Annotated in this window: 49 protein-coding genes (2 of these 49 only partly in view); 28 read left to right on the forward strand and 21 right to left on the reverse strand. The window is 38.0% G+C overall.

The features are described from left to right. Together purH and FVB32_RS07900 are read right to left on the reverse strand one after the other, a co-directional pair. Positions 1-223: the beginning of a bifunctional phosphoribosylaminoimidazolecarboxamide formyltransferase/IMP cyclohydrolase gene (purH, locus tag FVB32_RS07895; protein ID WP_147742893.1), read on the reverse strand. Its footprint begins 1,310 nt before the window's first position; only the first 223 of its 1,533 coding nucleotides appear in the window; its start codon is at positions 221-223; its stop codon lies off the left edge, out of view. Positions 224-314: 91 nt separating this feature from the next. Further along, entirely contained in the window at positions 315-767 is a 453-nt protein-coding gene (locus FVB32_RS07900; protein ID WP_147742896.1) for a GAF domain-containing protein, read from the reverse strand. Between the two features lie 144 nt (positions 768-911). On the opposite strand from FVB32_RS07900, the gene FVB32_RS07905 reads away from it, so the two are divergent. The 4 genes from FVB32_RS07905 (at position 912) to FVB32_RS07920 (ending at position 4,733) form a co-directional block, all read left to right on the forward strand. Next, positions 912-1,322 (forward strand): HYC_CC_PP family protein, encoded by a 411-nt coding sequence (locus FVB32_RS07905; RefSeq protein ID WP_246139846.1) that lies wholly within the window; start codon positions 912-914, stop codon positions 1,320-1,322. Positions 1,323-1,405: 83 nt separating this feature from the next. Then, complete coding sequence (locus FVB32_RS07910; RefSeq protein WP_147742899.1) at positions 1,406-3,643, forward strand: TonB-dependent receptor plug domain-containing protein; 2,238 nt, start codon at positions 1,406-1,408, stop codon at positions 3,641-3,643. A gap of 19 nt (positions 3,644-3,662) precedes the next feature. After that, positions 3,663-4,019 carry a heavy-metal-associated domain-containing protein gene (locus FVB32_RS07915; RefSeq protein WP_147742903.1) on the forward strand — a complete coding sequence of 119 codons (357 nt, stop codon included), beginning with the start codon at positions 3,663-3,665 and terminating at the stop codon, positions 4,017-4,019. Further along, positions 4,020-4,733: a heavy-metal-associated domain-containing protein gene (locus FVB32_RS07920; RefSeq protein WP_147742906.1), complete on the forward strand. Its 714-nt coding sequence runs from the start codon at positions 4,020-4,022 to the stop codon at positions 4,731-4,733. On the opposite strand, the gene FVB32_RS07925 is transcribed toward FVB32_RS07920, so the two are convergent. From FVB32_RS07925 to miaB, 11 genes are all read right to left on the reverse strand, one after another. Beyond that, positions 4,730-7,105: a hypothetical protein gene (locus FVB32_RS07925; protein ID WP_147742909.1), complete on the reverse strand. Its 2,376-nt coding sequence runs from the start codon at positions 7,103-7,105 to the stop codon at positions 4,730-4,732. The genes FVB32_RS07920 and FVB32_RS07925 overlap by 4 nt on opposite strands. A 125-nt stretch (positions 7,106-7,230) precedes the next feature. After that, entirely contained in the window at positions 7,231-8,721 is a 1,491-nt protein-coding gene (locus FVB32_RS07930; protein WP_147742912.1) for an alpha-L-fucosidase, read from the reverse strand. Between the two features lie 11 nt (positions 8,722-8,732). Further along, entirely contained in the window at positions 8,733-10,964 is a 2,232-nt protein-coding gene (locus tag FVB32_RS07935) for a DUF4838 domain-containing protein (protein ID WP_187269520.1), read from the reverse strand. 37 nt (positions 10,965-11,001) lie between these two features. Then, entirely contained in the window at positions 11,002-12,204 is a 1,203-nt protein-coding gene (locus FVB32_RS07940) for a glycoside hydrolase family 18 protein (RefSeq protein ID WP_147742917.1), read from the reverse strand. 204 nt (positions 12,205-12,408) lie between these two features. After that, positions 12,409-14,043 carry a chaperonin GroEL gene (gene groL / locus FVB32_RS07945; protein ID WP_147742920.1) on the reverse strand — a complete coding sequence of 545 codons (1,635 nt, stop codon included), beginning with the start codon at positions 14,041-14,043 and terminating at the stop codon, positions 12,409-12,411. 21 nt (positions 14,044-14,064) lie between these two features. Then, positions 14,065-14,343, reverse strand: coding sequence for a co-chaperone GroES (locus FVB32_RS07950; protein ID WP_055396737.1), 279 nt, complete (start codon positions 14,341-14,343; stop codon positions 14,065-14,067). A 145-nt stretch (positions 14,344-14,488) separates the two neighbouring features. After that, complete coding sequence (gene secG / locus FVB32_RS07955) at positions 14,489-14,857, reverse strand: preprotein translocase subunit SecG (RefSeq protein WP_147742923.1); 369 nt, start codon at positions 14,855-14,857, stop codon at positions 14,489-14,491. Positions 14,858-14,869: 12 nt separating this feature from the next. Next, complete coding sequence (locus FVB32_RS07960) at positions 14,870-15,757, reverse strand: hypothetical protein (RefSeq protein WP_147742926.1); 888 nt, start codon at positions 15,755-15,757, stop codon at positions 14,870-14,872. Between the two features lie 2 nt (positions 15,758-15,759). Next, positions 15,760-16,278, reverse strand: coding sequence for an LptE family protein (locus FVB32_RS07965; RefSeq protein WP_147742928.1), 519 nt, complete (start codon positions 16,276-16,278; stop codon positions 15,760-15,762). Positions 16,279-16,310: 32 nt separating this feature from the next. Continuing rightward, positions 16,311-17,582 (reverse strand): sigma-54 interaction domain-containing protein, encoded by a 1,272-nt coding sequence (locus FVB32_RS07970; RefSeq protein ID WP_147742931.1) that lies wholly within the window; start codon positions 17,580-17,582, stop codon positions 16,311-16,313. Positions 17,583-17,586: 4 nt separating this feature from the next. Beyond that, positions 17,587-19,050 carry a tRNA (N6-isopentenyl adenosine(37)-C2)-methylthiotransferase MiaB gene (gene miaB, locus FVB32_RS07975; protein ID WP_147742934.1) on the reverse strand — a complete coding sequence of 488 codons (1,464 nt, stop codon included), beginning with the start codon at positions 19,048-19,050 and terminating at the stop codon, positions 17,587-17,589. A 129-nt stretch (positions 19,051-19,179) separates the two neighbouring features. Here miaB and FVB32_RS07980 point away from each other — a divergent pair, with 129 nt between their 5' ends. The 10 genes from FVB32_RS07980 (at position 19,180) to FVB32_RS08025 (ending at position 31,247) form a co-directional block, all read left to right on the forward strand. Next, positions 19,180-19,908 carry a hypothetical protein gene (locus FVB32_RS07980; protein ID WP_147742936.1) on the forward strand — a complete coding sequence of 243 codons (729 nt, stop codon included), beginning with the start codon at positions 19,180-19,182 and terminating at the stop codon, positions 19,906-19,908. Between the two features lie 81 nt (positions 19,909-19,989). Continuing rightward, positions 19,990-21,243 (forward strand): LVIVD repeat-containing protein, encoded by a 1,254-nt coding sequence (locus FVB32_RS07985; protein ID WP_147742938.1) that lies wholly within the window; start codon positions 19,990-19,992, stop codon positions 21,241-21,243. Positions 21,244-21,289: 46 nt separating this feature from the next. Then, on the forward strand, positions 21,290-21,496 hold the full coding sequence (locus tag FVB32_RS07990) for a BPTI/Kunitz domain-containing protein (protein WP_246139861.1): 207 nt from the start codon (positions 21,290-21,292) through the stop codon (positions 21,494-21,496). 146 nt (positions 21,497-21,642) lie between these two features. Then, positions 21,643-24,126 (forward strand): type I DNA topoisomerase, encoded by a 2,484-nt coding sequence (gene topA, locus FVB32_RS07995; RefSeq protein ID WP_147742944.1) that lies wholly within the window; start codon positions 21,643-21,645, stop codon positions 24,124-24,126. 1 nt (position 24,127) lies between these two features. Continuing rightward, positions 24,128-25,285: a formimidoylglutamase gene (locus tag FVB32_RS08000; RefSeq protein ID WP_147742947.1), complete on the forward strand. Its 1,158-nt coding sequence runs from the start codon at positions 24,128-24,130 to the stop codon at positions 25,283-25,285. Between the two features lie 120 nt (positions 25,286-25,405). Further along, positions 25,406-26,785 (forward strand): T9SS ring complex lipoprotein PorK/GldK, encoded by a 1,380-nt coding sequence (gene porK / locus FVB32_RS08005; protein ID WP_147742950.1) that lies wholly within the window; start codon positions 25,406-25,408, stop codon positions 26,783-26,785. A gap of 81 nt (positions 26,786-26,866) precedes the next feature. Next, a complete protein-coding gene (gene porL / locus FVB32_RS08010) occupies positions 26,867-27,517 on the forward strand; it encodes a type IX secretion system motor protein PorL/GldL (protein WP_147742953.1) in 651 nt (216 codons plus the stop codon). A gap of 63 nt (positions 27,518-27,580) precedes the next feature. Further along, positions 27,581-29,140, forward strand: a complete 1,560-nt coding sequence (gene porM, locus FVB32_RS08015) for a type IX secretion system motor protein PorM/GldM (protein WP_147742956.1) — start codon at positions 27,581-27,583, stop codon at positions 29,138-29,140. An 18-nt stretch (positions 29,141-29,158) separates the two neighbouring features. After that, the gene (porN, locus tag FVB32_RS08020) at positions 29,159-30,061 is read left to right on the forward strand and encodes a type IX secretion system ring subunit PorN/GldN (protein ID WP_147742958.1); all 903 of its coding nucleotides are present in this window, start codon (positions 29,159-29,161) and stop codon (positions 30,059-30,061) included. A gap of 130 nt (positions 30,062-30,191) precedes the next feature. Continuing rightward, positions 30,192-31,247, forward strand: coding sequence for an NAD(P)/FAD-dependent oxidoreductase (locus tag FVB32_RS08025; protein WP_147742961.1), 1,056 nt, complete (start codon positions 30,192-30,194; stop codon positions 31,245-31,247). Here FVB32_RS08025 and FVB32_RS08030 read toward each other — a convergent pair. Next, complete coding sequence (locus FVB32_RS08030; protein WP_147742964.1) at positions 31,235-31,627, reverse strand: DUF983 domain-containing protein; 393 nt, start codon at positions 31,625-31,627, stop codon at positions 31,235-31,237. The two genes, FVB32_RS08025 and FVB32_RS08030, sit on opposite strands and share 13 nt — an antisense overlap. A gap of 65 nt (positions 31,628-31,692) precedes the next feature. Between FVB32_RS08030 and FVB32_RS08035 the strand changes: the two genes are divergently transcribed. The 7 genes from FVB32_RS08035 (at position 31,693) to FVB32_RS08065 (ending at position 42,094) form a co-directional block, all read left to right on the forward strand. Next, positions 31,693-33,603 (forward strand): ABC-F family ATP-binding cassette domain-containing protein, encoded by a 1,911-nt coding sequence (locus tag FVB32_RS08035; protein ID WP_147742966.1) that lies wholly within the window; start codon positions 31,693-31,695, stop codon positions 33,601-33,603. 138 nt (positions 33,604-33,741) lie between these two features. Further along, positions 33,742-34,626: a leucine-rich repeat domain-containing protein gene (locus FVB32_RS08040; RefSeq protein WP_147742969.1), complete on the forward strand. Its 885-nt coding sequence runs from the start codon at positions 33,742-33,744 to the stop codon at positions 34,624-34,626. A gap of 156 nt (positions 34,627-34,782) precedes the next feature. After that, entirely contained in the window at positions 34,783-35,919 is a 1,137-nt protein-coding gene (locus FVB32_RS08045; protein WP_147742972.1) for an efflux RND transporter periplasmic adaptor subunit, read from the forward strand. Continuing rightward, positions 35,916-39,203, forward strand: a complete 3,288-nt coding sequence (locus FVB32_RS08050; protein WP_147742975.1) for an efflux RND transporter permease subunit — start codon at positions 35,916-35,918, stop codon at positions 39,201-39,203. Before FVB32_RS08045 ends, FVB32_RS08050 begins: the two co-directional genes overlap by 4 nt. Continuing rightward, the gene (locus FVB32_RS08055; RefSeq protein ID WP_147742977.1) at positions 39,203-40,528 is read left to right on the forward strand and encodes a TolC family protein; all 1,326 of its coding nucleotides are present in this window, start codon (positions 39,203-39,205) and stop codon (positions 40,526-40,528) included. Before FVB32_RS08050 ends, FVB32_RS08055 begins: the two co-directional genes overlap by 1 nt. A 7-nt stretch (positions 40,529-40,535) precedes the next feature. Continuing rightward, positions 40,536-40,718 (forward strand): CPXCG motif-containing cysteine-rich protein, encoded by a 183-nt coding sequence (locus FVB32_RS08060; RefSeq protein ID WP_147742980.1) that lies wholly within the window; start codon positions 40,536-40,538, stop codon positions 40,716-40,718. A gap of 38 nt (positions 40,719-40,756) precedes the next feature. Then, a complete protein-coding gene (locus tag FVB32_RS08065; RefSeq protein WP_147742983.1) occupies positions 40,757-42,094 on the forward strand; it encodes an MFS transporter in 1,338 nt (445 codons plus the stop codon). A 129-nt stretch (positions 42,095-42,223) separates the two neighbouring features. Here the strand turns inward: FVB32_RS08065 and FVB32_RS08070 are convergent, their stop codons facing one another. Genes FVB32_RS08070 through FVB32_RS08085 form a run of 4 tightly spaced genes read right to left on the reverse strand, consistent with a single transcriptional unit; the run spans position 42,224 to position 45,014 of the window. Continuing rightward, a complete protein-coding gene (locus FVB32_RS08070) occupies positions 42,224-42,859 on the reverse strand; it encodes a HEAT repeat domain-containing protein (protein ID WP_147742986.1) in 636 nt (211 codons plus the stop codon). Positions 42,860-42,892: 33 nt separating this feature from the next. After that, positions 42,893-43,768, reverse strand: coding sequence for a DUF6503 family protein (locus tag FVB32_RS08075; RefSeq protein ID WP_147742989.1), 876 nt, complete (start codon positions 43,766-43,768; stop codon positions 42,893-42,895). Between the two features lie 11 nt (positions 43,769-43,779). Then, positions 43,780-44,616, reverse strand: coding sequence for an alpha/beta hydrolase (locus FVB32_RS08080; RefSeq protein ID WP_147742992.1), 837 nt, complete (start codon positions 44,614-44,616; stop codon positions 43,780-43,782). Beyond that, positions 44,613-45,014, reverse strand: a complete 402-nt coding sequence (locus FVB32_RS08085) for a GPR1/FUN34/YaaH family transporter (RefSeq protein WP_147742994.1) — start codon at positions 45,012-45,014, stop codon at positions 44,613-44,615. Before FVB32_RS08085 ends, FVB32_RS08080 begins: the two co-directional genes overlap by 4 nt. Before the next feature lie 149 nt (positions 45,015-45,163). On the opposite strand from FVB32_RS08085, the gene FVB32_RS08090 reads away from it, so the two are divergent. Then, on the forward strand, positions 45,164-46,315 hold the full coding sequence (locus FVB32_RS08090) for a helix-turn-helix domain-containing protein (RefSeq protein ID WP_147742997.1): 1,152 nt from the start codon (positions 45,164-45,166) through the stop codon (positions 46,313-46,315). A 68-nt stretch (positions 46,316-46,383) separates the two neighbouring features. On the opposite strand, the gene FVB32_RS08095 is transcribed toward FVB32_RS08090, so the two are convergent. After that, on the reverse strand, positions 46,384-49,539 hold the full coding sequence (locus FVB32_RS08095; protein ID WP_147743000.1) for a hybrid sensor histidine kinase/response regulator transcription factor: 3,156 nt from the start codon (positions 49,537-49,539) through the stop codon (positions 46,384-46,386). 224 nt (positions 49,540-49,763) lie between these two features. Here FVB32_RS08095 and FVB32_RS08100 point away from each other — a divergent pair, with 224 nt between their 5' ends. Next, a complete protein-coding gene (locus FVB32_RS08100; protein ID WP_147743003.1) occupies positions 49,764-50,282 on the forward strand; it encodes a hypothetical protein in 519 nt (172 codons plus the stop codon). 83 nt (positions 50,283-50,365) lie between these two features. Further along, positions 50,366-51,454 carry an amidohydrolase family protein gene (locus FVB32_RS08105; protein ID WP_147743005.1) on the forward strand — a complete coding sequence of 363 codons (1,089 nt, stop codon included), beginning with the start codon at positions 50,366-50,368 and terminating at the stop codon, positions 51,452-51,454. A gap of 76 nt (positions 51,455-51,530) precedes the next feature. On the opposite strand, the gene FVB32_RS08110 is transcribed toward FVB32_RS08105, so the two are convergent. Next, the gene (locus FVB32_RS08110; protein WP_147743008.1) at positions 51,531-52,196 is read right to left on the reverse strand and encodes a bifunctional 4-hydroxy-2-oxoglutarate aldolase/2-dehydro-3-deoxy-phosphogluconate aldolase; all 666 of its coding nucleotides are present in this window, start codon (positions 52,194-52,196) and stop codon (positions 51,531-51,533) included. 16 nt (positions 52,197-52,212) lie between these two features. Continuing rightward, positions 52,213-53,253 carry a sugar kinase gene (locus FVB32_RS08115; protein WP_147743010.1) on the reverse strand — a complete coding sequence of 347 codons (1,041 nt, stop codon included), beginning with the start codon at positions 53,251-53,253 and terminating at the stop codon, positions 52,213-52,215. 743 nt (positions 53,254-53,996) lie between these two features. Between FVB32_RS08115 and FVB32_RS08120 the strand changes: the two genes are divergently transcribed. The 4 genes from FVB32_RS08120 to FVB32_RS08135 form a co-directional block, all read left to right on the forward strand. After that, the gene (locus FVB32_RS08120; protein WP_147743012.1) at positions 53,997-54,398 is read left to right on the forward strand and encodes a MarR family winged helix-turn-helix transcriptional regulator; all 402 of its coding nucleotides are present in this window, start codon (positions 53,997-53,999) and stop codon (positions 54,396-54,398) included. 197 nt (positions 54,399-54,595) lie between these two features. Next, entirely contained in the window at positions 54,596-54,856 is a 261-nt protein-coding gene (locus FVB32_RS08125; RefSeq protein WP_147743014.1) for a hypothetical protein, read from the forward strand. 19 nt (positions 54,857-54,875) lie between these two features. Continuing rightward, complete coding sequence (locus FVB32_RS08130) at positions 54,876-55,772, forward strand: alpha/beta fold hydrolase (RefSeq protein WP_147743018.1); 897 nt, start codon at positions 54,876-54,878, stop codon at positions 55,770-55,772. 48 nt (positions 55,773-55,820) lie between these two features. Beyond that, on the forward strand, positions 55,821-57,671 hold the 5' portion of the coding sequence (locus FVB32_RS08135) for an MBL fold metallo-hydrolase (protein ID WP_147743021.1). 153 nt of this gene lie beyond the right edge of the window; the window shows 1,851 of its 2,004 coding nt (coding positions 1-1,851); the start codon lies at positions 55,821-55,823; its stop codon lies off the right edge, out of view.

The following is a 57,671-nucleotide window of genomic DNA, read 5'->3' on the forward strand; positions in this document are numbered from 1 at the left end:
CTTTGGGGTGCAATGTTTTTACCCTTCCGCCAAGAATAGAGGGGTAACTGGTCACATCTTCAACAGGGACAACATTAATTCCTAAATCTCTAATAAATTTTTCGGTTCCTCCAGTAGAGTATAGGGTAACACCTAGGTCATCCAGTTTTTTTACGATGGGTTCCAGTCCGTCTTTATGAAAAACGGAAATAAGTGCTGCGGAGGCTTTTTTGGTGGTATTCATTTTGTGTCTTAAAATCAATTTCTTAAGCACACAAAAGTAAATTTTTTGTAACTAAAAATTTAGAAGGGTTATCAACAAAAGGGTACTAGTTTTAAAGAATTTTGGCCACATTTTCATTTACAAATTCCAAAAAGCGTTCATCTTCCTCTGTAAATGGATCTGGAGTGTTGGAATCAATATCAATTTGACCTACATTTTCACCATTCACAAATAATGGAATTACAATCTCGGATTTAACGGTAATGCTACAGGCAATATAGTTGTCTTGCGCGCCAACATCGGGCACCACAAAGTTCTCATTACTTACTGCGACTTGACCGCAAATACCTTTGCCAAATGGAATAATGGTATGGTCCGTGGGCTCTCCTGCATACGGCCCTAATTTTAGTTCCTCTTTATCCCCATTTTTAAAATAAAACCCTACCCAATCATAATAATTAATATTATCTCTTAACAATTCACAAACAGAAGCCAAACGTTTTTCAACACTTTTTTCATTGTTCTCCAAGATGGAAGTTACCTGAGGTTTAAGGGATGCTAACATGAACTATTTTTTTGCAAATGTATTTTAATCTGATCTTTTTGGTCGAAATAAGAGCCAAAAATAACATACTAAACTAGCTTAAATTTTAGTTAAGGAAATAGGAATAAACCCAGTCAAAGTGAAATATATTGTAATTTTGACCTTGTGAAAACCTTTTTTCATCATAGTACCTCAGTTTTTTTAGCCCTTATGGTGCTCATGTCTACGGTTTCTTGGACGGTGGATAAGCATTTTTGTATGGGAAGGGTTATGGATATTGCAGTATTTGGTCATGCCGATGATTGCGGTATGGAGGATGCTATGGCGGCAATGCAAACTACAGGTTTGGAAAATCATTGCTGTGATGATGAATCCTTCACCCTTCAAGGTCAGGATGATTTAAAACTTTCTTTGTCAGATTTAGGGTTGGACGACCAGCTATTTTTGGTGGCCTTCACCTATTCTTACATAGATTTGTTTGCACCGATTTCGCAATTACCTGTTCCAAACGAAAAATACCCACCCCCTTTATTGGTAAAAGACATCCAGATTCTGGATGAGGTCTTCTTAATTTGATGTATTGAACAAATTCCATTTACCCGTCTCATCTGTATGATTCGGGCACTAAGTTTTATTTTTAAAATTGTTCAATACAAAACATGAAAAATATTTTAATTCTTTTTCTTCTTTGGATTCCATTCCTATCAACCGCCCAGAAAAAAATTCAGGGTATGGTTATGGAAGCCAATGCAGAAAACAAACATATTGGGCTGGCTGGTGCAAACGTATACTGGCTAAATTCCCAAACCGGGACCATTACCAAAAATGATGGAACCTTTAGTATTCCATATTCAAAAGAGTACAATAAGCTAGTCATTAGTTATGTAGGCTTTAGAACAGATACGCTTACCATCGATAACCCTAAAATGGTGCATCATTGGTTGCAACCTAGCAATCAACTAGACGAAGTTGTGGTACAAAAGGAAAGGGATGCAGTACAGAAAACGTTCTTTGCAACACAAAATGTGGTTACTGTAAATAGTGCAGAACTTTTAAAAGCAGCATGCTGTAATCTGTCAGAAAGCTTTGAGACGAACCCCGCCATCGATGTCAATTTTAATGATGCACTTACGGGGACAAAACAGATTCAAATGTTAGGGCTTACAAGTCCTTATTTGCTTATTACACAAGAAAACATTCCTATGGTGAGAGGGGCATCACAAACCTATGGACTTACGTTTACCCCAGGTACATGGGTGGAAAGTATACAGATTACCAAAGGTAGTGGAAGTGTTGTAAATGGATATGAGAGTATTTCAGGGCAAATTAATACCGAATTGCAAAAGCCTTTGACCGATACCCCCGTTTTTGTGAATGCTTATGCCAATGTAAATGGTCGCTTGGAACTGAACACCCATTTAAATACGAAGCTATCAGATAAATGGAGTACAGGGGTATTCCTTCATGGAAATAGAAGGGATGTTGAGGTGGATAATAATGATGATGGGTTTTTGGATAATCCTTTGGCCAATCAAATTAATATTATGAATCGTTGGCAATACCAAAACCCTGAAAAAGGATGGGTTAGTTTTTTTAATGTTAGGTTTCTAAATGATGAAAAACAGGTAGGGCAAACCGATTTTAATCCAGATACAGATAGGTTTACCACAAATGCTTGGGGAAGTGAAATTGACACGCAAAGATTTGATGGCTCGTTGAAGTTGGGATATGTATTTCCAGAACTTCCTTATCAGAGTTTTGGTTTTCAGGCTTCGTATAGCAATCACAAGCAAGATTCGTATTATGGGTTTAATGTGTATGACATAGATCATGAAAGCATTTATTCCAATTTTATGTTCAATTCCATCATTGGAAATACAAAGAGTAAGTTTAAAACCGGATTAACGTTTGCCTATGATGGTTATAACGAGCTTGTAAATGATCAGACATTTGAACGTGTGGATAGGTCAGCTGGTGCTTTCTTTGAATACAGTTATACCAATTTGGAAAAATTAAGCTTTACCGCTGGTCTTCGTCTTGATTCGCATAACCGACTTGGAACTTTTTTAACCCCACGTTTTCACATCAGGTATACCCCTTGGGAAAAAGGAAGTTTAAGAGGTTCTTTTGGTATAGGGAGAAGAGCAGCCAATATTTTTGCTGAAAACCAACGACTATTTGCATCATCCAGAACCATACGGTTGGCACAGAATGGAGGGAACGTTTATGGTTTTGACCCAGAAAAAGCGACGAATTATGGAATAAGCTTTTTACAAGGTTTTTCCTTATTGGAGAGACCTGGAACCTTCTCAATTGATTTTTATAGAACAGATTTTGACAATCAAATTGTGGTTGATTGGGAAAACCCTAGAGAGGTCACTTTTTCAAATTTAGAAGGTGAAAGCTTTGCCAATAGCCTGCAGGTGGAATTAAACCATGAAATTCTGCCTCATGTTGAATTGCGCACTGCTTATAAATTTTACGATGTAAAAACGGATTATCAGAATGGGCTTTTACAAAAGCCATTGCAAGCAAGGCATCGGTATTTTGCGAACATTGGGTATAATACACCAGCAAAAGAGAACGGATCTCAATGGAGGTTCGACTATACCCTGCATGCTTTGGGCGAACAGCGTTTGCCAGATACTTCCGCAAACCCGGTAAACTTGCAATTAGGAGATTTCTCTGAGGGATACAGCTTAATGAATGCTCAAGTGACCAAGGTATTTTCAAAGAAGTTTGAAGTGTATCTGGGAGGTGAAAATTTAGGTAATTTTAGACAAGGAAACCCTGTTTTGGGTGCAGAAGACCCTTTTGGAACAAATTTTGACACAACAATTGTGTATGCTCCTATTTTTGGAAGAATGCTATATGCAGGCTTTAGATTTAAATCTTAATAAATAAAACAGAAATAAAATGAAAAATAGTGTATTAGTGATAGTTTTTATGTTGAGTGCAGTAGTCGGTTTTGCGCAAGACAAGAATAAAAAAGTGGCTTTTGAAGTAGATGGAAAATGTGAAATGTGCAAAATGCGAATTGAGAAAGCGGCATTGGCTGTTCCAGGTGTAAAATATGCACTTTGGGATATTCCAACACACCAGTTGTCCCTAATCATGGATGAACGTAAGACAGATCCAATGAAGATTAAAACAGCTTTGGTTTCGGCAGGCCACGATACTAAAGAGCTAAAAGCTACGCAGGAGGCATATGATCAGATTCATCCTTGCTGTAAGTATAGGGAAGATAATTCAGACGATAGTGATAAGCATTAAATGAAACAAACCTATTCAATTTCGGGAATGACCTGTGAAGGTTGTGTTGCCTCTGTTTCCGAGAAGCTATCTAAAACAAAAGGCGTTAAAGGCGTTAAGGTGAATTTGGAGAATGCCGAGGCAAGGATTGAGTCAAAGCACCATCTTTCAACAAGTGCTTTACAGTCAGCATTAGGTAGTAAATATATTATTTTGGAAGAGCCTTTTGTAATGGCAGAACAGGAAGTGGAAGAAAAATCGAAATGGGTACAATTAAAACCATTATTTCTCATATTCACCTATTTGTTTGGTGCTGCTATTTTGTTGCATTTTAATAACTGGGAGACCCAAGAGGTCATGTTGGATTTTATGGGTTTGTTCTATGTCGTTTTTAGTTTTTTTAAATTTTTAGATTTAAAAGGGTTCCCTGAAAGTTTTGGCATGTATGATCCGTTGGCAAAATTGGTTCCGGCGTATGGATGGTTGTATCCATTTTTGGAATTAGGTCTCGGATTACTTTTTTTAATGCGATTAGAGGTAACTTTTGCCTTGATCGCAACAGTGATAATTCTTGGAATTACCACCGTTGGGGTTACCAGAACATTGTTGAATAAGAAAAGTATTCGTTGCGCATGTTTGGGTACTGCACTAAAACTTCCAATGACTGAGGCAACTTTTATTGAAAATGCAATTATGTTGGCTATGGCGAGCTGGATGCTGTTTGAAGTGCTTTAGTTTAAAGAGATTTCATGGATATGGGAGAGGAGCGAACCATCTTCTCCCATACCTTCTATGAATAACTTGAACGCAGGGAGCTTGTCATCAGGAATTGTTAATATAGCTTCTCCTTTTTTGTTGGTTGATAGTTGAGGTTCCCAATGGACAACTCCATAGTCAATAAAATTCTGATTTTTGGAAGATATATATTTTGGTCTGTAAAACTCTTTACTTTTGGTAAAGCTATTCTCAACCAATTTTTCTGCGAAACGGGATGAGCTAAGCCTTAAAGAAGGCCCTTCTTTTCTGTAAATCCGGATTACTCCTCCGGAAGCATTGATATCAGCGGCCATACCATCAGTTTCAAAATAGACTTCGTCAATCTGGTTTAAAGGAATATTAAGTAGTTGCGTTGGATCTAGAACAGGGATATCATTTTCATAAATTCTCACAGGGCCAAGGATTGGTCTCATATTGGTGATAAAAACCTGTCCACGTCCTCTAGGGTTAACAATCACTCTAAATCCATTTCTAGCAATTAAATCCGTAAGAAGTGGACTCCTTCTTAATTCCTTCTCATCAATCTTGACCCCTCTAAAGGATGAGTCTATTAACGGTGATTTTCTCGTCAATTTATTTTCTATTTTTTCTTCAGTAAGTACAACTTCATCTAATATTATTAAATCCTTAGGTCGTACTAAAAAAATATTCTGATTTACTTTGTCTTTAATTGACGAATTGAAGTCAAAAGATAGGCTGTTCCGTTTTACAAGGGTAATAGAATCTTTGGTTGGATTAAGTCCAACAAAATCAATGTCCAAATCTGGTTTTCGTAAGCCTCCTCTTTTCTTTTTAACGGAAAATCTCATTGTGTCTCCATTTTTAAGCATTAAATCGGTAGCAGTAAAATTTATTGAATCCTTCAATTCCAGAAACAACATAGAGTTTATGTTATTTTGAAGAAGTACAAGAGATTCTTCCTTTTTTATTTTGGAATTTACTTGGCCAATGGCTTTTATGCCAAACTCAAATGGATATTCAATCTTAGGTATTCCCTGAAAGACTTTATCCCAACTGTAACGACTCCAACCTTGAGTCAACAAAATAAGGTCCAATTCGTATTCTTTGGCCCTTGTGATTTCTGTAAAATACCTGGCCGGGTTTTCCACAACGGATTTTAAATATGGTTGTAAAAGAAAGTCTGAAACAATACTCGTATTTGAATTGTTTGTAATACTGGTGGCTGGTAGTGTTGATACACTTAACGCCATTGGCGTATTGTTTTTTGAAAAGACATTGATTTTCATAGAGATAGAATCTTTTCTTTTCTTGAAAGGTTTATCAATCGAAGCAGTTGCAAGATTGGTTTTATAGTAATTGAAAATAAGTCGTTCCGAAATTGGCTCTAATTCTTTGTTGAAAAGCGTTATGATGTTGGTTCCGGGCAAAAGCTTTCGTTTTTCAATTTTTATCGTTTTAGAAATACTGTCAAAATTAAATGAGTTTAAAGTCATTAGACCATCTCTATGAATTGCAAGATGAAATATATCTCTTGAAATATCTTTAAGGGTTTCCAAGTTCGTGTTTAAAGAAACAACGAGTTTGTCATCGATTATGTTGTTAATGGCCATAGCAATGCCCTTAGGTTTTATTGGGGGCAACGATTTCTCCTCAACCTTACCATCTTTGGAATTTATCTTTAACCTATAAGTATCATCGGATTGAACCCTTAATTTAAATTTTCCAACACCATATTGGTTTGTGAAAAAACTGTTTACCACTCTATTTTCACTGTTTAAAACCTCTCCTTTAATTATTTGAATGCCCTTGCCATTTTCATCGATTAACCGAACTCCAACCATATTGTCAGCTTCATCTATTAAATGTCCTCCTTCCGGAAGTATTTGAAAATCAAAGGAGCCCTTATCATTTAACTCTGATGAAACAGGGTTGTTTATAATGATAACCTTTTGAACAAAATAATCATCTTCCTCAAAGTTCTTCATCCAAGATGTTCCTGCTTTAATATAATAAGTACCAGTGGTAAATGTCGAATCCACGACAAAACTGCCGTGACCAACCCCTTTGTCCATCAGAAAGAGTTCTTTTTTTATTTGTTTGCCTTTATTATCATACAAACCACAGTAAAGATTTGTAGTTCTAAAAGATGGGTTGCTGGATTTTTTATTGTAAGCATAAGCAGTCCACCAAATCTCTTCGCCCACAAAGAAAGTGGTCTTATTTAAATGTAAGTGGACAGATTCTCTAAAATGCTCAAAGTACTTGTTATAATCTTCTAGAAGTTGTTTTTTGTTGGTGTCTTGAGTGAAACCTGAAAAGGAAACTAAAAAAAAAAGTATGAGCAAAATACGAGGGTGAATAAACTTCATTTGATTTTTTCTTTAAGATACTAAAAAATCAAATCTCCACTTTTTTTATGTGATGATATTATGGCACTTTTAACGCAACCAAAGACTTTGATATCATAGATTTTTACGAAAAAACTTTACATGAGTTACTTCAATTTTATCACAAAGGCTTTGGTATCCAAAAGCTTTGACTTTAGATGATCAGGGATTTTAATGGTTAAACCATTAATAGATGATGTGCACTTCAATTTTGTATTAGAGCCAAGTATTTTTGCTTTTATATTCTTTTGCGTAGTGTACTCCTTAAACAATATCTCCGAAGGTAATGTCGTCTGATTTTCTTCTGTTAGGTAAATAAGATAAATAGAACCATCCGGCTTAGAAGTAATGCAAACGTTGTCAAATTTATAGGGAGCCATGGACCTAGTTCCATAAATGGCTTCACTATTTACATCCATCCAATCTCCTATCTCTTGCAGCAGTTGATAAGCACCTGTGTCCCATTCCCCTTCTGGACTTGGGGCAATATTCAGCAACAAATTACCCCCTTTTGCAACAATATCGACCAGCATGTGCACTGCTTCCCGTCCAGACATGTACTTTGCATCAAAAGAATAGGACCATGATCCGCCAGCAATAATACAAGATTCCCAGGGATAGGGGAGTGCTTTTTCCGGCACTCTGTTTTCTGGGGTTAAATAGTTTTGGTTGATGCCATGGACGGCTCGATCTACTACAATCAACCCTGGTTGTTTTACCCGGGCTTTTTTAACCAATTCATCCATTTTAATATCCTGGTTAATGATTCTGTGTTTCAGGTACCCATTTTCATTGTTTTGTAGCTGTTGATCATACCAACTAGTTATGGAAGATTTGGGTGTTTTGGCCACCCAACCACCGTCTAACCATAGGATATCTACTTTACCATAATCCGTAAGCAACTCTAAGATTTGATTATGGGTAAAATCTACAAATTTCTGCCACTTTTCAGGATTTGCTTCAGGCTCATAATTCACATTACGGTCCCTCGGAGGGTAATAAGGATCCCAATACGATGGTTCGTGCCAGTCTGGTTTTGAAAAATAGGCTCCGGCCCAAAATCCCTCAGCTCTAAATGAGTCGAAAATCTCCTTGGTGATGTTCGCCTTTGGATGAGATGAAAAAGGTGTTTCTGAATCGGTAATCTTATAATCCGTGTATTTTGAATCGAACATGGAAAAACCATCATGATGTTTGGTCGTAAATACCACATATTTCATACCTGCATTCTTTGCGGTGCTCGCCCATTTATCTGGATCAAACTTGGTTGGATTGAAAGTCTTTTTTAAATCTTCGTATTCTTTCTTGTACGTATAGTAATCCTGAGGGTTAGACCCTTTTTTGCGCTCGCACCATCCATATTCTTCTGGACAAAGCGACCATGATTCTACAATACCCCATTGGCTATAAGTGCCCCAATGCATTAATAGCCCAAATTTTAGATCTTGCCATTTCTCCAGCTTTTCCAACACCAATGGGTCTTTTTCAGGAGTATAGCGCTCATCCTCATACACCGCTTGTGAGGAAGCATTTTGAGGAATAAAAAACAAGCATGAAATAAAGCATATAAATAACGATAGATTGGAATTCTTTTTCATTATTGAATTTTTTAGTTGATAATGATTTCATCCGCAAATACCCAAGAAGGCAATCCTGCAGCATGATGCCAATATGGGGTTTTAGTATTTTCTGCAACAACTTTTATATAACGCACGTTTTCTTGCTCAAAACTCAAATCAAAATACGATATATCATTAACCTTGCTATCCTTATTTAAAGGAGCGGTGTTGCTTAAGGTTCCCAAGGGCTTAAAATCGGTATTATCAGATGACCCATAATAGGTCACGGAAGAAGGAAAAAATACCACATGATTGGTTACCTGAAGAAAAGCCATTGATACTGTACTTATAGGCTGAGGTTCCCCTAAATCGATGACCACTTCCATGTTATTGCCCTCATATCCTAGCCAATTGGCATAAAAGCTACTGCCGCCAAGGGCGCCATCTGTTAATACCATCGGATTTTCTTCAGCATACTTTTTTGGTTTGGTCAATGCAACCACATTTTTTCCTTTGGCCTTGTTTGGTTTTTGTGCGATTTTTAAAGCCGACATATAATTGGATGCATACTCATTTACAGTAAAACCCATTTCATTCATTAATGAAATGTCATTTTTACGGGCAGTATGAATGAAATTGTCCAGTAAGGATGCCACCATAGGATTGATGACCTCTTTAGGATTTTTGGCCATGACCATAAGGCTGTAGTCTTTGGTGATGTTTTTTCTACTAGCTTCCAAAACAGCATAATCAACACCTAAACGAGCCATTTTTACGCGATCAAGAAGCTCTTGTTTATTGGCAACTGCTTTTTCAGCTTCATCAAACAAGTTGGAATATTCTTTTAGAAGTTCTGGATTTAAATAGGATGAAAATGCCTCGGATGGGTCACCATATAAAAAGAGGAAAAAGTCATCATCTTTCTTAATTTCCGCATGGATTAATTCAACGTATTTTTTGATGTAGGGTCCTGCCTGTTCATAATATCCATCTGTAAATTCGGTTAGCAGTTCGTCAAAATCCAAATCTGGATTCCAAAGTAATTTGGCAGTAATGTATGAACGTAGTTCAAAGAGTTCACTGGGATTATGACTATGTTGCTCGAATACCCATTTAGCATTGTTATTTCTAAACAATTGAATGTTAGGCTGCAAAGTATAAATGTTGGGAAAGGGAGACAGGAAATTGGTGAACTGAGTGGTGTAATCCCAAATCCTAATATTATTGGTTAGCTTGCCCCAGGCAATAAGATCATCAGCAAAATCCGTACACTTTTCTGAGATAGGGGCACTTCGATCACATTCAATGGAACAAAGGGTAATTAAAACGTTTGTAGCTGGATGGGTTTTTGGTGCCTTACGGGTATATTGATATGCTAAGGTGGAAATGGTTTTATTGGGAAATGATTCTGCCACCTGGTTTACAAAACGAATCATGGTACCTGATGGACTTCCTTCGGAAGTATCAACTTTACTGCAATTATCGCATTTGCAATACTGTTGGTTGTCATCTTGACTTACGGAAATTACAGACGCTTCTGGGTTTTTGCTAAAAAAAGAAGCTACAGAGTCTTTAACAATCGCTAAAACCTTGTCATTGGTAAGACAAAGTTGTGTTGGGAGTCTTTGCTCTCCTCTAAGCGCATAATATTCAGGATGGTCCTTATAAAAAACCTCTTCGGGCATAAACCTATGAAAAGTATGAACCTTTGCGGTAGGCACATAATATGGAAAAGCTTCGTAGGTAACTTTCTGCTGATCTGCAAATTCGTGATTTTCATAAAAGAGTTTCGAGTGCACCGTTCTTGTATGGATCTCTGGGGTGTAATCGTAATCAATTGGGCTAACAGATATGGTCCTGGAAGGAGGTATTTTTTCCACGCCAGGGGCATACCACTTGCATGCTAGATATTTTTCCAAAAATTCATAAATCCCATTTTTTACGGCCTGATCAGAGCCTCCAGAAATATATAGGTTTTCATTTTCTGTTCTGATTATTACCTGTTGTGGTTTCAGATTTTCTGTTTTATGATTTCCCACATATATTTTTTTCTTTCTGGCATCCAGAGAGAGCTCATCTACTATTGGAAATTGTGCACCACTTATTTTACTGAGATAATATTGCAGTTTTACAGAAGACTTATAAAGACTTTCAGAGGCGTTTTTCTTTAGCACTATTTCATAATTGGTCTTTCCATTTTCGGTAAGAGTGATGTTGCTTTTGTTGCAGGAATTGACGAGTAATCCTATAGTTATCAGAAGTGTCAATACAACTTTTTTCATGGGCACTATTAGATTGAATTTAATATGTTTACGTAATCTATTCCCTAATGGAAGCATCGTACATTGCTTTCAAAAGACTATTGTCCTCTTTGGTGTCATTCCCTAGTTGCCAAAACATTATTCCTCCCAGTTTCTTTTTTAAAGCATATTCAGTTTTTAGCCTTACCGATACGGAATCATCATAGCTGATAAAAACACTGTCTTTTGCACTAAAGAGATACGGTGCTTTTGCAACGGAATCCCAATGCCTTTTATACGCGTTATTGGCTTCAAATTCTTTGCGAATCTGCGAATAGCCACTCCAGCCAATATGTGCTCCTTTATTTGGTTGATAAAGGCCATTGTTTTCTGGAGGTACTCCTTTCCACGCTCTTCCATAAAACGCAGCACCAATGACTATTTGCTCAGGTTTGACACCATTTTCAATACAGAAATCAATAATCTTCTCCGCAGATCTTGGTTCGTAGGTGAATCCACGTTTTTCCATGGCTTCTTTACGTTCTTCAAGGTATTCCCAAGCAGGTGTTCCTTGAATATCTTCCTCTTCAATTCGGCCAAGAGCGGTGTGATGCCCTGTGAAAGGGGAATTTCCACCTACTTGATCATAGGTCATCACATTCATGAAATCAACATATTTCATAACCTCGTTCAGCTCCACATTGTTATAGTATCGCTTCCATCCCGCTGAGGCAAATGTCAATATCTGATCTCTTTTGAGTGTATTTAGTGCTTCGCGAAGCTCCTTCATAAGTAAGGTGAAGTTTTGTTTGTCTTCTGGTCTTGCACCGGTATTGGCAGCTGGTATGGCCGGGTATTCCCAATCCATGTCCAATCCATCGAGCTGATATTCTTTATTAAAAGCAACAACACTATTTACAAACTTCTTCCTATTTTCAGGTGTATGCGACATGTCTGAAAAACCATCCGCTCCCCAACCGCCACATGCAATCATCACCTTTAAATGTGGATGATTTTTACGTTGCGCCACTAGTTCTTGTAGCTTTTTGCCATTTTCTGCATGTCTAAATTTCATTTCACCGTCTATTACATTGGTGAAGGAAAATATGATATGTGTTAATTGATCCAAAGGGAGTTGGGCTGGGTTATAATCCTTTTCAGGTACATAGTATCCCATAACAGCAATAGGGTCGCTTTTTGTTTTGTTGTTGACGAAGGCCACTAAAAAAGTGGATATCATTATGAGAGCTAAAGGGAGGATGTAATACCTATTATGTTTCATGTGGTAGGAGTTTTATCACAAAAAATTACTTAATAAAAACTACCTTTTAGAAAGTATTAGACAGAAAACATAGGAGAAAGTATAAACAACAGCTTTGGGACGAATAATCATAGTAAACTGTATTGGTCAAAGTTATTCCAATAAAAAAGCGCTCCAATTTTGGAGCGCTTTTTTAAGATTGTAAATGCTTGTATTACTGTTGGATTACATCATACCAGGCATTCCACCTCCGCCGCCCATTGGAGGCATGGCAGGAGCATCTTCTTTAATATCTGTTAACGCACATTCTGTGGTTAAAATCATTCCAGAAACTGAAGCAGCATTTTCCAAAGCAACACGAGTTACTTTAGTTGGATCTATGATACCTGCTTTCATCATTTCAACATATTTGTCAGATTTGGCGTCAAAACCAAAATCTCCTTTACCTTCCATAACTTTGGCAACAACAACGGAACCTTCACCACCTGCGTTTTCAACTATAGTACGTAGTGGAGATTCAATAGCTCTAGCTACAATTTGTAATCCAGTTTCTTCGTCCGCATTAAGCGCATCAACTTTTGAAAGAACAGATTTTGCTCTTACCAAAGCAACACCACCACCGGCAACGATACCTTCTTCCACTGCAGCTCTTGTTGCGTGAAGCGCATCATCTACACGATCTTTTTTCTCTTTCATTTCAACTTCAGAGGCAGCACCAACATAAAGCACCGCAACACCGCCAGCCAATTTGGCCAAACGCTCTTGTAGTTTTTCTTTGTCGTAATCTGAAGTAGTTGTTTCTATCTGTGCTTTAATTTGGTTAACACGAGTCTTAATGTTTTTAGCAACGCCACCGCCATTAACAATTGTAGTATTGTCTTTGTCGATTGTTACTCTTTCCGTTGTACCCAACATATCTATGGTTGCAGTTTCTAAAGAGAATCCTCTTTCTTCTGAGATAACAGTACCATTGGTAAGGATAGCAATGTCTTCCAACATGGCCTTTCTTCTATCACCAAAACCTGGAGCTTTTACCGCTGCTATTTTTAATGAACCTCTTAATTTGTTCACCACCAAAGTAGCCAAAGCTTCACCGTCCACATCTTCAGCTATGATCAACAATGGTTTTCCTGATTGTGCCACTGGCTCCAATACAGGAAGTAAATCCTTCATTGAAGAAATTTTCTTATCGAACAATAATATATAAGGATTGTCCAAATCAGCGACCATCTTTTCAGAATCGGTTACGAAGTAAGGAGAAAGGTAACCTCTATCAAACTGCATTCCTTCTACAACATCAACATACGTATCTGTTCCTTTTGCTTCTTCTACAGTGATAACACCTTCTTTGCCCACTTTTCCAAAAGCTTGTGCTATTAAGTCACCAATAGTTCCATCGTTGTTAGCGGAAATTGCAGCAACTTGTTTGATTTTTTCTGAGGAGTCTCCAACTTTTTTGGATTGTTTGGAAAGGTTTTCAACGATTGCTTCAACCGCCTTGTCAATTCCTCTTTTCAAATCCATTGGGTTGGCGCCAGCTGCTACATTTTTAAGACCTTCTTTTACAATTGCTTGAGCAAGAACTGTAGCTGTTGTAGTTCCATCACCGGCCAAGTCATTGGTTTTGGAAGCAACTTCCTTTACCATTTGCGCACCCATGTTTTCCAATGGGTTCTCCAATTCAATTTCTTTTGCAACGGTAACACCATCTTTGGTTACTTGTGGAGCCCCGAAAGATTTACTGATGATAACGTTTCTACCTTTTGGTCCTAAGGTAACTTTTACCGCATTGGCCAAGGCATCAACACCTTTTTTTAGCCCGTCACGTGCATCTATGTCAAACTTAATATCTTTTGCCATTTTTCTTTAGTTGATTTTTAATTAAACAATTGCTAAAATGTCGCTTTCGCGCATCATCAAATAATCTGATCCATCCAATTTTAGTTCAGTTCCGGCATACTTGCCATATAGAACTGTATCACCAACTTTTACAGTGATTGCTTCATCTTTGGTTCCAGGGCCAACAGCTACTACTTTTCCTTTTTGTGGTTTTTCTTTTGCTGTATCTGGAATGATGATGCCAGAAGCTGTTTTTGTCTCAGCTTCAACAGGTTCAATAAGAACTCTATCCGCTAATGGTTTGATGTTAACTTTAGCCATATTATTAATTTTTAGGTATTTGTTTTAGAAATTCTCGAAACTTTGGACAGAAATTATGCCATTGCCCAAAAACTGACATTATGATAAAATAAAAATGCCAGCTTGTCATTCAAGCTGGCATTTTCTATTTGTTTTGTCATTAATACTAATTAATAGTATCTGCTGGATTCGTATTGTCAGTAGAAGGAACTTGTTCTGGAACTTGCTCCGGAACCGTTTCAGGTACTGTTGTCTCAATATCGTCTCCTTGTAATAATTTAGAATCCGCCTGACTGTAACTTCCCTTAAGGGAAACATTGGAAAGTAAAATCAATACCACCAAAAAAGTAGCAAGTATCCAAGTACTTTTATCTAAAAAATCACCAGTTTTCTTTACTCCACCAACTACTTGGTTTCCACCTCCTCCAAAAGAAGAAGATAATCCGCCTCCCTTTGGGTTTTGCACCATAATGACCAAAACCAACAAAAGGCAAACAACTATTATTAATATTAAAAAAATTGTAAACGTACTCATTGTCTCTCTGTCTTATTCGTTTTCTTTCTGCAGCTTCTTCACCGCCCGAATTTGGTCTGCAAAGAAACCATTTTTTTCTGGATATTTCAAACTCAATATTTTAAAGGCTTGAATAGCTTTTTTATACTTTTTTTGTTCCAGATAAACTTTGGCTAATGTCTCTGTCATCAACTCATTTTTGTCCATTTTGGTGGACTCTTTTATGTTGATTTTTGCTTTTAAATTTTGGTCTGGAACAATCTTGGGTTTGTTCTCAATAAACTTGTCAAGCAAATCGAATTTTTTCTTCTTTTCCAATTCTTCTGCTGCACGATCTATGGTTTCCTCTTCATTATCTTTTGAAGCCAACTGCAACCATTCCGTAAAAGAATGCTTTTCCTTTTTTGTAAAGGGTATGGGTTTTCCTAAATCTAAATCGGTTTTTGGGTTAGATTCTTTTTCCGAAGCTTCCTGAAGGGTTATTTCAGGTTTTTTGGATTTAAAAAGTGCGGGGTTTAATATTTGCTCCGCATCTTGAATGTTTTGAGGCAAAGCACTTTCCTTGGATTCCCCTAAAATAGTTTCGGTATCAGGATTGGGCGCTATCTCTTCAGAGATGGCTTTTTTATCTTCCAATTTTGGCGCTCTTCCTGCAATGGAATCTGCAATGTTATTTTGAACAAATTCTTTTGAGGTAATGAAATCAAATAAAACATCCCTATCCGCTGTATGTGCGGCAGTGACTTTTAAAGCACTATTGTATTTATAACTATCCAGATTTTTAAGCCCCTTCAAGTGCAGTGCACGTGCAGCTTGAAAATAGGGGTATTCTTCAATAATGCCTTCCAGTTCCCTTGTTTCTTTGGGAGAGAGGATGGTATTCGATTTTTGAAGAATTTGTATAAAATCTGAGACGTTCATGCTTACCAATTGCCTAACGAGGCGTTAAAAATATCTTGTGTAATACGTTCAAAAATTTCTTCATGGGCCGCAGCCTGTATCGAAGTTAAAGATGCAGCTGCATCAAAATCAAAAAAGAAAGAGAATCTTTTTTCAAAGTCGGCATCCTCCTTTGTGGTATTATAGAACCTTACATTAACACTCATGGTAAGTCGGTTTTGAGCCGTTAACTGATCTGCTGTGGCGGTCATTGGTGTAACTCGGTACTCCACAATCTCACCTTCATACAATAAATCTCCATTGCTTCCTGTGAGTGATAGGCTTGTTAGGTTGTTGATTAAATCTTGTAGTGCCAGGGTAAAGTCCCTATCCAATCCTGGTTCAATGGTAGAACCGGGGCTTGAGTCTGCATAATTCTGAAAGAAATTAACTTGAAAACTTTGTGCAGTTCCTATATCCGCTCCAGAAAAATTATAAGCTCCGCAGCCATACAGACTTAACAATAGACTCAAGAGTCCAACTTTAATTATACTTATTTTCATTAATATGTGTTCAAATATCCAAATACTTCGAGCTATAAATCGTATTGCTTGATTTTTCTGTAAAGCGTCCGCTCAGAAATACCAAGTTCTGATGCTGCAGCTTTCCTTTTTCCACGATTGCGTTCCAAGGATTTTTTAATCAGCTCAATTTCCTTTTCCTGTAAAGATAAGGTTTCTTCTTCCTCTATTTCTTCTGCAAAATGATAGCGATCTTCTTGCGATTGTGTAACGGTCACTGCAGTTTCAACAACAGGTTCTGGCAAATGCAAAACTTCTGCCACATTACTTTCTTGTTGAGAAACTTCCTCTTCCTTATTTCCGTAGATTTTACGGATCAAGGTCTCATTTTCTTCCTGTACTTTTTCCGAATCGTTGTTTTTTAGCAGCTCAAGGGTCAGTTTTTTTAGATCGGTAAGGTCCCCTTTCATGTCAAATAACACCTTGTAAAGGATTTCCCTTTCATTGCTAAAATCACTTTCCTTTTTAGCCTGTCCTATCACAGCGGGCAAGTTGGTGTTATTGGAGTTAGGCAAATAACTGTTTAGTGCTGCTGCAGAAATGGATCTGGTTTCCTCCAAAACCGAAATCTGCTCTGCAATATTTCTTAATTGCCTAATATTCCCCGGCCACCTGTACTTTAATAGGAGTTGAACGGCCTGTTCTTCCAACCGGATTGTCGGCATTTTGTACTTCTGACCAAAATCTGACGCAAACTTTCTAAACAACAAATGAATATCTTCTTGTCGCTCACGTAGTGGAGGAATATTTATTTCCACAGTACTTAGTCTGTAGTACAGATCTTCTCTAAATTTCTCCTTTTTTATGGCTTCAAACATATTGATGTTTGTTGCCGCGACAATGCGGACATCTGTTTTTTGAACCTGTGAGGATCCTACCTTTAAAAATTCCCCATTTTCCAATACTCGGAGCAAACGTACTTGGGTTGTAAGGGGCAGTTCGCCTACTTCATCCAAAAAAATAGTACCACCATCGGCTACTTCAAAATACCCACTACGAGTTTGTGTAGCTCCTGTAAATGCTCCTTTTTCATGACCAAAAAGTTCACTGTCTATTGTACCCTCGGGAATGGCTCCGCAATTTACCGCAATGTATTTGGCATGTTTGCGATGGGATAATGAATGTATGATCTTTGGAATGGCCTCTTTACCTACACCACTTTCACCAGTAACCAAAACCGAAATATCGGTAGGGGCTACCTGAATGGCTTTCTCTATGGCACGATTCAACTTAACATCGTTACCGATGAGTTCAAATCGCTGTTTTATGGATTGAATATTTTCCATATGCTTAGTTGTTCTTTGAATATTCCACTGCCTCGCCAATTAGGGTTGCAGAGGTGCATTCATTTATTTTTACATTGACAAAATCACCCACTTTATAATGCTCCTTTGGAAAAACTACAACAGTGTTTTGAGAATTTCTGCCCATCCAGTGGGCATCTGATTTTTTGGAAACCCCTTCAATCAAAACTTCTTCAGTTTTACCAAGGTGTTGTTGGGTTCTATAAAAACTATGTTCCCGTTGAAGGTCTATGATTTCTGTAAGTCTTCTTTTTTTGATTTGTTCAGGAATATCATCATCCAATTTTCTAGCTGCCAGAGTGCCTGGTCGTTCAGAATAGGCAAACATAAAGCCAAAATCGTACTTCACATATTCCATCAAATTCAAGGTGTCTTGATGGTCCTCTTCGGTTTCAGTTGGGAATCCTGTAATCATATCCTGACTAATAGCGCAATCAGGAATGATCTTTCGAATATTATCAATTAATTCAAAATATTCTTCCCGGGTGTGTAACCGATTCATCTCTTTCAAGATCCTATTGCTACCACTTTGCACGGGTAAATGAATGTAATTGCAGATATTTTCATATTTCGACATGGACTCAATCACATCCAAAGTCATGTCTTGTGGATTGGATGTTGAAAAACGAATACGCATTTTAGGCTGGGCCTCGGCGGTCAACTCCAATAATTTTGCAAAATTTACAGAAGTAGCTTTTTGCATTTCTGAAGCTTTCTCAAAATCTTTTTTCAAACCACCACCATACCATAGGTAGCTGTCCACATTTTGCCCTAAAAGCGTTACTTCTTTAAACCCTCTTTCCCATAAATCGTTCACTTCCGCTATAATGGATTGCGGGTCTCGGCTTCGTTCACGCCCGCGAGTAAATGGAACTACACAGAAAGTGCACATATTATCGCATCCTCGAGTGATGGAAACAAAGGCGGTGACACCATTGGAATTAAGTCTGACTGGAGCAACATCTCCATACGTTTCATCTTTGGAGAGAATCACATTTACGGCATTCCTTCCCTCATCAATTTCCTGGATAAGATTGGGGAGGTCTTTGTAGGCATCTGGCCCAACTACCATGTCTACAATTTTTTCCTCTTCTAGAAACTTGTTCTTCAAGCGCTCCGCCATACAACCAAGCACCCCAACCTTCATTCCGGGATTGGTTTTCTTTACGGCGTTGAATTTTTCCAAACGTTTGCGCACAGTGAGCTCTGCCTTTTCTCGAATGGAACAGGTATTTACCAATACCAAGTCTGCTTCATGAAGTTCTTCCGTTGTATTAAAACCTTCTTTTGCCAAGATAGAGGCAACTATCTCACTATCGGAAAAGTTCATCTGGCAACCATAACTTTCTATATAAAGTTTTCTAGTGTTCTTCTTATTATTTTCCAAGGTCAAGGTGTTCCCTTGTTGGCTTTCGTCTATTACCTTCTCAGTGCCTTCGATTTTGCTCATTTTGCTTTTATGGTTTGCAAAGATAGTGCATATTCCATTTTAGTGACAATTTGGCAGTATGATTTAATACGATATTTGCAAATAATACGGTTATTGTTAATTCCAATTTAAAATTTAACCAACCCAAGTATGAATTTTAGTGCTTTGTCCCAGAAAATAAATGAAAACCAATCGATAGATTTTGGTGCTGTTTTTAATAATACCATTGAGTTGTTTAAGAAGGTTTGGTTGCAAGGATTTATTACCATTCTCTTGACTTTTGTCGCTATTATCCCATTCTATATTCTAATGTATCTACCTATGATTGCATTAGGAATTGCTGATCCAGAAGCTTTTGAAGGACAAGAAATGCCTCCGGCAGCGGTCATTTTTATGGTTTTGTTTATGCCCATCCTTTTTTTAGGAATAATGACAGTAGCCTTGTGTTTAAATGCGGCTTTTTTAAGAATTTGTAAGCTAAACGATTTGGGTGAATCAACATCTGAAGATTACTTTTTTTACCTAAAGAAGAAATACTTGGGTAAAGCTTTGATGTTGTCATTGATCATGCTAGGCCTTTCTATTCTTGGAACATTGGCCTGCGGGTTGGGTATTTTTTATTTGATAGTTCCTATGTCTTTGCTCCCTGCTTTTTTAGCATTTGATGAAGAACTCTCTCCTATGGAAATAACAAAAGCGAGCTTTGCTTTGGGAAATAAGAATTGGGGGGTAATATTCGGACTTATTTTGGTTATGGGAATCATTGCCCAACTTGGCGTATTACTCTGTCTTTTTGGTGTTCTTTTTACTGCAATGCTCGGCAAAATACCTATCTATTTTATTTATAAAGATGCGGTTGGATTTTCTGAGGAGCCATAATTTTTTTCAATACTTCGCGCAACTTTGTTTAAGACTTTCTATCTATTGGGTGTTATTTCATCCAAAAAACTTAAACAAACTATGAAAAAGAAAATCCTATTAATTCTAACTGTTGTTGCACTTGGGTTTATATCCTGTGACAACGATAATGATGATGGTTATGCCGAATATTTGGTGGCAAGACCCTTGGTCATGAGCAAAGCAGAATTCACAAGTAGTGTGGATATCATAGCGCCCCGCCCTATTGACGAATCAGGTAAGGTGTATGCCTATCAAGATTACATTTTTATCAATGATAAATACCAAGGTGTTCACGTGATAGACAATAGCAATCCGGAGCAGCCAGTAAAAATTACATTTATTAAGATTCCTGGAAATGTTGATATTTCGGTTAAGGAAAATTTCCTTTATGCGGACAGTCTAATGGATTTGGTGGTTTTGGATTTATCCAATATAAATGATATTAAACAGGTAAACCGATTGGAAAATGTATTGTACAACAATATTTTTTGGCCTTTTGAAGCTGACATCATCGAACACGAAGCTTATGATTACAACACTGAAATCCTTGTGGGTTGGGAAACCGTAACCGAGAGAAGGTTAATAGAAGAAGTAGAGCAGAATAGGGGAATTGATATCTTTTTTGAAGATGCCGCCCTTGCCAATGCTGCTGAAAGGGGTTCAACAGGACAAGGAGGCTCCTTGGCAAGATTTAAAATTGTGGAAGACTATTTATATGCTGTGGACAGTCATAATATAAATGTATTCAACATTTCGGATTTAGAGAATCCAGAGGATTTAGAAGATGTATATGCTGGCTTCGATATCGAAACTATTTTTAACAGAGGTAACCATCTGTTTTTAGGCAGCATGCGTGGAATGTATATCTATGATATCTCGTCACCTGCAACACCAACATTCGTTTCCGAGTTTCAACATGGTACTGCTTGTGACCCCGTGGTGGTTGATGGGGATTATGCTTATGTTACGTTAAGAGGCGGCAATGAATGTGGCGCTTTGGAAAGCGGTCTTTTTATTGTTGATATTTCCAATATTGAAGATCCAAAGTTGACCATTGATTATCCAATGGATGAGCCCTATGGCTTAGGCATTAAGGATGAGAAATTGTTTGTGTGTGATGGCAGCTCCGGTCTTAAGGTCTACGATAAGACCGATGTTGAGAATCTAGTGACGTTAAATCATTTTAAAAATATTGTTACGTTTGATGTAATTCCTTTGGAGAATCATTTGATTATGGTTGGGGATGAGGTGCTATATCAGTATGAATACTTAGATGATGAAATAAAGCTGATTAGCCAAATAGGACTTAATTAATATGTTTGGTAATATATTTAAAAGCGCTGGTGTAGTTTTAATCTCAATGTTATTAATTTCCTGTTCGGATGATGACAATGAACTACCGTCGGCCTGTCAGCTAGAACCGAATCCAGGCGAATGTTTTGCTGCAATTCCCAGATACTATTTTGACAAAGAAGAGCAAAAATGCAAGGAATTCATATGGGGAGGTTGTAATGGGGTCGTACCTTTTGAAACCATGGAAGCCTGTCGGGAGTGCGAAAGTAACTGATCTCCGAACGCAAGACAATCAATAAAAATTTGTAGAATAACCTAATGAAATATCCTGCTTTTAGCGGGATATTTTTTTGGTATACGTTTTTCAAAAAATTCAAAATCGAAAAATTCATATACTTTTGTTACCTCAAAACCCATTGCATGCCAAAGAATTTAGTTATTGTTGAGTCCCCAGCAAAAGCAAAAACCATAGAACGTTTTTTAGGAAAAGACTACCAGGTTGAATCAAGTTTTGGACATATTGCAGACCTACCATCCAAAGAACTTGGAGTAGATGTTGAAAACGACTTTAAGCCAAAATATACCATAGATAAGGAGAAGAAAGCCTTGGTTAAGAAACTTAAGGATTTAGCCAAAAAAGCAGACACCATATGGTTAGCAAGTGATGAGGATCGTGAGGGGGAGGCTATTTCCTGGCATTTGGCAGAAGAGTTGGGATTAGATGCGAGCAGAACCAAGCGTATTGTTTTTAACTCCATTACAAAATCTGCTATTCTAAAGGCTATTGAGAACCCGAGGGAGATCAACTATAATTTAGTAAATGCCCAACAGGCAAGAAGGGTTTTGGACAGATTGGTGGGATATGAATTGTCTCCCGTACTTTGGAAAAAAATAAAACCAGGACTATCAGCAGGTAGAGTGCAATCCGTTGCAGTGCGTTTAATTGTGGAACGGGAACGTGAGATAGAAGTCTTCAACCCAGAAGCTTCTTTTAGAATACGAGCGGAATTTAAAACAACAAACGGAAATGTTTTTTCAGCGAAGCTGAATAAGACCTTTTCGACAAAAGAAGCCGCCGAGGTATTTTTAAAGCAGAATATCGGCGCAGATTTTTCTGTAGCCAACCTAGATAAAAAGCCAGCTAAAAAATCGCCTGCAGCACCTTTTACAACATCAACATTGCAACAGGAAGCTTCCAGAAAGCTATATTTTTCTGTGGGAAGAACAATGCAGGTGGCTCAACGCTTGTACGAAGCAGGATTGATTACCTATATGAGAACAGATAGTGTAAACCTGTCCAATGAAGCATTGAATGCTGCCAAAGACGCTATTGTTCAAAATTACGGAGAGTCTTATAGTAAGGTGAGAAACTATTCCGGAAAATCCAAAGGTGCCCAAGAAGCTCATGAAGCGGTTCGCCCAACCGATATGAAACTACAATCACCTCAAGTAGAGCGTGATCAGGCCAAGCTTTACGAACTCATTTGGAAACGTACTTTGGCATCACAGATGAGTGATGCAGAATTGGAAAGAACCAATGTAAAAATAAAAGCGAGCACACATGGTGAAGAATTCTCCGCAAATGGTGAAGTAGTAAAGTTTGACGGTTTTCTTAAAGTATATTTAGAAGGAACCGATGAAGAGGATAAGACCGAGGAACAGGAAGGAATGCTTCCGGCCATGAATGTTGGGGAAGCATTGCGCAATACTTTTATAACTGCAACAGAGCGTTTTTCAAGGCCACCATATCGTTATACAGAAGCTTCTTTGGTGAAGAAATTGGAAGAATTGGGTATTGGAAGACCATCAACCTATGCACCTACCATTTCCACCATACAAAATAGAGGCTATGTAGAAAAGGGAACTGTGGAAGGAACCGAGCGTAACTATGTACAATTGGTTTTGGAATCTGGTCAACTAGCCGAAAAGAAATTATCGGAAATGATTGGCTCGGACAAAGGAAAATTAGTTCCAACGGATATCGGAATGATTGTAAATGACTTCTTGGTGAATCATTTTACAACTATTTTGGATTATAATTTCACGGCCAAAGTAGAGGAGAATTTTGATGAGATAGCATCAGGAGATGAGGATTGGCAAAAAATGATGAAAGAATTCTACAAAGACTTTCACCCTAAGGTATTGGATGTAGAAGAAAACGCTGAGCGCGCCAGTGGAGAACGTGTATTGGGTACCGACCCAAAATCTGGTAGACAGGTGGCAGCAAGATTAGGCCGTTTTGGACCAATGGTACAGATAGGAACCGTTGACGAAGAGGAAAAACCACTTTTTGCAAGTCTGTTACCAGAACAATCCATTACTACCATAACCTTTGAACAAGCTATGGAGCTTTTTGAATTGCCAAGAAAGCTCGGAGCTTATGAAGGAGAGGAAGTGGAAGCCAATGTGGGTCGTTTTGGTCCGTATGTTCGATTTGGTAAAAAGTTCATTTCATTAGCCAAAGGCGAGAGTGCTTTCGATGTTGATATGGACAGGGCCATTGAATTGATAAAAGAAAAGCAAAAGGCAGATGCTCCTATAGCACATTATGAGGATAAGGAAGTTACCAAGGGTGTTGGTCGTTTTGGACCATTCATTAAATGGGATGGAATGTTCATTAACGTGAACAAAAAATATGATTTTGATAATCTTTCCCAAGCAGACATTATTGAACTTATTGAGGCAAAGAAAATAAAGGAAGCGGAAAAGTTGGTGCAAGAGTGGCCAGCCGAAAAAATCCGAATTGAAAAAGCAAGATGGGGCAGACATAATATTATAAAAGGAAGAATTAAGGTAGAATTGGCCAAAGATGTGGACGCTGCCAAAATATCCTTGGAAGAAGCCCAGGCCCTAATAGAAAAGAAAACACCAAAGAAAAAAACAAAAGCAAAGGCTAAGAAGTAATATGGCATTCGATTTTTTAGTCCCTATAAAGGACAAAGTCTTGGCATTTTCAGAATTGCTCCCCCCACAAGCCCTGGGCAAAAATATTTTTAAGCATACAGAGAAAAAAGGATTGCCCGTTTTTGCAAACGCTACTGTTGCTATTTTTGGGGTACTAGAGTCCAGAAATGCATTTGAAAAGAAACCAGAGCAGTTGGATGTTGATGAAATTCGCATTCAATTGTATCGGTTAATGACGGGTAACTGGAATTCCACAATTCTGGATATTGGAGATGTTGAAGAAGGAAATACGGTGGAGGACACCTATTTTGTAGTCAAGGAAATTGTTGCAGGTCTTTTAGAGGAAAATATTATACCTATTGTAATAGGAGCGACCCAAGATATCACCTTTCCCACCTATAGAGCTTTTGACAAGATTAGAAATATGGTGAATCTAGTCTCAATAGATAGCCGTTTCGATTTTGGGGAAGATGAAGAATTGATTTCCTCCAATTCATATATGAGCAGAATCATTACGGACAAACCCAATAATCTTTTTAATTTTTCCAATATTGGATATCAAAGTTATTTTAACGCCCAAGAGGAAATAGATTTAATGGAACGTCTTTTCTTTGATGCATATCGATTAGGAGATGTTGCCGCCAATATATCATTGGCCGAACCGATATTGAGAAGTTCTCATATTGTGAGTTTAGATCTAAGAGCAATTCGCGCTAGCGAAATGGGAATGTCAAAAAACTTTTCCCCCAACGGATTTACAGGAAGAGAAATCTGTGCCATAGCGAGATATGCTGGAATAAGTGATAAAGTTTCATTGTTTGGGATTTATGAAGGGGAGAATTCGCATCAAGCTTTTCAAATGGTGGCCCAGATTATATGGTACTTTATAGAAGGTATTAGTTTTAGGGTAAAAGAATTTCCAAGTTCCAAGAGTGAAGACTTTACTAAGTTCACAGTGCCTACAGATACAGAAGAACTAATATTCTACAAGAGCCATGTCACCGAACGTTGGTGGGTGGAAGTTCCATCAATTTTACCCGAACATACTAAAACAAATTCAGTGGCGTTATTACCTTGCACCGAGGAAGACTATCTGGATGCGTGCAACCAGAAGATTCCAGAAAGGTGGTTCAAGGCCTACAGAAAGGGCTTTAACTAAACAAATTAAATTTTAAGCATAAATTGATTTTGCACAATAATTTATTCAAAAAACAGTTTTGAGAATAATGAATTTGTGTTACACAGTTTATAATCTTAAATCGAAAATTTAACCTAAAGTATGAGAAAGCTATTCTTTTCATCTCTAGCACTTGTTTTTTTACTCAGTAGTTGTGGTTCAAAATCAAGGTCAAAAGGTGAACTCGTTGGAGCCCAAGGAAAAAAGTGGTATCCTGAGAAACCCTACGGAATGGAACTGATTCCCCGCGGCTCCTTTGTTATGGGTAAGGCTGAAGAGGATCAGGCGAAAGTATTGAACGCTCCCACAAGAACAGTTACTGTACGTTCTTTTTATATGGACGATACGGAAATCACAAATAGTGAGTACCGACAGTTTGTAGAGTGGGTAAAAGATTCCATTACCAGAACCAAATTGGCCATTCTTGCCGATGAACTGGGTATTAGCCCAGAAGATGAAGGTATTGGAGAGTACGCGTTTAAAGATGCTGATACCACGAAAATGTCAGTTTACGACAAATATATGCTTGATAACTACGCTGGTTTAGGTGAAACCGGTTACGAAGGTAGAGCATTAAATACCGATGTTGATTTGGTATGGGATACATCTGAATATCCAGATGAGTATTACGCTGAGGTAATGGACTCCATATACATTCCTGAAGAGGAGAGTTATAATGGACTAAGAACCATAGATGTTACCCAACTTAAATACAAGTATAATTGGATGGATATTGAAGCTGCCGCGCGAGCTAAAACTGGCAGAAGAAAAGATTTCATTAAACAAGAGGAATTGGAGATTTACCCAGATACTACGGTATGGATCAAGGATTTTGAATATTCCTATAACGAACCTATGCACAATGACTATTTTTGGCACGATGCATACAGTGAATATCCCGTTGTTGGGGTAAACTGGCAACAGGCCAAAGCATTTTGTTCTTGGAGAACCAAGTTTAAAAATGATGACCAAAAAAGTCGTGGAAAGCAGTTTGTGAACCAATTTAGATTACCGACTGAAGCGGAATGGGAATATGCGGCTAGAGGTGGTATTGATGGAGGAACGTACCCTTGGGGTGGACCTTATGTGATTAGTGATACAGGTTGTTTTATGGCCAACTTTAAGCCTCAACGTGGAGATTATGCCGCAGATGCTGCATTGTATACTGTTGAAGCTAAGTCGTACGAGCCAAACGAATACAATTTATATAATATGGCGGGTAACGTATCTGAGTGGACCAGCTCCAGTTTTGATCAAGGCGCCTATGAATATTTGTCTACAATGAATCCGAATATTGGTTCAGGACAGAACAAAAGAAAAGTAATCCGTGGAGGATCTTGGAAAGATGTTGCTTATTTCTTGCAGGTAAGTACCAGAGATTATGAATATCAAGATTCCGCGAGAAGCTACATTGGTTTCCGTACCGTTCAAGATTATATGGGCGAAGAGGATTCAACCAAGGGACAAGGGCTTCCAAACTAAATAAAACAATAATAAACGAGAGAGCATTATATAAACCAGTAACCAAATACTTATTTATATAACTTAATTAAAATTAGAATTATGGCACAGTCAAAATCAACAAAAAAACTGTTTAACATGGCCTACGGGCTTGGAGCATCAGTAGTAATTATTGGTGCGTTATTTAAGATCCTTCACTGGGAATTTGGACCACTAACCGGTGGATTGCTTCTTGCTGTTGGACTTATTACCGAAGCATTGATCTTTGCTATTAGTGCATTTGAACCAGTAGACGATGAATACGATTGGTCTTTGGTATATCCTGAATTGAACAATGGTCAATCTAAAGGAAACAAAAATGACGCTAAGCAAGCTAAAGAAGCTGAAGGTCTTCTTTCTAGAAAACTGGATGATCTTTTAAAAGAAGCTAATATCGATTCTGAGCTTTTCACAAGTTTAGGTGATAGTATCAAGAATTTTGAAGGTGCCGCTAAAGGTATTGCTCCTACTACAGATGCTATTCAGCATACGAAGAAGTATTCTGAGGAATTGTCTCATGCTGCAGCTCAAATGGAGTCTTTGAACAGTTTGTACAAAGTACAATTGGAAAGCGCAAGCAGACAAGCTTCTATTAACGAAGAAGTAGTACAAAACGCTGGTGCATTAAAAGATCAGATGGAATCTTTGGCAACAAACCTTTCTTCTTTGAATGGAGTATATGGTGGTATGTTGTCTGCTATGGCGAAAAACTAATTAGGGATTTGATTAAAATACCAAACCCAGATCAAATTAATTATTAATTCTAATTAGATAAACATGGCATCAGGAAAACAAACCCCACGTCAGAAGATGATCAACCTTATGTACTTGATCTTCATTGCGATGTTGGCCTTAAATATGAGTAAGGAAGTTCTTGCGGCGTTCGGTATCATGAACGAAAAGCTTGAGACTTCCAATATCAAGACTACAGAAAGTAACGATAACTTTTTGGCCAGTCTTGAAACCAAAGCTTCTGAAGACGAAAAGAAGTATGGTGAATTATATCAAAATGCCCAAAAGATAAAAAGCTTATCCCAAGAGTATTTTGATTACTTGGAGACCCTTAAGAAAGGTATGACCGAAAAACTTGAAGACCCTAAGGATTATGCAAGAATGGACAATTCTGATTATTTAGATCAGAAACTTTTTCAAGGAGATAACCTATCTAAAGAAGGTAAGGAATTCATGAAAAGAATTACCGACTATAAAACCCAAGTTGCCGCTATTGCGCCAGCAGCTCTTAAAGAAGCGGTTAACGATCGTTTCCAAACAGGGGATGCAAATGGTAAAGTAGCGAAAAGAGACGGTACAAAGCAAGATTGGATCAACTATCACTACGAAGGGTATCCTTTAGTAGCTTCTTTGGCTAAATTAACATCGCTACAAGCCGATGTTAAGGCTACTGAGGAAGATGCGTTGAAATCAATGTTGGAAGGTGAGCTTACAAATCAAGTTTCCTTGACAAACTTTGCTACTTCTTTGTTGGCTTCTAAGTCTGCTTTCTACAATGGAGATAAGTACGATGGTAAGATTATTATCAGTAAAACAGATAAAACATCTACACCTGTGAAGGCTGAATTGACTTTGGACGGTAGAAAACTGACTGAAGGAAAAGATTATAAGCTAGAAGCTGGTGGTATTCAAATGTTGATTGGTGCCGGTAATCCTGGTGATCATGAAATAGTTGGTACAATGTTCTTTATGCAAGATGGAGAGGAAATTCCTGTAGAAGTGAAAAATTCTTTTGCTACAATTTCCAAGCCCAATGCTGCTGTAATTGCTGCAGATAAGATGAATGTGGTATACCGTGGGGTATCTAACCCAATGACGATATCCATTCCTGGTATTCCAGATAACAAAGTTTCTGCATCTGCTCCTGGACTTTCAAAAAGAAGTGGAAGTAGATATGTTATGAATCCTGGAACCGGTAGAGAGGTTACCATCAATGCTTCAGGTGTTTTACCTGATGGTCAAAGAATCAATACCCCTGCTACGTTCCGTATCAAGGATATTCCAAGACCAGGAGGTACCGTACGTGGTGAAGCTGGTAGCGTTAAGATGCCAAGAAGAAACCTAGAGATTTCTACGGTTGGTGCAATGTTGGAAGACTTTGATTTTGACTTGAATCTTGCTGTAAGCGGATTTAAATTTAAAGTGCCAGGTCAGCCTACAATTGTAGTAAACGGAAATAAATTGGATGGAAGAGCTAAATCTGCTTTGAAAAGAGCTAAAAGAGGTGAAGCTGTTCAAATATTTGATATCAAAGCCTACATTTCCAACAATAAGACCTATAAGTTGAAAAAGGTCTCTCCAGTTGTTGTAGAGCTTACAAACTAAAAAAGTATACAGATAATCATGAATTGGAAAAATGCATTATTAATTGGAGCTTTAAGCTTAGTACCTGTATCAATAATGGCTCAGGCAAACATTTTGAACGCCAAGTTGCCACAAGAAATAGGGATAAAGACTGAAGCTCAAATAGAACAGGACAACGATGCCCCACTGGAATATGGATATACAGATGATAGAGATATCCTTTGGTCCAAAACAATTTGGGAGGTAATTGACCTGGATGAGCGTGTTAACTTTCCATTATACTACCCAACCGATACCATAGGTATTGGAGCGGACAGAAGGTCGTTATACCATGTTTTGATGAAGAATATCAAAAATGGAAACTTGACCGAAGTATATACGGACTCTTACTTCACTGAAAAGCGAAAGTTTGAGGATTTAAACGCTACATTGAGCAAAGTGGATACCACGGATCTTGGATATGAACAAATCAATGCAGGAGAACAACTTTCTGAAGAGTTTATCAACAGAAGGGATTTAAATGCAGCGGATATTGAAGAATATCGTATAAAGGGAATGTGGTATTTTGATAAGCGTCAAGGAGAACTGAAGTACCGCCTATTAGGTATTGCACCAGTAGCTCCAGATGTAAACTTTGTGGATGATGAGTCTGTAGATCCAGGCGAGAACAAAGTTGAGCTGTTTTGGGTATGGTATCCAGCGGCAAGACAAGTGTTGCACGAAGCCAAGGTCTATAATCAACGTAATTCTGCACGTCCTATCACCTTTGATATGCTGTTGAACGCAAGACGTTTTAATGCAATAATATACAAGGAGGACAACGTGCACGGAGATCGCGAGATTGACGATTACGTTTTTGACAATGCACTGTTTCAGTTATTGGAAGCCAAACGTATTAAGGAGGTTATCCGAGATAGGGAGCAAGACATGTGGGCTTATTAGGCCTTAAAGATTAAACTTTCCAATTCAATTCATATAGACGCCGCACTTTTGTGCGGCGTTTTTATTTTGACCCAATTTGTTGTTTCCGAAACCTCCATGAAATCAGGTTTAGGATGCCTATTTTTGTGGTATGCTTGATTATATAGTTGTTGGTCTGGGATTGGCTGGAATATCCTTTTGTGAAACGCTCGAAAAACAAGGGAAATCCTATAATGTGGTTACAGATGCTTCCCAGCAAGCTTCCTTGGTTGCGGGCGGATTGTACAATCCAGTAATCTTGAAAAGGTTTACCATGGCTTGGAAGGCCAAAGAACAAATGGAATTGGCCCTTCCATTTTATAAGGCCTTAGAGCAGAAGCTAGGAGTTACATTGGATTACAAAATTCCTGTACTCAGAAGATTTACTTCAATTGAAGAACAAAATTTATGGTTTCAAGCTGCGGACCGTCCTGGTCTCGATTATTTCTTAGCTACTACCATCGTTCAAAATAATAATCCGAATATTGATGCTCCATTTGGTTTAGGCCAAGTAAAGCATACTGGGCGAATAGACACCAAAACATTGCTTAAGGCTTATGCAGCATCTTTGGATCAACAGGGACTGCTACATAAAGAATCGTTTGATTTTTCTCATTTTAAGGTGTTTGAAGGCCATATTTCTTATAAATCAATAAATGCCAAGCGGATTGTATTTGCTACGGGCTACGGGCTTAAAAGCAACCCCTTTTTCAACTATTTGCCATTAAATGGCACAAAAGGAGAGTTGTTGACCATTAAAGCACCTGATTTAAAAGAGAATAGTGTAATTAAATCCTCCGCATTTAGTATTCCGCAGGGAGATAATTTATATCTGTTGGGCGCAACCTATAAATGGAAAGATAAAACCAATACGCCTACAGAAGATGCAAAAAGTGAGCTTCTTGAAAAATCTAAGAGCTTTTTAAACTGTGATTTTGAAGTTGTAAAACACGTAGCGGGAATACGACCAACAGTGACTGATAGAAGACCTCTTGTCGGACAGCATCCCGAACATAGAAACCTCTATGTTTTAAATGGCTTTGGTTCCAGAGGAGTGCTTATTGCCCCATATGCTTCAGAACAACTATTTAATGCAATAGAAAACAATGAAGCTCTGGACCCAGAGATGAATATCCAAAGATTTACAAAAAAGCATTATTCAGCTTGACCTCTTACGCTGTTAGGTTCATATTTAATAAAAAAGTTGATCCAAATATTTCGGGATAAACGAATAATCACTGGCATAAAGACCATCATGGTTATCACAATAGCAATAAAAGTGTTCACAAGTGATGCTCCCATAACTAGAAATGCAATAACAAATGCGGCCACGGCAAAAGCTATTCCCACGCCATAACTTACATACATGGAACCATAAAAAAAGGAAGGCTCAATTTTGTATTTTGTATGGCAATGAGAGCATCGTTCGTGCATTTTAAAAAGCTGGGATAGCACATACGGATTATTGTTGATGTACATTAGCTCTTCATGACACTTAGGACAACTTCCTGTTAAAATACTGTAGAGTTTGTTTCCTTTTTTTAACATTTGCAGCGATTTTGTACAAAAGTACTCATTCACACATTTTTGTTTTGTAATTCAGGTCACATAAAATGCTAAATATTCATAACCTTTCTGTCGCTTTTGGAGGCGAGTATCTTTTTGAAGAAATCGCCTTTCGACTAAATGGTGGTACTAGGGTTGGCCTGATTGGAAAAAATGGAGCCGGAAAATCTACTTTGCTGAAATTACTTTCCAAAGAAATAGCACCGGATTCGGGTACTATAGCGACTGAAAAGGATACAAAGATTGGGTTTTTAAAACAGGACATTGATTTTGAACTGGGAAGAACGGTTTTGGAGGAATCCTATCAGGCATTTACGGAAATCAAGGAGCTGGAACAAAAGCTGGAAGGAATAAACAAAGGATTGGCTGAGCGCACCGATTATGAAAGTGAGTCGTATAATCAACTTATGGTCGATTTAACGGATGTTTCGCATCGGTATGAGATTCTGGGCGGATATAATTACCAAGGCGATACGGAAAAAGTATTGTTAGGTCTTGGTTTTAAAAGAGAGGACTTTACTAAAGTAACTGATACATTCTCTGGCGGATGGCGTATGCGTATAGAGTTGGCAAAACTATTGCTTCAAAATAATGATGTCCTTCTTTTAGATGAACCTACCAACCATTTGGATATCGAATCCATTATTTGGCTGGAACAGTTTCTTAAAAACTATCCCGGAGCCGTGGTTATTGTTTCCCATGATAAAATGTTCTTGGACAATGTTACCAATAGAACCATTGAGATATCATTGGGGCGCATATATGACTACAATAAACCCTATTCCAAGTTTTTGGAGTTGCGGAATGAAATCAAGGAACAACAACTGAGTGCTCAAAAAAATCAGGAAAAGCAAATACAGCAAACAGAGAAACTCATTGAAAAGTTTAGGGCAAAGGCCACAAAAGCTTCCATGGCACAATCGCTCATAAAAAAACTGGATAAGATTGAACGTATTGAAGTTGATGAAGATGACAATAGTGTAATGAATGTACGATTTCCAGTGTCCATAACTCCTGGGAAGGTGGTTGCAGAACTGGAAAATTTATCTAAATACTACGGGGAGAAACGGGTTCTTGAAGGTATTGATTTGCTGGTAGAACGGGGTAGCAAAACAGCCTTTGTAGGTCAGAATGGACAGGGAAAGACCACTTTGGCGAAAGTTATGGTGGGAGAGTTGGAGTATGGGGGTAAGCTCAAGATAGGACATAACGTACAAGTAGGGTATTTTGCGCAAAACCAAGCTGAGTATTTGGATGGTAGTAAAACTGTTCTGGATACTATGATTGATGCAGCAAATGAGAAGAATCGGAGTAAAGTGAGGGATATTTTAGGCTCTTTTTTGTTTAGGGGAGATGAGGTGGATAAATACGTAAAGGTACTTTCAGGTGGAGAGCGCAATCGCTTGGCTTTAGCTAAAATGTTATTGGAACCATTCAATGTATTGATCATGGATGAGCCTACCAATCATCTCGACATTAAATCCAAGAATGTATTAAAGCAGGCGTTGCAAAACTTTGAAGGCACTTTGATTTTAGTATCCCATGATCGAGATTTTTTGCAAGGGCTAACAGATAGAGTTTACGAATTCAAAGAAGGTAAAATTAAGGAGTATCTAGGTGATATTGATTTTTATTTGGAACAGCGAAAAGCTGAAGATTTCAGGAAAATCGAAAAGGGAGAGAAAGTTCAAGTAAGGCCTAAAGTTGAAGAAAAGAAGAACGATTATCAAACACAAAAGAAGTTAAAGTCCCTAAAAAATAGACTAAGCGGAGTAGAAAATAAGATTTCCCAGCTAGAAAAAGATATCGCTGAAACTGACCACAACCTCCTTATGGATTACGATACCACTATTGCTAAACCTAACTTTTTTGATGAATATCAAGAAAAAAAGGACCTTTTGGAATCCCTTATGGAAGAGTGGGAAAAACTCTCTGGCGAGCTTGAACAATTGACCTAAAGGCAACATGCCTGGTGCTTCACCACATATTTAAGCCCTTTTACAACAAATTTACCGTGCTACACCCATTTAATTTGTAGGTATTTAGGTTCTGCACTTAATTTGTAAGTAAATTCTTATGAATTGAAGTTTTTGCCTATGTTTAAACTAACCATTTTTCTCATTTTTTTATGCTCATTTAATGGTGTAATAGCCTCAATAGAGATTTCTCAAAAGGAAAAAAATGCACTAATTGATCTTTACCATAGTACAAATGGTAAAGAATGGAGTGCCTCTTGGGATTTAAATGCTCCTGTTAATACATGGAAGGGTGTTGAATTAATGGATAATCATGTAGTAGGAATAAATCTCTTTAGGAATAACTTGGAAGGTGTTCTTCCAGAGAGTATAGGAAGACTCAGATACCTAACCCATTTAAACCTTGCTTTCAACAACATAACAGGCGTATTGCCAAAAGATATTGTTAAGCTTAAAAGCCTAAAAGTGCTGCGACTCGAAATGAATCGTATTAAAGGCTCTTTACCTTTGGGAATAGGGCAACTTAAAGAATTACAGGTGTTTTCCATGTTTAATAACTTCTTAAGCGGGTCTATACCTTCAACTTTTGGTGAATTGAATAACCTGCGGGAGTTGAATTTATCAAGCAATAATTTAAAAGGCCTTATTCCAACTACCATAGGAAATCTTACAAAACTAGAGGCTTTGGGACTTTTTGAAAACAATCTTGAAGGAACCATACCAGTGGAAATGGGGAAATTAGGCCAATTAAGAGAACTGGTGCTAGCCAACAATCAGCTAGGAGGAGAAATTCCTTCAGAATTTAGTCAATTGGCAAGTTTAAAAATATTACAGATTCAAAATAACAGGTTCAAATCTTATAAAGGTCTCCGAGAAATGGATACCCAGCAATTTCTGGTCTTTGATACAGATGAAAAAACATTAAATCCAAAGTTCAACGAAATCCAACTACAACGCACTAGAATGGCGGATACAAAATTTGAAGATGTTGACGATAATGAGTAGTTAGTTATACTTTAGTTTGTTTGGTTTGGGGATGCAGGCGTGTATCCCCTTTTTTTGTTCAGAAAAGCTAATTATTCACTAAACAATTTATGAAATATTTAACCATACTACCCTTTGGAAGCGAATAGTTTTGCAAAAGACTAATTCATCCTATATATGCGCAAGCTAATTATTTCGGCCGTAGTAGGTGGCCTAATTATTTTCGGATCTATTTTTTTTGCAGGATTAATTGCTGGAAGTAAAAAGAACAGAAGACCAAAACCACAAAAAGTAGTAAAAACAGTCTTTGTTGATACTGTGGAAAATGCAACCATCCCTATCATTATTCCAGCAAACGGAAATTTAAAAGCTAAAAGAAGAGTAGAGCTCTTTTCTGAAGTACAGGGTGTTTTTAGATCAGGGAGCAAGCTGTTTAGGACTGGACAAGAATACAATACGGGCCAAACGCTCATTCGTATTGATGCCAGCGAATATTATGCTTCTGTACAGTCGGCAAAAAGCAATCTGTATAATTTACTTACCTCAATAATGCCAGATGTAAGGCTGGATTACCCAGAGATATACCCCAAATGGCAAGAATATCTTAATGGTTTCGATTTAAATGCAACAACACCGAAGCTACCCGAAATGACCTCCGAGAAGGAAAAGTTCTTTATTTCCGGTCGTGGGGTAATTTCTAATTATTACAATGTAAAAAACTTGGAGCAACGTTTGTCCAAATACAATATTTCTGCACCTTTTAAAGGTGTTTTAACAGATGCATTGGTTACAGAAGGAACCTTAATTCGAGTAGGACAAAAATTGGGTGAATACATTAATATTGGGGTGTATGAGCTTGAGGTTTCAGTAAGTAAAACCTACGGTGATTTCTTGAAAGTAGGCAAGAAGGTAGCACTTTCCAATCTAAGCAAAACCCAAAGTTATATAGGAGAGGTCACCCGGGTTAACGGCAGTGTGGACCAGAATTCACAAACCATTACCGTGTTTATTGAGGTAGCGGGGGATAATTTAAAAGAAGGACAATACTTAGAAGCCAATCTTGAGGCCAAAGAAGAAGAGAATGCCATTGAAATAGACCGTTCCCTATTGCTGGAAAACAATCAGATTTTTGTAGTACGCGATTCAGTTTTAGACCTAATTGATGTACGCCCAGTGTATTTTACCGATAAAAAAGTGGTCCTTAAAGATGTTCCCAATAGCGAGGTTATTGTAACAAAAGCGTTAACAGGAGCCTATGCAGGAATGCTGGTGAAGGTATTTGATGAAGACAAATCCAAAAAGACCAAATCGTGAGAAAGGTAATTTCGTATTTTATAAAATACCACGTAGCGGTAAATGTTATCATCATTGCATTTTTCATTTTTGGACTAGTAGGTGCTTTTTCATTAAAATCCTCATTTTTTCCACTTGTAGATTCTAAAAATATTTTGATTACGATTGCATATCCCGGAGCATCCCCACAAGAAGTTGAGGAGGGAATCGTGCTAAAAATTGAGGACAATCTTAAGGGGTTACAAGGTGTGGAAAGAGTAACCTCTACCTCCAGGGAAAACAGTGGTACAATTAACGTTGAGATTGAAAAAGGAAGGGATATCGATTTTATGCTGTTGGAGGTCAAAAATGCAGTAGATCGTGTTCCCACTTTCCCGACGGGGATGGAACCTTTGGTGGTTTCCAAACTGGAAGCAGTAAGACCTACCATAAGCTTTGCGGTAAGTGGCAAGAATATGTCGTTGGCAACCCTAAAGCAAATAGGAAGGCAAATAGAAAACGATTTAAGGGCCATAGACGGAATTTCCCAAATTACCATTTCAGGCTATCCAGATGAGGAAATTGAAATAGCGGTGGACGAAAACAGTCTTTTGGCGTATAATCTTTCTTTCGCTGAAGTTTCACAGGCTGTTTCCAATGCCAATATTTTGGTTACTGGAGGTAATATTAAGACCAACACAGAGGAGTACTTGATTCGAGCAAATAATCGCTCGTACTACGGAGATGAACTCTCCAATGTTGTGGTACGTGCAGATGCATCAGGGAAAGCTATTCGGCTAAAAGATGTGGCTACCATTCGCGACAGATTCTCCGAGACTCCAAATACTTCATATTACAATGGAGATTTATCCGTAAATGTTACGGTGACCAGTACCAATACCGAAGACCTTATTGGTTCTGCCGAAAACGTAAAAGAATACATCGAGGAATTCAATCAAAAGTATACCAATGTACAACTGGATGTTGTTAGGGATCTATCCAAAACCTTAACACAACGTACCGATTTGCTTACCGAAAACGCTATAATAGGGATGATTCTTGTACTCGTATTCTTGTCCCTATTTTTAAATACGAGATTGGCTTTTTGGGTAGCCTTTGGATTGCCTGTTGCCTTTTTGGGAATGTTTGTTTTTGCACCTATGCTCAATGTCACGATCAATGTATTGTCGCTATTTGGGATGATTATTGTAATCGGTATTTTGGTGGATGATGGTATTGTAATAGCAGAAAATATCTACCAACATTACGAAAAGGGAAAAACCCCAGTCCAAGCAGCCATAGATGGTACAATGGAAGTAATTCCACCCATTCTTTCAGCAATTATAACCACAATACTGGCATTTTCTATTTTCTTGTTTTTAGATGGAAGGGTTGGTGATTTTTTTAGTGAAGTTTCTGTAATTGTTATTCTAACCCTCGTGGTTTCTTTGGTTGAAGCGTTAATTATTTTGCCGGCGCATTTAGCGCACTCAAAGGCGCTGAGAAAACAAAAGAAAGGACCAAAAACAGGTATAGCAAAAATATTTTCCAAGCTGCGAATTATAAACAAACTTGGGGATGATGCGATGAATTGGATGCGGGACAAAATGTACAGTCCTGCCCTTCGCTTTGCCTTGGAGTACAAGTTTGTGACTTTCGCCATATTCTTCATGGCACTTGCATTGACTTTTGGCTCCATTGGAGGTGGAATAATCAGAACATCATTCTTTCCAAGAATTGCAAGTGACCGAATTGCTGTGGAGTTGTTGATGCCAAACGGCACCAATGAAAAGGTTACTGATTCTATAGTGAGTATGATTCAAGATAAAGCCCAAATTGTAAACCAAGAGCTTACAGATAAATATTTGCAGGGTTCGGACAAGATGCTTTTTGAAAACATGCTTAAAAATGTTGGTCCAGGTTCATCTGCAGCTACCCTGGTCATTAATTTATTGCCAGGAGAAGAACGCCCCGATGCTATTAGAGCAGATATGGTTACGAGTAGGCTTCAGGAACTTGTGGGACCAGTTATTGGCGTTGAAAGCCTTATTTATGGGTCAGGTGGAAATTTTGGGGGAGATCCCGTTTCCGTTTCGCTTTTGGGAAACAATATTGAAGAACTTAAAGGGGCAAAAGCAGAATTGAAATCCGCTCTTTTAGAAAATGCTTTGTTGAAGGATGTAGCGGATAACGATCCTGCCGGAATTAAAGAAATACGATTGGAACTCAAGGAAAATGCCTATTTGTTAGGGCTCAACCTTCGTACGGTGATGAATCAGGTGAGAGCAGGATTTTTCGGTGCGCAGGCACAGCGTTTCCAAAGAGGACAGGATGAAATAAGAGTTTGGGTGCGTTACAATCGTGAAAATAGATCTTCAATTTCCGATTTGGATGAAATGCGTATCGTAGCTCCAAATGGAGAACGAATTCCACTTAAAGAAATCGCGACATATTCCATAGAACGTGGTGATGTGGCTATTAATCATTTAGATGGACAACGAGAAATCCAAGTTTCATCAGACATCAAAGATTTGCAGACTACCAGTGGAACAGATGCCATGACATGGGTTAGGACTGAAATTATGCCGGATATTTTATCCAAATACCCAACAATTACCCCATCTTATGAAGGTCAGAATAGGGAAGCGAACAAACTTATTAATTCACTTCGATTTGTAGGTCTAACGGTGCTGTTTCTCATTTTTGTGACCATTGCATTCACTTTTAGAAGCTTCAGCCAGCCTCTATTACTGATATTGTTAGTGCCATTTAGTCTAACAGCAGTAGCTTGGGGGCATTGGATTCATGGTTTCCCAATCAATATTCTTTCCATGTTAGGGATTATCGCCCTTATAGGTATTATGGTGAATGATGGTTTGGTGCTGATTGGAAAGTTTAATATCAACCTAAGGAATGGACTTAAATTCAATGAGGCCCTTTATGAGGCAGGCCGCTCAAGGTTTAGGGCCATATTCCTAACATCCATTACTACTATTGCCGGTTTGGCCCCACTACTATTGGAAAAAAGCAGACAAGCTCAATTCTTAAAACCCATGGCTATTGCCATTGCCTATGGTATTGGTTTTGCTACGGTCCTTACCTTGTTAATGTTGCCTTTGTTTCTCTCCTTTGGAAATAATGTAAAGGTCTTGGCCAAAGGATTATGGACAGGAGAAAAAGCATCCAAAGAAGAAGTGGAACGAGCAATTAAAGAACAGAATGACGAGCAACACATGCAAGAACAAGGCATGTATGCGCTCAACGGAACTGCAAAACATACGGAAGCTGAAGAAGAGACTTCAAAAGTTTTAGAAGGAACATCATAATGAAAAGTATATTTAATACACTACCTCTTTTTTTATTGGTTTTTATCAATGTAGCACAAGCTCAGGAAAAACTACTTTCCAAACAAGAAGCGATAGATTTAACATTGGAAAATAACCTGGGTATCCAAGTAGCGCGAAACACCAAAAAAATTGATGAGAATAATGCCAGTATATTAAATTCTGGGTATTTGCCAACGGTTACAGCCAATGCAGGCGGAAGTATTGATAAACAAAACACCGAAGGTCAGTTGGCTAGTGGGGATACAAGAACCGCCGATGGTGCCGAAACCAGACGATACAATGCTTCAGTTAATGTAAACTATACCTTGTTTGATGGATTGAATAGGTATTACAGTTATAAGAGTTTTAAAGAACGGTCGCAGCAATCCGAATTAGAAGTAAGGCAAACCATTGAGAATACTATTCTACAATTGTTTTCTGTGTATTATGAAGTGGCCAGGCTTACAGAAAACACCAAAAACTTGGAACAAGCGCTCGAAATTTCGAAAGATAGATTGAAACGAGCCACCTATCAGTTTGAATATGGACAGAATACGGGCTTGGATGTTTTGAATGCAGAAGTAGACATCAATACCGACAGTATCAACCTGTTAAACTCGAGGCAGCAATTGCGTAACACTATGCGGGACTTAAACCTTGTTTTGAACCGAGAACTTTCCGCTCAATTTCTTGCAGATACCACGGTTAATTTTGTGCCAGGACTTCAAATGGAGAATATGCATAATGAGGCTAAATCGAACAATATCCGGTTACAATTAGTAGAAAAGGAGATGAATATTACCATGTACAATGTTAAAGCGGCGAAGAGTGTTTTTCTACCTACTATTGGTTTAACGGGCACATACGGATGGAATGAATCAAGCAACAACAGTCCATTGGCTTTTTTAATTCAAAATACGTCAACGGGGGTAACAGGCGCTGTTAATCTTTCCTGGAATCTTTTTGATGGAGGAAGAGGTGTTACCGGTATCAAGAATGTGAAGATTGGGTATGAAAACCAAGAGCTGCTTAAAAAACAAATAGAGCTGGAGGTAGAACGGGATATTACAAATGCATGGGACAGTTATACCAACGCACTGTATGTTTTGGAAGTGCAAGAAAAGAATTTGCAAACCAATCAGAACAATTTCAACCGTACAGATGAGCGCTATAAATTGGGGCAGGTAACCTCAATAGAATTTAGACAGGCACAATTGAATTTATTGAACGCTGAATTGGCTCAAAGTCAGGCTAAGTACAGTGCTAAATTGGCCGAACTTCAAATGCTTCAAATCAGTGGTCAATTGCTGAATGTGGATTTTTAGCTAGAACATGTTTGAACACTTTTTTCAGTGCCCTTATTGTTGGGAAGAGATTTCCTTTCTTCTAGATACTTCCGTGTCAAACCAGACATACGTTGAAGATTGCGAGGTGTGTTGCAATCCCATTGAAGCAAATACAACTTTTGAAAATCAAGAATTGATACATTTTGAAGCTAGGGAATTAGGGCAATAATTTGTTTACCTTTAAATACAACCGATTCCTTCACTGTTATGAAGCTTGCCAAACTGATATCGCCAAAAATTTTCCCGATTTTACTGGTTAATTTTATTGGTATTCTAGGTTATAGTATTGTTGTTCCGATTCTCATTTTTATTGTGACCGATATGGGAGGGAATGGCTTTATATATGGGATTTTAGGAGCTATGTACCCGTTTTTTCAATTCATTGGTGCACCTATTTTAGGAAGACTCTCTGATAAAATTGGAAGAAAAAAAGTACTGGTTATCAGTCAATTGGGCACATTCATTGCCTGGACACTTTTTTTGCTGGCTTTTATTCTTCCAGAAACAGAACTTTGGTCTCAGAATACAAAGATTACAGGCAGTTACGCAATGACATTACCTTTAGTGATGATTTTTGTTGCACGAATCTTTGATGGATTTACCGGAGGCAATATATCTGTGGCCAATGCTTATTTATCCGATATTTCAACGGATGAGGACAGGAATTCAAATTTTGGCAAGATGGGAGCTTCTACAAGTTTGGGATTTGTGCTAGGTCCGGCTTTCGCAGGAGTTTTGGCGTCTACTATGCTTGGTGAGATTCTTCCATTAATTTTGGCAGCTTTGATTTCTCTAATTGCAATTTTTGTAATAAATACCCAGCTAAAGGAAAGTGTACCTTGCGTGGTAAATACAGGAAAGGTTCGGTTGCGGGCTTTACGTAGGTTTTTTCAAGTAGAACATAAGAACTGTTATCAAGAAGGGGAACTGCAGGCCAGCCCTCAAAAAACAGATTTAAAAAGGGTTTTAAAAGAACCAGGAATACCACTTTTATACATGGTATATTTCTTCACCTTTTTGGGTTTTAGTCTCTTTTATGCAGGCTTGCCCATATATGCCAATACCATTTTAGATTGGTCATCAACTGAACTAGGTATTTTCTTGGCATATTCAAGCCTTGTAATGATTCTAGTTCAGGGCCCTGTTTTATCTAGATTGCAAGGCAAAGTGACCAATGAAAGACTGATACTCATTGGGTCGTTGATATTGGCTTCGTCGTTTTTGCTTTTGTCCTTTCAAAACATAGTAATCATTTATTTGGCCAATACACTACTATCCATTGGTAATGGTTTAATGTGGCCAAGCTTTATGGCGCTGTTATCCAGAACAGGAGATTCCAACATGCAGGGAGCAATACAAGGTTATGGTAATAGTATGGGGAGTATAGCTAGCATGTTTGGCCTTATCTTAGGAGGAGTTTTGTTTGAATTCCTTTCAACAACTGTTTTTGCCATTGGAGGAATAATCTTTTTGGTTATTGCAGTTTTAATGGGGTTCAATTTTCTTCAGGGAAGGAAAAAACTGCAATTAAGCTCAAGTCTGTAGTACGAGGGGCAAACTTATATGAATTATAAAATACAGGTCTTAAATCCCAAGCCAAACAAGCGGTATCCCGGCTAAAACATTTGAAAAATTGAAGTACTCTTGATTTTAAATCATTTCGGCACTACTATACTAAGAAAGCTTTCTAATTATTTTTTCAACCCTTTTTTTCTGACTTTCTTTTTGCAAATCTTGCATTCTCGTTTCTAAGATTTTAATAAATTGTTCTTTATTGTCCTTATCAACGACGGGGACCGTTCTTTCGGCATACATGGCAAATTGATTTATAGGGCTCCCTAAAAGTTGCTCCCGTAACAAGGCGAAAGCTTCCGTTCTATACTTTTCAGTATTTGCCAGTGTGATTATGATGTTTATAGCATGATCTCTGGTTATTACACTACCTTTTTCAGCAGTTTCAAGTATTCTGGGAAGATGATGAAACGTCTCTTGGGGTTTTAAGTGCGCGATATAATTGAGTGCTGTCATTACTCCCCATTGCAATCTATTATTTTTACTGCCCAACATTTCCAAAAAGATTTCAAAGTACGAAACGATTAAATCTGGCCTACTTTCACCAATTTCATAGATAACTTTGATGCAATCATTTTGAATTGCTTTGTTTTTATGGCTTAAATGTTCAATAAGGATTTGAATGGCCTGTCTATCCTCGTCGGCAATAATTTCCTTCGCCAATTCCTGATTTGGAACTTCATCCCTTCGGTTTAAGGCAGAGGCGATTTTTGATAATACATCAAGTGGTATTTTCAAACTATTTGATTTTACCGTAAGTAGCCAATAAAATTAGTTATTTCCAAATACCTCGATATAGTCCGGGCCAACATCATGTGAATCAAAGGTTATTGACTCAAAAATCATCTGATGGATTAACCCTTCTTCTGTTGGCAAATAGCCAAGTTGGTGTTGAAAAGGGATAATAACCCCATTGACTTTTCGAAAATTTTTAAAGACAACATACCCATAAACCGCTGGAGCAACCACCCTAACCGTATATTGTACCATTTCTAGAAGCTTGGTCTCTTTATTTATCCAATAAATGTATTGATCAAATTCAGCATTTGGCTCCCCAGATTTCCAGGTTCCATAGATGAGATGGTACGTTTTGCCATGTAATACTTTTTCTTCCACATAATTTACCAAGGGAACCTTATTGATCCAATAAGGCAGTTGAATAAAATATTCTTTTCCAACCAAAGCAGGGATCATATTGGCATCATCAATTGTATTTAGCTTTCCATGTATCTTTTTATATGGGATGTTATGGTCAATGCCCCAAATTTCTTTTTCGGCAGGACCATTTAATAATTCCACCCTTGAATTACCAAGTTTAAAAGCATAAAAATCATGTCTTACTTTTTGGTTTTCCAAAGGCCAATTGTTATGGACCTTTAATTGCTCAAGAGCAGGAGACCAATCATCGTTATAAACAGCTGTTATTATTTTGATATCAGAAACCTTATCCCATCCGTGAGCTTTATAGCATTGGTTTAATATTTCCTGCCCTTTTTGTTCTCTATGGGAAATACCGCTAACAAAGTCTCCTTCTTTTTTAATAATGTCTGGTCTAATATCAGCTAAATCGTTCACCGACTGTCCGGTTATTGAATACTGGACTAATACGATAATCAAAAAACAAGATGTTCTAATTACTGATTTCATAATTTGATTTTTCAATTGTTCGTTTTAAACAAAAACTTAATTCCTCTTGTAAAGGCACTGTTAAAGGCTGTTACATGCCCCTCATCTTCTAATATTTCTGATTGAATGGCAAAATTTGACAATTCAAGAACCGATGTTATTTTCTTCCAAGGATTTACCATGGCCTCTGGGTTTTCTAGGGACCCTACGGACCAATACATCTGCGATGTTCCATTGGATTTGGAAAAATCGGGAAGGCTGGGACCAAACCACCACAAGGATGGACTAGCAATAAGATAGTTCTTAAAATAGGATTCTTTTTTGTTTGCAACATGAACGGCAAAGAGACCACTCAAAGAGTACCCAACAAGGGTTTGATTATTCTGATCTACCCTGAAGTTGTTATTGATGTGTTTTTTGACGGAATCTTCAAGAAAATTTAAAAAAGCATCTGCGCCGCCTGAGTTTTTAATACCCGAAACTCCTGTGAATTTTTCAATTTGCTCTTCGCTCCATGCTGTTGGTGTAAAGTCCCGTAGTCTATTGTTGTGGATATTTTCAAAACCTTCCTTATAGGCCAGACCCACTAAAATCACTTCTGGAATTTCTTTGCCGTAGGACATCAATACTCTTGAATTATAGGCTATCCCAAATGTTAAGTCACCGTCCAACACATAGGTTACCGGGTAGGCTTTGTCAGAGTTAAGGTATTCAGGCGGTAAACTGATGTAGATTACATATTCCACCCCGTAATCTGATTTTATTTCGACTTTGGAGGTCAATGGCAGTGAGACCTCTTCAACTGTCTGGCTAATGCAGTTGACACTATAAAATATTGGAAATAGCAATAGAAACTTTAAATGTCTCATGAATCTGATTTTTTCATGGATTTGGTGTAATCCAGTATTCCTTTGGTTTGGAATATTGCAAATAGCAGGACTAATATGTTGGTTGCCAGTATTAATGCAAAACCACCAGAGCTGAGGTTTTTCGCAAATGCCAGATTGATAGCTTCGATAGCCACATATAAAAAATCAAGAACAATAATAACCCATACCAATATTCTGGAAATCTTTTTTCTAAAAGCCGCATAAAGCACCACAGCACCGAAAATGAACATTTGGATGGCAAAGTTGAGGTGCAGTCCGTTGGCCATTTCTGAAATTGCCTTAACAGTATTGGCTAAAGTCAATGTTAGTATTCCCATGCATATAGAAAAAAAGCCATTGCTCTTTAGTGCGGTTCTAAGGATATAAGTGTTTTCCATTTTTTTGAATTTGATTTAAAAGAACATTCGAAAATAATTTAAACTGTAAGTCATGAAGTGTCTTTAAGTTTAGGATGACGCATTGTTATGTGCATATTGAAATAAGGAGAAAGGACAATACTTAATTTGTAATTTGTTATCTTATTCTTATGGATAGTTTATTCAGTATAAAATTTGATTTTTGGGCAGTAATTCTTCTTTTCGGGTCTTTTCAAGGAGTTTTTTTGTCGGCAATGTTATTGCTGTGGCAGCAGAGAAGTAAATCGAGTTTCTTTCTCTCTTCACTGGTTCTTATCATCGCATTTAATCTGTTCAATTATTTGTTGTTGCACACCAGCCTTTATAGTGCTGTACCACATTTAGCCCATGTTTCTAGTCCATTTTTAATGCTTTTGGGCCCTTGCTATTATTTATATGTAAAATCGATATTTTCTAGAAAGCTGGAGCTTCAGCCAAAGGATGCTTTGCATTTAATACCTTTTCTTTTCGGAGTTGTTTTTTTTCTACCATTTTATACGCTGAGTGGCTCGGAAAAAGTGGATGTATTGGCATATCAACTGAGTTTGCCAATTCAGAACCTAACCATTGAAGCGGCGATATTCCTAATAAGCCACATTACAGTAAGTTTTGTTTATGTTTTCTATGCAATCAAAAACCTAAAACGACTAAGGCAGCAAAACAAGATAAGATCCTTTGAAATAAAGTACAATTGGCTTATTAAATTTAGCTACGCTTTTCTAGTATTTTGGGGGGTCGATTTTATGGGTGTGATGTGGTATTTTATTCAAGGGGGAATTGACCCGAAGGTATATTATATAACCATGCTCTGCTGCGCTATCGCCATTAACTTGGTGGTATTGTTCTTTTATAGAAACAGTAAGATTTTTTTGCAGGTTTTTTTAAATAATGAAGATGCCAAATACGAAACTTCCAAGGTGAGCAATTCAGATTTACAAAAACATCTTGATGAAATAATTTTGTATATGGAAACCGAACGCCCTTATTTGGATACGGAACTTTCGCTACAAAAACTCTCAAATCATTTAAATAAGCCCAAGTATTTAATATCCCAGATTTTAAATGTAGCACTTGGAAAAAGCTTCTATGAATTTGTAAATGAGTATCGATACCGAGAGGTCAAGGATAGATTAAAAAACCCTAAGTATAGTAATTTAACAATTTTGGCCATAGCCTTCGATTCTGGATTTAACAATAAGAACACCTTCAACAAGGTATTTAAGAAACAAACAGGCATTACGCCTTCCCAATTTATACAAAACGACTTAAAGGTCAAGTCTTAAAAGTTGATTGTCGCTTCCATTCTTTTAAGCTCAAACAGTTTTGATAACAAGTTTTAGGTTTTATGCTGTTAATTTTCCTGATAGTACTCGGATGGCTTATTTCCAAACAGCTCTTTAAATCGTTTTGTAAAGTAGGACAAATTGTTGAAGCCTACCTGATATGCAATTTCAGATACGCTTCCAACTTTGTTTTTGAGTAATTGAGCAGCCCGTTTTAATCTAAAATCCCTAATAAAATTTTGTGGAGATTGATTAATTAAAGCGCGCATTTTTCTGAATAATTGTGTACGGCTCATCCCTATTTCCCTAGCTAGATCTTCAACGCTAAATGTTGAATCGTCCATGCGTTCCTCCACGATTTCCATTATCCCTTCAAGGAAACGTTCATCCGTAGATGTAATAGCCAAAAGCTTTGGCTCTAGCGTAAGCTGCCGACTATATTTTTTACGTAAAAGCTGTCTCTGGTGAATGAGATTTTTTACACGGGCTGTTAGCTCTTCTCTATCAAAGGGTTTTATGATATAATCGTCGGCACCCGTTTCAATCCCCTCCACCTTGGACGCTTGAGAGGCCAAAGCGGTAAGCAATATCACGGGAATGTGACTGGTTTTCTGATCTTCTTTAAGTTTTTTACAGAGCGTTAGTCCGTCCATGTCCGGCATCATTACATCACTAATAATAAGATCAGGAACAAGTTTTTGAGCTTGCATGAAACCTTCAATCCCGTTGATGGCCTCTTTTATTTTGTAAGTTTGGTTAAGATGTTTTTTGATATAGGATCTAACATCATCATTGTCCTCCACTATAAGAAGGAGGGGGGAATTACTCTCGCTAACTAGTTCGTTTTCTGAATATTTTAAGGTGTTTTCCGGCATTACTGGCATGCCGTTTTCTATGATGTAGGCCGTAGGGGCGTCCAAAACTACTTCGTCATCATTAAATTGTTCTTTTGTAATAGGAAGGATAACCGTAAAAGTTGTTCCCTGTGTTTCTTCACTGTCAACCGAGATGCTTCCGTGGTGCAATTCCGTAAGTTCTTTTACCAACGCCAAACCAATACCTGTTCCTGCGTTTGTCTCTGTTCTGGATGTGTCAGCTTGATAAAATCTGTCGAAAATCTTATCTAAATCGGAATTTGCTATTCCTTTCCCATTATCCTTTACCATTATTTTTATGGCTTCCTTTCCACTTTTATGAGAGTTGACCAATGAGGCGTTAAAATGAACACTTCCCCCTTTCGGAGTGAATTTAAAGGCATTTGATAAAAGATTGTTCAGAACTTTTTCCATCACATCACTATCAAAACAGGCCATTTTTATCTTGTTGGTGATAGATGTGGTGAAATTAACTTCTTTATAATCTGCCCATGAACTAAAAGAGGCTGTAATGGTTTTTAAAGCAATATTTAAATCATCTTGCTTAACCTGCAGGGGCAATGCACCTGCTTCCAGTTTGGATAAATCCAATAGTTGGTTAACAAGGCCCAAGAGCTTCTCGCCATTCCTTTTCATAAGTTCGTAGCTTTCTTTGTGCTCCTGACCTTCTTTATTGGAAGACAATATGTCTTTTAAAGGCCCTAGAATTAGAGTAAGTGGAGTTCGAAACTCATGGGAGACATTGGCGAAAAAACGGGAACGAAGGTTCACAAATTCCCGTTGCTTTTTGTTGACCAACTCTTTGGACCGCAGTTTTACCTTATAATTTCTAAAAAAAAGTATTGAAATTATTAGAACGGAAGCAATACCGGCCAATAATAGATTTCTTTGAGTTTTGTTTTGGCCCAACAATGCATTCTTGGCGGTCACTTCTGCTTGTTTTAATTCCCGCTCTTTTGTTAGCAATACTATTTGCTGGTCCTTTTTTGCTGTTTCGTATTGTATTTCCCTAGCTACAATATTTTTATTGGTTTCATCATCAAAAATACTGTCTTTTAGTAGGTGATATTCCTCCAGATAAGAAAGCGCGCTTGTTTTGTCTCCCATGCTTTTATGCAATTGATACAAAGCAAAAGAGAGCTTGCTTTTTATTTCTTTGGAATCGGTTTGCCGAGAGATTCTCCACCCCTCCTCAAAGCTTTTTTTTGCGGAACCTAGTTGATTTTGTTTGGATAGAACGTTCCCTAATTCATAAAAAGATGTGGCAATGTTAAAGTTATCCAGCTCAATGGTCTTTTTCAAAGAAATGCTCTTGTTCAAAAATAAAATTCCTTTGGATGCATTTTTTTTACCGTGCAAAACACCCAAGCTGTGATAATTCAAGCTCAACAAATCCTTAAAGTCACTTTCTTCGCACAATTTAAGGCTCTTGTCAAAATAATATAGCGCGGAATCCGGTTGTGCATATTTATCCATTACTACCCCAAGACTATGATAATTTGAGGCTGTTAGCCTTGCATCTCCTACTTTTTCACTATTGCGTAAAGAAGCACGGTAATATTTAAGAGCACTTTTATAGTTCTCCATGTTTTCATAGACCCCAGCGATATTTTCAAAACAACTGGCAAGCAAGTAGCGATCTTCTTCTTCCTCAAAAACGGCCAAAGAAGCAAAGAAATCTTTCAAGGCCAAGTCGTAATTGCTATAGTTCCACTGTATGGTGCCTAGGTTAAAGTTAACTTTGGCAACCGAAAGTTGATCTCCCGCTTGTTGAAAATAGGGGATGGATGCGGTAAAATTTTTATAAGCATTTTGATTGTCACCCTTATACAAATAGACAGCCCCCATATTTAGATAACCATCAGCTATACCTAAGGTATCTTTGATTTGATTTCTATAAGCAAAATCCTTTTGATAATAAGAAATGGCCTTATCATATTCGGCAATAGAGGCATGCAATAGGCCCAAATTGTAGTTAATGTCATGTACACCATCCAAATTTCCCAGTTTATCAAACAGCTTTTGGCCATTTATATAGTAAAAAATACTGCTGTCCATTGCACCAGTATATAGAAAATAAGTCCCCTTGATTTTGTCGGCTGAGGCCATGCCATGATAATAGTCAACACTTGATGCCAGTGCAAAAGCTCTCTTGGCATACAGATAAGAGGTGTCTAAATTGATGCCTCTGTATGTGTTTGCGAGGTCCAGAAGTAATTTAACTGCTGTCGTATCCCGGTTAGAACTGCTATTTAATAAGCGGTTAAGGCTGTCAATTTTTGATTTAAGCTGGGCATTAGTAACCCAACAATTGAAACATAGAAAGCTAAAAAGTATAAGCCTTTTCATGTGAGTTGTTTGAATAGTGGGTACTTCTACTAAGATAATGGTAAAATCTTTCTTTTTTAGGAATTAACGATCATTCCATTGGTAATGAGATAGGTAGATGTAACCTGAGTATTATAAATTGAAACATTGGTAGCAAGGACATGGAATACCTTCCAGTACTTTTAATTATGCGATTTATTGTACGGTAGACGCAGCTATTTTAATAACCTATAAAATTGTATAAGATGAAATGCAAAAGCTATTTTTCGATTCTAAAAGAACAAAGATTTTTTCTTTTTGTTCTAGCCCTTTTATGGGTAAGTTGTTCCTTAATTTCATGTAGTGAAGATGATGAGGGTCCAGATTGTTCTTTACAGGGCACTAATTTTTCCGTTTCCGATATTTCTGGAAACTGGACGGCCACAGAAGCCAATTTTTTCAATATTTCCACTGAACCCATTCAAGTTGTGGATGTTGTGGAGGAAGGTGGAAATGTTACCTTGACGATCCAGTCAAATGGAAGGTTCACTCTCAATATAATGGAGTCCGGTGAGCCCAATGCCCGTTCCTCTGGAGATTTATGTTTTGACGAAGATCTTTTAGTAGTACGTTTTGATGGGGATGCTGCCGATGACTATGAGTTTTTTCGAATCCAATTTAACGGAACAAACAGTTTATCTATTAGTGGGGCTACGGATTTTGACTTTAATGGTGATGGCACTCCAGAACCAGCGGATATTGGACTTGCTTTGGTTAGAAGTTAATGGAATCCCTTTGAACATGATGGTTAGGACATCTGGATTCTTACTTTTTATCTTTAACTTTATGTGAATTCAGAATTCAAATCATGAAAAACACCATCCTGTTTTTGGTTATGTTTACTTTCCTCGTTGCATGCAAACCTAAGTCAACTGAAAAAGCTTCGAGTGAGCACCAGCCAGTTTCTTTTGACCAGAGTACTGTCCAAAAAATCGATATCCATTCACATTACAGATATTCGCGTGAATATCTTCCAGGGTTATTTAAGAAATGGAATATGCGTTCTGTTTTGGTAGATGTCTCTACCCAAGATTCTACTGGGATTGTTCGAAGTTGGGATACTTATTTAACCCATGCTGAGTCATATCCAAATACATTTTTCCTTTGTTCCTCTTTAATTGGGACAACCATTGACTCCCCGGATTTTGAACAACGAACTATTGAGCGACTGCATAAGGAGATTGAAGAGGGAGCTAAAATGGTTAAGGTTTGGAAAAATTTTGGAATGGTTACAAAAGATGCAACAGGAGATTTTATTCAAATAGATGATGAACGATTACAACCTATTTGGGATTTTTTGAAAAGTAAGGGAATTCCGGTCATGGCTCATATTGGGGAACCAGAACAAGCTTGGAGACCACTTGACCCCAATAATCCGCACTATGGCTATTATAAAAACAATCCACAGTATCATGCGTATCAATTTCCAGAAATCCCATCATATAAAACCATTATAACTGCAAGGGATGGTTGGATTGAAAGAAATCCTGACTTGCAAATTTTATGCGCTCATTTGGGTAGTATGTCGCATGATGTAGATATGGTTGCAGCACGACTTGATAAATTTCCGAATATGTATGTTGAACTTGCTGCTAGGTTTGGAGATTTGGCAAGCCAAGATTCTAAAAAAGTGGGTGATTTTTTTAAAAAATACCAGAATAAGATTTTATTTGGTTCTGATTATGGTAATGGTACTCCAGAGGATATGCTTACCAAAGATGAACTATTTAAGGAACAAGAAGAACTGGATGCCAATTATGATAGATTATGGAGATATTTGAGCAGTAAGGACTCTTTAGAGATACGTGGGCAAAAAACTGTAGGGCTAGAACTTCCAATCGATATTCTACATAAAATCTACTTTCAAAATGCAGTTGACTTCTTAAAAGTAGAATAAATACAGGGTGACTCTAAACTATTAACAACATTATATGTGCGTTCTTATATCTGTTAGCGTGCAACTTTTTGATGATTCATCGAATTGACTGAATCAATTCCAAAGTTTCTTTCACCTTGGTTTTTAAACCTTCAAAATCACCTTTGTTCAATATTTCCTTACTAATGAGTTTAGATCCCATACCTACGCAGGTGACCCCTGCACTGAACCAAGCCTCTAAATTATCTTTTTCTGTGCTCACTCCGCCAGTGGGCATAATGCTGGTCCATGGTTGTGGCCCTTTGATAGCCTTTACAAACCCCGGACCGTAAGTGGAGCCCGGAAAGAGTTTCACAATTTCACAACCTAATTCTTCAGCCTTGTTTATTTCGGTCAGTGAACCACAGCCTGGTGACCATAGCACTTTTCTCCTATTACAGACCTTGGCGATATCCTCACGTAATGATGGGGTAACGATAAAATTGGCGCCCATTTGCATAAACATTGATGCGGCAGCTGCATCGGTAATAGATCCCACACCCATAATCATACCGGGAAGTTCCTTAATGGCAAATTTGTTAAGTTCTGAGAATACTTCAAACGCAAAATCACCTCGGGCAGTAAATTCCATCAGCCTTGCTCCGCCTTCGTAGCAGGCCTTTAGAACGTTTTTACCTAGTTCCACATCTGGATGGTAGAAAAGCGGAACCATCCCTGTTTCCTGCATTACCTTTATCACTTCCAATCTTGAATATTGAGCCATTTTTTAAGTTTTTAGGTTATCGAGCCACCCTTCCTGAGGCATCCCCACTCATTAATTTTTCCACCTCTGCTACCGTTACAAGGTTTGCATCACCTTTTATGGTGTGCTTTAAACAAGATGCTGCCACTGCAAAATTAAGCGCATTCTGGTCATCTTCAGGATATTTCATTAGACCATATATAAGCCCACCCATAAAGGAGTCACCTCCACCGACCCTGTCCACAATATGGGTAATCTGGTATTCAGGTGATTTGTACATGGTTTTTCCGTCATAAAGTACGCCGGCCCAAGTATTGTGGGAAGCCGAAATGGACCCCCTCAATGTAGTTATTACTTTTTTGGCTTTGGGAAATTTTTGCATCATCTGTTTACAGACGGATAGGAAGGCTTCTGCCTTCACATGTTCTCCTTGGGTGGTAATATCCAACCCTTCTGGCTTGATGCCAAAGTGTTTCTCGGCATCTTCCTCGTTGCCCAGCACAATGTCGCAATAAGAGGTCAGTTCGGTCATGATGGTCTCTCGATCACCACCATATTTCCAGAGTTTTGCACGATAATTTAAGTCGGTTGAAATGGTCACTCCCATATTGCTTGCGGTTTTCACAGCTTCCAAACAGGCATCGGCAGCTCCTTGGGAGATGGCTGGGGTAATCCCTGTCCAATGGAACCATTCCACATCTTTGAAGACGGACTTCCAATCAATCATACCTTTTTCAATCTCTGCAATAGCCGAATGGGCTCTATCGTAAACAACTTTACTGCCCCTACTTACCGCCCCAGTCTCTAAAAAGTAGATGCCCAAACGGTTACCGCCATATATAATCTTTTCCGTGCCAACACCCCGCTTACGCATCTCCATAAGAGCGTACTCTCCAATATCGTTCTTGGGCAAACGGGTCACAAAATCTACTGGAACACCGTAGTTGGCCAAAGAAACGGCGACGTTGGACTCCCCGCCGCCATAAACTACATCGAAACTATTGGCCTGGGAAAACCTTAAAAAGCCAGGAGGTGATAATCGCAACATGATTTCACCAAAGGTTACTACTTTTTTCATTTTAAATCTGTTTGATGTTAGTTTAAAAACTTATGATGGTCTTAATGGCGTTACCTGTAAAACGTACCGTTCTTTTTTATTGAAAATAATCAACTTAAGGCAAATCTATATTGATAAAAGATGAAAATCTACCATAAAATCAACCAATATTGATACTATTTTTGCCCATAATGAATTTTTAGAAGTATTATTGTTGTTATAATGTTATTTATTAATGATCTGGACATAACTTAAAAATGAAACTACATTTAGTAAATAGGGGTACTCATGAGAATAGCGCTTTTATGGTTACCCATCATAAGGAAGCCTGTTTTTTAAAGATATGGCAGTATCCATCATTCTGGTCATATAGTCATTTTAGCTTATGCCATTATTGTCGGACCAAGCTGATATGCTCATTAATAATCTAAAGGTTGACAAAACAAATTACCATATCCTGTTTGTAACGTTGGAAGCATTGAAAGTAATAATGTTGTTTATCCCGGGAGGGAACTTATTAAAATTGAGATATTGAAAAGGTAACTAAAAAGCAAATGATTATGAGAAATGTTTGGATTCATCAGAAAGGGTGAAAAAAAATGACTAGCTGGGTTGATAACAAATAGAAATTATGAACCGAAACAGCTATAGCTATTTGCGAAAGATATATTGAGTAGGATAACTCAGTTTATGAACAATTCTTAATTCTGTTAATTGGGAGTTAAAAATGTTGTATATACAACATTTATTTTTAACTTTGCGCTATGAAATACAAATTAGAACATTGTATAGGGTCAAGATTAAGACGTTTATCTCGAATTGCAGATGGGGAAATCCGAAAGGTTTTAGGAGATTATAAAATTTCTGAGAACCAAATGACAATTCTGTTCACAATGCATGAACTTGGTAGAGTGGAGCAAGGTAAAATTGGAGAAGTGCTCTGTCTGGAAAGATCCACCGTAAGCCGAAACATCAAACTTCTTGAAAAGCAAAACCTAGTGTCCCGTTCCAAAGAATACAGACCTGAAGTTGAACTGACCGTTCAAGGTCTAGATTTGGTGAAAGTACTTGTCCCTGAGTGGGAGAACGCCATGGATGTACTTGTTGGACAACTTCAAGAAGACGGAATGAGCAGTCTCAAAAAGCTTGAAAATAAGTTGAAGTAAAAAATTTAAAATATAAGTTGTATATACAACATAAATTAAATCAATGAATAATGAAAACAACACATTTAGAAACAGGAAAAACAAGAATTGCAACACTGGGCTCTTTCCCAACATAAAAGGGGAGCCACTGGAATGCACATAGGCACTACGTGTCCAAGGACTTTTTTGATGCAACCAAACATCTCAACTAAACTGATATGAGGCAATCTAATCAACAATTGAAAAAAGCACCTGTTCCACGGATGGTTCCCTGGAAACAAGCCCTTGTTACCACATTAGGGGTGTACCCGTTGTTGTTGTTCTTTGAATGGCTCATCAAGCAGATATTGCCTGTGCATTTGATAGATCGTCGGGTAACACTTTTACTTGTTGTATTGATGATAGCAAGCACCATGGTATTCTTGGTTATGCCCTTAGTGATAAAACTTTTTGGCCATTGGCTTTTTAAAAAACAATAACATACAAATACATAAAAAAATGAAAATAAATCAGCACAACTCAAAATTACTGAACACCAATACGGTACATATCAAAAAATTTGCATTGAACATTCGCTATGCCGAACTTGGTAGCCGTAACAAACCAACAATATTATTGTTGCATGGAGTACCAGAAAACCTTCAAACATGGTATGATGTTGCACCATCTCTTTCAGAAAACTATCATGTCTTGGCGATGGACTGGCCAGGTTTTGGAGGCAGTGATGCCTTTATTGACCTAAAAGATCATAATCCACGCACTTTCGCAGCAGTTGGTATGGATTTTCTAGATACACTTCAAATAGAAAATGCACATGTTATGGCCACTGACATTGGCCTTTCCCCTGCTTTAATAATGGGCGTTGAAAACCCTGATCGGATTGATAGGATTGTGGTTATGGACGGAATCCCTTTCCCCACTACTGCCTATTCCTCATGGGAAGTAAGGAGCTTTGGACGTGAAAACTCGATTCGGGCAAAAGCACTGATCAAGTGGTTTCCCAAAATTTCTGCTAAGATTGCTTATAATAAGGGGTTCTATAGAGGGAGCAACATACCCAAAGAAATCCTTGAAGAATTTCTGGCGGATGGTTATAACAAAACCACCCAGAGCGCTTTCTTGTCTTATTTCCAGAACAATGCTCCCGGACAGGCCTATTTAGAAAGTAAGATTCATGAAATCCAGCAACCTGTTTTAGTGGTCTGGGGGAGACACGACCGTTTTATCAATGTCAAATTGGGAGAGCTTCTGGTGGAAAAATTGCCTGATGGACTCCTAAAGATTATTGAAGACTCCGGACATTTTGTTCATATGGATAAACCCGAGGCTTTGCTTAAGGCAACCCATGATTTTCTTGATTTAAAAACTGTCCAAACTGTTGGATTGGATGTTTGAGAAATTCCTCTAAAATTAAATATTGTTTATGTAATTTAAACTGAAATCATGAAACTAAAAGTACCTTACTATTTGACTGTCCTGACCGCTGCCATACTCACTGCATGCAGCGGGGAACCAAGTGAGCAAAACTTTGCGCCTTATACTGAGAATGCGTCCATCGAACAGAAAACCGCGTCGGTGGGACTAAGTAAATCATTGCTTCCATCAAGGAGATTTGAATCGTTCAAACAACATGAAAATGACCGTAGTTTTCATGCCGATATTGCCTTTTATGAAACGGTGTTATCCTATGGTTCAAGTACCGACCCCAATCCCATATTTCTTCTTGCAAATGCCTATATAGCTACCAATCAGCAGAAGTATGGTATAGCCTATTTTGAATCCAGTCTTGGAAACTTTAATCTTCAAATGACAGACGAGGTCAAATCCAATTACCTATCGGCCTACGCACTTCTGCGCGCAAGTTATGCCGATAATATTTTCCTCATTTCAAGAATCGTTTGGGTAAGGGATACTTTTAAGATTTTGGAAGATGCTCGAAATCTTTCGCCAAACAATCCCTTAGCCCATTGGGCGTCAGGTATAATCTACGCCCAAGTACCCTCTCTTTTTAATAAGAAAGAAAAGGCCTTCCAAGAACTTCGATGGTTAATAGACCATCCTGAACTGGAACCCACACCAGGCTTTTATCGTGAGGTGTATCATTATCTGGCCAAGTTATATACTGAAGAGGGCGATGCGGAATTGGCAAAGAAATATCTAGCACTCAGCGGCTATACAGATTACGAACCAAAAATGCTATTCTCTGGTTGGTTCTCGACAACAAAGGAGAAGGGTCTTTTGTTTGCTCCGACACCATGGGTTGAAGAAGTAATTTCCAATAGGGTTTTTGCGGTTAGAGGCTTTGGGTTTTCGGATCTACACTTTGTAGTTTCTGAAAATGGGGAGGAGTTGATTTCAATCGATGCTGGAACCCAACCGTATAGCTATAAAGAAGGATATGAGTTTTTGTTGGAGAAATATCCTGGACTACCTCCTTTGACTACAGGCTTGATTACCCATGCGCATTGGGATCATATTGGGGGGCATACGTACCTGAAATCCCTTAATCCTGGTATTCTTCTTTATGGTCGTGAGAATTTTCATGGAACAATAGATCGCGTTTTAAAAAATCATTCCTACACCCAATTTAGGGGTGCTAGTTTTAAAGACGATTGGGTCAGTAAATACAAACCTGATGTTGTAGTGGATTCAACAAGTGAGTTTAGTATTGGTGAATCCCATGTGGAGCTCATACCGGTAAACGGAGGTGAAACCGAAGACGCTCTTTTGATTCATTTTCCTGATCTCGAGCTGGTTTTTATGGGAGATGCACTTATGCCGTTTTATGGAGAGCCATGGACGGAAGAAGGCTTCATTGACGAAGCACTAGACGTGATGGATGCCACACTTGAATTGAGCCCTAAATATATTTTGCATGGGCATATCGGAATAACTGTTATGTACAAAAATACGCAACAATTAAGAGCATATCGTGATGCATACAAATGGTTGGTCCAAGAGACAAGGAAGCATTTAAGAAATGGTTATTCTGCCAAAGATATTATAAGGCTCAACCTTATTCCACCAGGATTGCAAAACCATCCAGAAATTTTCATTGGCTATCTATCTCCCAGAAATCATATTATTGCCCGAACGGCAGATCATATGGTCGGTATATGGCAAGAAGAGGTCACTGGAAAAGACCCAGAAGGGTTGGATGTTATTACCTCGGTGGAAAGGGGTCGACTTCTACAGCTATATCTAGGGCTTTCTGGCAATCAAGTAGCCAAAGCATTAAGAAAAATGATTGATAACGGTGATAATGAGCTGGCGTTACAGATGGCTATTGCTGCC

The organism is Flagellimonas hymeniacidonis, assembly GCF_008040165.1.
Lineage (GTDB): Bacteria > Bacteroidota > Bacteroidia > Flavobacteriales > Flavobacteriaceae > Flagellimonas > Flagellimonas hymeniacidonis.

Coding starts and splice junctions, on each gene's coding strand:
- FVB32_RS07900 (WP_147742896.1), bottom strand. CDS start 767: ATGTTAGCATCCCTTAAACCTCAGGTAACTTCCATCTTGGAGAACAAT.
- FVB32_RS07910 (WP_147742899.1), top strand. CDS start 1,406: ATGAAAAATATTTTAATTCTTTTTCTTCTTTGGATTCCATTCCTATCA.
- FVB32_RS07915 (WP_147742903.1), top strand. CDS start 3,663: ATGAAAAATAGTGTATTAGTGATAGTTTTTATGTTGAGTGCAGTAGTC.
- FVB32_RS07920 (WP_147742906.1), top strand. CDS start 4,020: ATGAAACAAACCTATTCAATTTCGGGAATGACCTGTGAAGGTTGTGTT.
- FVB32_RS07925 (WP_147742909.1), bottom strand. CDS start 7,105: ATGAAGTTTATTCACCCTCGTATTTTGCTCATACTTTTTTTTTTAGTT.
- FVB32_RS07930 (WP_147742912.1), bottom strand. CDS start 8,721: ATGAAAAAGAATTCCAATCTATCGTTATTTATATGCTTTATTTCATGC.
- FVB32_RS07935 (WP_187269520.1), bottom strand. CDS start 10,964: ATGAAAAAAGTTGTATTGACACTTCTGATAACTATAGGATTACTCGTC.
- FVB32_RS07940 (WP_147742917.1), bottom strand. CDS start 12,204: ATGAAACATAATAGGTATTACATCCTCCCTTTAGCTCTCATAATGATA.
- groL (WP_147742920.1), bottom strand. CDS start 14,043: ATGGCAAAAGATATTAAGTTTGACATAGATGCACGTGACGGGCTAAAA.
- FVB32_RS07950 (WP_055396737.1), bottom strand. CDS start 14,343: ATGGCTAAAGTTAACATCAAACCATTAGCGGATAGAGTTCTTATTGAA.
- secG (WP_147742923.1), bottom strand. CDS start 14,857: ATGAGTACGTTTACAATTTTTTTAATATTAATAATAGTTGTTTGCCTT.
- FVB32_RS07960 (WP_147742926.1), bottom strand. CDS start 15,757: ATGAACGTCTCAGATTTTATACAAATTCTTCAAAAATCGAATACCATC.
- FVB32_RS07965 (WP_147742928.1), bottom strand. CDS start 16,278: ATGAAAATAAGTATAATTAAAGTTGGACTCTTGAGTCTATTGTTAAGT.
- FVB32_RS07970 (WP_147742931.1), bottom strand. CDS start 17,582: ATGGAAAATATTCAATCCATAAAACAGCGATTTGAACTCATCGGTAAC.
- miaB (WP_147742934.1), bottom strand. CDS start 19,050: ATGAGCAAAATCGAAGGCACTGAGAAGGTAATAGACGAAAGCCAACAA.
- FVB32_RS07980 (WP_147742936.1), top strand. CDS start 19,180: ATGAATTTTAGTGCTTTGTCCCAGAAAATAAATGAAAACCAATCGATA.
- FVB32_RS07985 (WP_147742938.1), top strand. CDS start 19,990: ATGAAAAAGAAAATCCTATTAATTCTAACTGTTGTTGCACTTGGGTTT.
- FVB32_RS07990 (WP_246139861.1), top strand. CDS start 21,290: ATGTTATTAATTTCCTGTTCGGATGATGACAATGAACTACCGTCGGCC.
- topA (WP_147742944.1), top strand. CDS start 21,643: ATGCCAAAGAATTTAGTTATTGTTGAGTCCCCAGCAAAAGCAAAAACC.
- FVB32_RS08000 (WP_147742947.1), top strand. CDS start 24,128: ATGGCATTCGATTTTTTAGTCCCTATAAAGGACAAAGTCTTGGCATTT.
- porK (WP_147742950.1), top strand. CDS start 25,406: ATGAGAAAGCTATTCTTTTCATCTCTAGCACTTGTTTTTTTACTCAGT.
- porL (WP_147742953.1), top strand. CDS start 26,867: ATGGCACAGTCAAAATCAACAAAAAAACTGTTTAACATGGCCTACGGG.
- porM (WP_147742956.1), top strand. CDS start 27,581: ATGGCATCAGGAAAACAAACCCCACGTCAGAAGATGATCAACCTTATG.
- porN (WP_147742958.1), top strand. CDS start 29,159: ATGAATTGGAAAAATGCATTATTAATTGGAGCTTTAAGCTTAGTACCT.
- FVB32_RS08025 (WP_147742961.1), top strand. CDS start 30,192: ATGCTTGATTATATAGTTGTTGGTCTGGGATTGGCTGGAATATCCTTT.
- FVB32_RS08030 (WP_147742964.1), bottom strand. CDS start 31,627: ATGTTAAAAAAAGGAAACAAACTCTACAGTATTTTAACAGGAAGTTGT.
- FVB32_RS08035 (WP_147742966.1), top strand. CDS start 31,693: ATGCTAAATATTCATAACCTTTCTGTCGCTTTTGGAGGCGAGTATCTT.
- FVB32_RS08040 (WP_147742969.1), top strand. CDS start 33,742: ATGTTTAAACTAACCATTTTTCTCATTTTTTTATGCTCATTTAATGGT.
- FVB32_RS08045 (WP_147742972.1), top strand. CDS start 34,783: ATGCGCAAGCTAATTATTTCGGCCGTAGTAGGTGGCCTAATTATTTTC.
- FVB32_RS08055 (WP_147742977.1), top strand. CDS start 39,203: ATGAAAAGTATATTTAATACACTACCTCTTTTTTTATTGGTTTTTATC.
- FVB32_RS08060 (WP_147742980.1), top strand. CDS start 40,536: ATGTTTGAACACTTTTTTCAGTGCCCTTATTGTTGGGAAGAGATTTCC.
- FVB32_RS08065 (WP_147742983.1), top strand. CDS start 40,757: ATGAAGCTTGCCAAACTGATATCGCCAAAAATTTTCCCGATTTTACTG.
- FVB32_RS08075 (WP_147742989.1), bottom strand. CDS start 43,768: ATGAAATCAGTAATTAGAACATCTTGTTTTTTGATTATCGTATTAGTC.
- FVB32_RS08080 (WP_147742992.1), bottom strand. CDS start 44,616: ATGAGACATTTAAAGTTTCTATTGCTATTTCCAATATTTTATAGTGTC.
- FVB32_RS08085 (WP_147742994.1), bottom strand. CDS start 45,014: ATGGAAAACACTTATATCCTTAGAACCGCACTAAAGAGCAATGGCTTT.
- FVB32_RS08090 (WP_147742997.1), top strand. CDS start 45,164: ATGGATAGTTTATTCAGTATAAAATTTGATTTTTGGGCAGTAATTCTT.
- FVB32_RS08095 (WP_147743000.1), bottom strand. CDS start 49,539: ATGAAAAGGCTTATACTTTTTAGCTTTCTATGTTTCAATTGTTGGGTT.
- FVB32_RS08100 (WP_147743003.1), top strand. CDS start 49,764: ATGAAATGCAAAAGCTATTTTTCGATTCTAAAAGAACAAAGATTTTTT.
- FVB32_RS08105 (WP_147743005.1), top strand. CDS start 50,366: ATGAAAAACACCATCCTGTTTTTGGTTATGTTTACTTTCCTCGTTGCA.
- FVB32_RS08110 (WP_147743008.1), bottom strand. CDS start 52,196: ATGGCTCAATATTCAAGATTGGAAGTGATAAAGGTAATGCAGGAAACA.
- FVB32_RS08115 (WP_147743010.1), bottom strand. CDS start 53,253: ATGAAAAAAGTAGTAACCTTTGGTGAAATCATGTTGCGATTATCACCT.
- FVB32_RS08120 (WP_147743012.1), top strand. CDS start 53,997: ATGAAATACAAATTAGAACATTGTATAGGGTCAAGATTAAGACGTTTA.
- FVB32_RS08125 (WP_147743014.1), top strand. CDS start 54,596: ATGAGGCAATCTAATCAACAATTGAAAAAAGCACCTGTTCCACGGATG.
- FVB32_RS08130 (WP_147743018.1), top strand. CDS start 54,876: ATGAAAATAAATCAGCACAACTCAAAATTACTGAACACCAATACGGTA.